The following is a 57,671-nucleotide window of genomic DNA, read 5'->3' on the forward strand; positions in this document are numbered from 1 at the left end:
CCTGCTGCTGGTGTGCGGGGAGGCCGGCCCGGCCGCCGCGGGGGCGTCCGCCGCCGCACCCGGGCGTCCGGTCAAGGCCTGACCGAAGCTCCGACCGTCGTCCTCACCCCGGGCCCGGTGCCGTACGGTGCCGGGCCCGGGCTCGTTCGTACTGCCCGTCCGCGTTGCCCGTCCGTACTGCTCGCGGCCCGTGGCCGGCGGCTCGGACCGGTCACCACGTGTCGGCCAGCGGATGCCGGTCAGCGAGTGCCGGTCAGCGCGTGCCGGTGCGACGGCCCGGTTCCACGGCCGTGACCCGCGCCGGGATCCACGGCGGCTCGGCCTGCGGTGAGCGCTGCGGGGCTTCGGCTCGCTTGGCCTGTTCGGCGGCCTGCTGCCGGGCCCGCTGGCTGCGCGGGGCGTCGTCGAGCACCGACCGCGGTGGCAGCTCCGTCACGATGTGCAGCGGCCCGTCCGCCCACGAACCCGCGTGTGGATTGCGCCCGCCCCGCCCGTCGCCGAGGATCTGCCAGCCCGTCGCGGTGAGCCCGATGTACGAGCCGCAGCGCAGCCCGTGCAGCCCGGCCGCGTCCCGCAACGCCCACATCCAGGCGCCGTCCTGTTCCGTCCAGCCGGGCGCACCGTCGCGGCAGCGCAGCAGCACGGCCGTCCGGGTCGGCTCGGGCTGGCGCAGGTCGTGCGGGGTGACCCGGCGTAGGTGCGTCAGCAGGGCGTTCCGGTGCTGCCAGCCGTCGGTGTCGTGCGGCCAGGGCGTGAACGAGGCCGAGGCTGCCAGGTGGTGGAGCGCGTCCAGGACCGCCACCACGACCGTGCCCGGCTGGGGCAGGTGGCGCTGGTGCAGTTCCAGGACGAACTCGCGCGGATCGCGCAGCAACGGGATCCCCGAGGCGGTCCAGGTCTCCAGGTCCAGCAGCCGTCTGGGCGCCGAACCTCCGGAGAGGGGATGCTGACCTCGGTCGATACCGTTGATCACGATCCTCCTTCCTGGCCCGTGGGCAGGCGGGTGCCTGGGTACGCCGAAGGGCGGGCCCAGCGGACCGGATTTCGGGTACCTCCCAATTCTCAGGGCAACGGGGCCGGAGCGGCAACGATGAAATGATGAACGCCACCCGATAGCCCATGTTCTGCCGGATATGTTCCAGGTCGGCCCGAGTGGGGTTCGGGTGACGCCCGACCTTGATCCACATCACGCGAAGGGCATGTCGAACCGTTGTCGGCGCGCTGGGCCCTCCTTTCTCCGGTTGGATCTCCGATGTGATCGAAATCGCCCTGGCGACTCCTTTCCGTTAGGCCATTCGAGTGATGGCGGCCTCGGGGGCGAGGGCAACCCGCCGCCCGCTCACCCCTGCACCCCCAGGACCAACGGCAGCACCGCGCCGGCCCCCGCGCGGCGCAGCAGCCGGGCGGCCACGGTGACCGTCCACCCCGAGTCCACGAGGTCGTCCACCAGCAGCACCGGTCCGCCGGCGGCCGCCACCGCCTGCTCCAGCTCCGGCGGCAGCACCAGCGACCCGGCCAGTGAGTGCAGCCGCTGGGCGCTGTTGCTGCGGGCCCCGTGCGGCGGCAGCCCGCCGGCATACTCGATCCGGCCGAGCAGCGGCAGCCGTCCGACCTCGGCGATCCGCGCGCCGAGGCTGCCGACCAGCTGCGGGCGGGTCGAGGAGGCCATGGTCACCACACCGACCGGCCGTTCCAGCCGGGTGCCCTCCGCCGTCGCGGGCCCGGCCCAGCCGCCGGGGCCGCGGGCCCAGTCGGCCAGCACCGCGACCAGGGCGTCCACCGCCTCGCCGGGCACCGGCACGTCCGGCGCCTGGTCGGCGAGCAGGGTGCGCAACCGGGTGCCCCAGCCGATGTCGGACAGCCGGCCGAGCGCCCGGCCGGTCTCCGCCTGTTCGCCCGCCGGGATCCGGCCCTTCAACGGCACCCCGAGTGCGTCCATCCCGGTCGGCCAGAGTCGGCGCGGTTCGAAGCTCACACCCGGGCGGCCGAGTGCGGCCCGGGCGGCGGCCAGTGCCTCCGCGGAGACCTCCGGGGTGTGCAGCGGCCCCGCGCAGTTGTCGCACCGCCCGCACGGCACGGCCTGCTCGTCGTCCAGCTGGCGGCGCAGGAACTCCATCCGGCAGCCGGTGGTCGCCGCATACTCGCGCATCGCCCGCTGTTCCGCCTCCCGGGAGGCGGCGACCTTGGCGTAGCGGGCGGCGTCGTACGCCCAGCTCTGCCCGGTGGCTGTCCAGCCGCCCTTGACCCGGCGGACGGCGCCGTCCACGTCCAGCACCTTGAGCATGGTCTCCAACCGGGCGCGGCGCAGGTCCACCCGGGGCTCCAGGGCGGCGGTGGAGAGCGGGCGGCCGGCCTCGGCGAGCGCGTCGATGGTGCGCCGCACCTGCTCCTCCGGCGGGAAGGCGAGCGAGGCGAAGTAGCGCCAGATCGCCTCGTCCTCGCGCCCGGGCAGCAGCAGCACCTCGGCCCGGTCCACTCCGCGGCCGGCCCGGCCGACCTGCTGGTAGTAGGCGATCGGGGAGCTGGGCGAACCCAGGTGGACGACGAAGCCGAGGTCGGGCTTGTCGAAGCCCATGCCGAGCGCGGAGGTGGCGACCAGCGCCTTGACCCGGTTGGCCAGCAGGTCGGCCTCGGCGGTCCGGCGTTCGGCGTCCTCGGTGCGGCCGGAGTAGGAGGCCACCGGGAAGCCGCGCTCGCGCAGGAAGGCCGTCACCTCCTCGGCGGCGGCCACCGTCAGGGTGTAGACGATGCCCGAGCCGGGGAGCCGGTCGAGGTGGTCGGCCAGCCAGGCGAGCCGGTGCGCCGGGTCGGGCAGCGCGAGCACGCCCAGGGTGAGGCTCTCCCGGTCGAGCGGGCCGCGCAGCACCAGGGCGTGCTCGTCGGTGCTGCCGGTGCCGAGCTGCTCGGCGACGTCGGCGGTGACCCGGGCGTTGGCGGTGGCGGTGGTGGCCAGCACCGGGACGCCGGGCGGCAGGTCGGCCAGCATGGTGCGCAGCCGGCGGTAGTCCGGGCGGAAGTCGTGGCCCCAGTCGGAGATGCAGTGGGCCTCGTCGACCACCAGCAGGCCGGTGGAGGCGGCGAGCTTCGGCAGTACCTGGTCGCGGAAGTCCGGGTTGTTCAGCCGCTCGGGGCTGACCAGGAGGACGTCGACCTTCCCGGCGGCGACCTCGGCCTGGACCTCCTCCCACTCCTCGGTGTTGGCCGAGTTGATGGTGCGGGCGTGGATCCCGGCCCGGGCCGCCGACTCGACCTGGTTGCGCATCAGGGCGAGCAGCGGGGAGACGATCACCGTCGGCCCGGCGCCGCGGGCCCGGAGCAGGGCGGTGGAGATGAAGTAGACGGCGGACTTCCCCCAGCCGGTGCGCTGGACGACCAGGGCGCGGCGGTGGTCGACCACGAGGGCCTCGATCGCCGTCCACTGGTCCTCGCGCAGGCTGGCGGCGGGGCCGGCCAGCTCGCGCAGGACGGCCTCGGCCCGCGCCCGGACCTCGGCGCGGTCGGCGGTGGCGGTGGTGTGGAACTCGGGCTGCTGCATGGCCTCGATGTAACCCCATGCCGCCGACAAGGGGCGAATGCGGGTGAGACGGCGGAGGGGAAGGCCGGGTGTATTTCATCCGTTGATCCGCTGAACGGCCGCTGAAATTCACTCTCCGGAGTGGCCGTCGTGTGCTCCGATCGAGCGAAGGAAAATTCGGGGGCCGAGTTATCCACAGGAAAAGAGAAAGTGCCGGAGTCGTTCTCGCATTGCGGCCACGCTTGCGGCCATGAACGAGATGAACAACGAACACGTCACCCTGTCCCTGGGCCCGGCTTCCGAGCAGCGGCCCGTCCTCATGCGCGGTCCGGCCGACATGGCCGAGCTGTTGCCCTACCTCCTGGGGTTCTACCCCGACGACAGCATCGTCGCGGTGGGTCTCCAGGGCCCCGACCTCCACCAGGGCGGGGTCATCCGGGCGGACCTCCCGGCCTCGCCCGCGGACTGGCCGGCGGCGGCCGAGGAGACGGCCGCCCTGCTGGTCGCCCTCTCCGAGCGGCACGGCAGCCGGCCGTTCGAGGTGCTCCTCTACCTCTGCCAGGATCGGGTCACGGCGCACGCCCCGCCCGCGGTGGGCGAACTGCGGCCGCTGGCCGACCAACTGCGCGCGGCCTTTGGGCGCAGGGGAGTGGCCGTCAAGGAGTCGCTGTGCGTCTCGGACGGCCGCTGGTGGTCCTTCCTCTGTCGCCGGGAGGGCTGCTGTGATCCCGCGGGCAACCCGGTGCGGCGCGGGCCCGATCCGGGCCCGGCGGCCGCCGCCGCGACGGTGGCGGGCCTGGTGCCGCGCGGCAGCCGGAAGGCGATCGTCGGCGCGCTGGCCCCGGTCGGCCCGCCGGCGGACGCCGCGCAGCGCGGGGCGCTCGCCCGCGCCGAGTCGCTCGCCGGGTCGGTCTCCCGGGAGCAGGGCCTCGCACTGCTGGAGCAGGCCTTCGCCGAGTTCGCGGCCGGTGCCCGGGAGCTCGACGAGGAGCGGGCGGCCCGGCTGCTGTTCGCCCTGCGGGACCGCCTCACCAGGGACCGCGGCGTCGAGTTCGTCCGGCCGGCCGAGCTCGCCCCCGCCGAGCGGCTCTGGCGCTTCCTCGCCCGGCGGGCCGTCCCGCCGTACGAGGGCTGCGCGGTGGCCCCGCTCACCCTGCTGGCCTGGGCGTCCTGGGTCGCGGGGGACACGGCCACCGCCCGGGTGGTGCTCGGCCACGTGCTGCGGCTCTCGCCGGGCTACCTGCTGGCCGAGCTGCTGTACGAGTCGATGAACGACGGCATGTCGCCCGGGGCGCTGCTGTCCGCCGTCGAGGCCCAGCGACGGCGGCGCGAGGAGCGCACGGCGGCGGTGCGGCGCGGGGTCGGCTCCGGGCCCGCGACCGACGACGGGCCGGGGGCACCGCCGGGCGCCGAGCGCGCCCCGGACGGCGAGCCCGGGCCGCGCTCCGGTCCGACGGGCGGGGCGCGCCGACGGCGCCGGGGCGGGCGGCGGAAGGGCGGTTCCGCGGCCGCCGCCCCGACCTCGACCCCGACGCCGACCCCGACTCCGACGCCGGCCCCGGGCCCGGACGATCGGGGCCCGGGCGGTCCCGACCGGTCCGGCGAGCCGGGGTCGGCCGGTCGGCCCCGGGGCTCGGTCGCCCTGCTCCCGGCCCCGGGCTGCGGGCCGACGGCCGGGGAACGGCCCACCCGGGGCGTGCGCCTCGGCCGGGTGGGGGCCTGCGCCTCCGCCGCCGTCCGGTCCGGTACCGGCCTGCACCGCTGCCGCGGTGCCCGACAGGCGGTGAGAGGAGCCCGCCGTGCGCACTGAACCGCCCGCCGCCCCACCGGTCGGGAGGGTGCTACGCCTCCCCGTGCGCCATCTTGATCAGCCGGTCCAGCACCTTGCCGCCGCTCACCCGCAGGCCGTCGTGCTCCCACTCGTTGGTGATCCAGGTCCGCAGGCCGCGCACCGCGCGGGCGGTCTCCAGCGAGTCGGCGGTGTCCACGTACATGTCGTCGTGGTACACCGCCGCCACGACGGGCACGGTGTTGGCGGCCAGCCGCGCCGGGTCGTAGAGGTCGGGCCAGTCGGTGCGGGCGGCGAGCAGGTCCGCGGTCTCCTTGAGCGGGCGCAGCGCCGGGTCGGTGTCGAACATCCAGGGGTAGATCATCTCCCCGGTGAACAGCACCGGAGCGTCGCCCGCCAGCGCCGCCCGGGCGTCGAACTGCGGGAACTCCTTGCGGATCCGCTCCGCCGACCAGGCGGTGCCGCCCTGGTCCACCGAGCGCTGGCCGTAGATCGACTCGTGCAGCACGGCGTACAGCGGGCCCTCGGCGAAGGAGAGCCGGGCATGGACGCCGGCCAGGAAGGTGTCGGAGAGCTCGGCCCCGGCCGGGCCCTCCACCCAGGCCTCCTCCAGGAGGTAGTGCAGGGCTCCGGAGCCGCTGCCGCCGCCGAGCATCATCCCGAGCACCTGGAAGGCCTCGACGGTGAGCAGCCCGCCGTCGGGCAGCGTGGCGGGGGTGTCGGCCAGGTGGGCGGCGATCCGCCGGACGGCCTCGACGTCCTGCGGGAAGCGGGCGTAGTGGTCCTCGTTCTTGCGGACGACGCGCGGGTAGGCGGCGCGGTAGACGTCGTCCGCCGAACTGCCGAGGCCGGAGAGGCCGCCGGTGATGAAGGCCTCCGTCAGGCCTTCGGGAGCGAAGGAGAGGTAGGTGAGGGTGCAGAAGCCGCCGAAGCTCTGGCCGAGCACGCTCCAGCGCCGGTCGGCGCCGAGCAGCCGGTGGCGGATCAGCTCGGCGTCCCGGACGATGGCGTCCGCGCGGAAGTGAGCGAGGTAGTCCGCCTGCTCCTGCGGGCCGCCACGCCGGGCGAGGGTCTGCCGGGTCGCGGGGGTGGACCTGCCGGTGCCGCGCTGGTCGAGCAGCAGCACCCGGTAGTCGTCCAGGGCACGCTCCAGCCAGGCGTCCCGGCCGAGCGGGCGGGCGGCCTTGCCGCCGGGGCCGCCCTGGAGGAACAGCAGCCAGGGCAGGTCGTCCCGCTCGCGGCCGGAGGCCACCACCTCGCGGGCGTAGACCTCGATCTGCTCGCCCTCCGGGGAGGCGTGGTCGAGCGGGACCTCGAAGACGTGGTCGGTCGTGACAATCCCGGGCAGTCGGCTGACGGTGGACATGCAACTCCTCGGTCTCTGCTGGTCACAGCGGTTGCGTCGCGGTTCGCGGGGTCACCGGCTACGGGCGCCGCGACCCCCGCACCGTATCCTGACCGCGGTCGAGCACCGGTTCGACCGCCTCCGCCCACCGGACCGGCCGGCCTGCGGCGCCCCGGGCCCCGGAGTGCGGCTCGGGCCGGGGGCGGCGCGACCGTCTGGCGGCCGGGCGCGACCAGCGGCAGCCCCGGCGGGCGTGACCTGGCGGCGGTGCGCGGCGTTCACCCCCCGGGGGCCCTGCGTCCGGCGGTCGCGGAGACGGGGTGGCACGGGCGGGGCGTCACCGGCAGCCCGGGGGGCCCGGAGGTGACGGCGTACCGGGCACGACCGGGGGCGCCCGACGCGAACGGCGCGGAGCGCCGGTACCGGACCGGTACCGCACGCCGCATGGCACGGCCCACCGTCGGGTACGGCCAGACACGGCACCACCGCCGACGGGAGCGAGCTCGTCGGCCGGGCACCACCAGCACGTGATCGAGCATGCTCGCGGCCCACCGGCCTGACAGCCACCGGACCGCCGAGGGGAGGAGAGTCCGGTGACCGCCATGAGGCCACTGCAGGCCATGCCGGCCGAGAGCGTGGTCGGCGCGCCCAGACCGGTCGGCCGTCCCGACCAGTTCCCGGCGGCCGGGCCCGCAGGCGCACCCGTCGGCTCCGGCCGGCCGGCGGCCCCGCCGCGCCCCCAGCCCCCGGCCGTCCACCACGTGCTGCTCTGCGTCAACGCCCCGGCGATGGCCGCCTCCGGGCCGGACGGCCAGCTGCGCGGCCACGGTCTGCACGGCTTCTACCGCAACGGCGTCCGGGTGCTGGCCCGGATGGAGCTGCGGCTGGGCGGGATGGAGCCGCTGCCGCTCCAGGGCACCCTGACCAGCGCTGCCCAGGCCCGCTTCCTCGGCGCGGTCCGCCTCCCCGGCGACCTCGACCCGGACCCAGCGCTCACGGTCGAGCGGCTGCGCCACGCGGACGGCGTGGAGACCGTCACGGTGCGCAACACCGGAGCCCGGCCCGCCCGGCTGCCGCTGGAGATCGCCCTCGGCACCGACCTGGGCCCGGTCGCCGAGATCGCCGCCGGGCACCGCCCGCCCGACCTGCCCGGCCAGGTGCAGTCCGCCGGGCTGCGCTGGTCCGGCCCGGTGCACAGCGCCGTGGTCGGGGCCAAGCCCTCGCCGCACGCCGTCCTCGCCGGGGCCGGGGTGCTCCGCTGGGACTTGGAGGTCCAGCCCGGCGCCCGCTGGTCGGTCGAGCTGCGGGCCGAGCTGGAGAGCGTCCCCGGCGGCCCGCGCCCGCCGGGCGGGCGCGGCACCGGCGTCCCGCTGCCCTGGGCCGAACCGGAGGTGCGCAGCGACGACCCGCGCGCCACGCTGCTGGTCGACCGTTCCCTGGACGCCCTCGGCGGGCTGCTGTTCGCCGACCCGGACCGCCCGACCGACCTCTACCCGGCCTCCGGCGCGCCCTGGCGCTTCGGACTCGCCCCGGCCGACGCGCTCTGGGCCGCCCGGCTGACCCTCCCGCTCGGCACCCGGCTCGCGGCCGGCACCCTGCGCGCGCTGGCCCGCCGCCAGCAGCTCGCCCCCGCCCCCGGACGCACCGAGGGCCTGTTCCCCGGGGGCCTGCGGCACGGCGGCCCCGAGCTGCCGCCCACCTGCACGGCCACCGAGGCCACCCTGCTGTTCGTCACGGTGCTGGCCGAGGCCTGGCGCTGGGGGCTGCCCCGGGCGGAGGTGGTCGAGCTGCTCCCGTCCGCCGAGCGGGCCCTGGCCGCCCTGCGCGAGGGCCTGGTCGACGGTTTCGTCACCGACCTCGGCCGCCCGGCGGAGGACCGCGCCGCCCAGCCGGTCGCCGCCCGCGCCGAGGTGCAGGCGCAGGCCCACCGCGCCGCCCTGCACGGCGCCGAGCTGCTGGAGGCCTTCGGCAGGCCGGGCGCCGGGGAATGGCGGGCCTGGGCCGCCGAACTGCGCGGACGCTTCCGCGAGCGGTTCTGGATCGACGACCTCTCCGGCGGCCGCCCCGCCGCCGGGCTGGCCCCGGGCGGCCAGCCGCTGCCCGCCGTCGCCGCCTCCCTGGTGCACCTGCTCGACACCGGGCTCGCCGCCGACGGCGGCCGGCACGAGAGCCTGCTGGACCGCGAGCACACCCGGCTGCTCGCCCAGCGGCTGGTCGCGCCCGAGCTGGACAGCGGCTGGGGCCTGCGTACCCTCAGTGCCAAGTCGCCCCGCTTCAACCCGCTGGGCCACCGCGGCGGCGCGGTGCGGATCCACGAGACCGCGCTGGCGATCGCCGGGCTCGCCGAGGCCGGCCACGAGAACGAGGCCGGCGCCCTCCTGGAGGGCCTGCTCGCCGCCTCCGCCCACTTCGAGGGGCGGCTACCGGAGATGTACGCGGGCGAGCAGCGCATCCCCGGCTGCCCACCGGTGCCGCACCCGGCCGCCTGCCGCCCGGCGGCGGTCTCCGCGGCCGGAGCCGTTCACGCGGTGTTCGCACTCGCCGGAGTCCGGCCGGACGTCCCCGGCGGCCGGGTCCTGGTCCGCCCGGCCAGCACCGCCCCGCTCGGCGAACTCGAACTGACCGGCCTGCGGGTGGCGGGGGAGCCCTTCTCGGTGCGGGTGAGCCGGATCGGAGTGGCGATGGTGGAGGAGGCTTCCGCGCACCTGCAACTGGTCGCCCGCTGACACCAGCCCCTGCCACCACCCGCTGGGAGCGTTCGCCGGGTCCGCCCGTGCGCGAACCGTGTCGGACGACCGGGGGTGCGGTGGCTGTGCGCTCCGCGCACGGGCCTGTGCTTATCGTCAGAGAGACGACTATGATCGTCGCCATGTCGCGCTACGATCCGTCGGCCTTCCCCCCGTTCGCTGTCACGGTTGACCTGGTGGTTCTGACGGTGCGCGACCACTCGCTCTGCGCCCTGCTGGTCAGACGGGGTGAGCCGCCCTACCAGGGGTACTGGGCGCTGCCCGGCGGCTTCGTCCGGCCGGACGAGGGCCTGGCCGAGGCGGCCTCCCGCGAGCTGGCCGAGGAGACCGGCCTGCGCGCCCACTCCGCCCCCGGCCACGAGGCGGTCGGCCCCGGCGCGGCCGGTGCCCACCTGGAGCAGCTCGCCACCTACGGCCACCCGCAGCGCGACCCCCGGATGCGCGTGGTCAGCGTCGCCTACCTGGTGCTCGCCCCCGACCTCCCGACCCCCCGGGCCGGCGGTGACGCCAGCAGCGCCCGCTGGGCGCCGGTCGGCGAACTCCTCGGCGGGAGCCCGGCCGACGGAGTTCCGCTGGCCTTCGACCACGGCCTGATCCTCGCTGACGGTGTGGAGCGGGCCCGCTCCAAGATCGAGTACTCCTCCCTGGCCACCGCCTTCTGCCCGACCGAGTTCACCGTGGGCGAGCTGCGCCGCGTCTACGAGGCCGTCTGGGGCGTCGCCCTCGACCCGCGCAACTTCCACCGCAAGGTCACCGGCACTCCCGGTTTCCTCCTTCCCTCCGGGGGCACGACCACCCGTCAGGGCGGTCGCCCGGCGCAGCTCTTCACCGCCGGCGGGGCGACCGTCCTCAACCCGCCGATGCTCCGCCCCGATTCCTGAGCCCCGACGACCCCGGCCGGTCACCCCGGACCCGGCTCCCCCCGGACCCGGCTCCCCCCGGACCCGGCTCCCCCTGGACCCGGCTCCCCCTGGACCCGGCTCCCCCCGGACCCCGCCCCGCCCCGCCCCACCCCGCTTCCTTCCGCGGTCGCCGAACGGCCCAGGCCCGGAGGCCGGTGCGGCGCCACCGGCGCACAGTGGCCGTGGACGCTTCGGTCACCGGACCGGAGGCCTTCGAACCGTGGGAGCCCCCTGATGGCCATCGACGACTGTGCCCGGCAGCGACGCATCATCGAGAGCCGCGTGGAGGAGTTCAAGAACCTCACCGCCGCTACCGACCGCACCGAGAAGCAGCTGGCCGCCCTCAAGGCCGCGCACGCCGACCCGCAGGCCATCGCCTCCGCGGAGGAGCGGCTGAGCGCGGAGCAGGAGCAGCTGGCCCAGATCGCCGTCGCGGGCAAGACCGCCGTCGAGGAGTACCAGGGGGAGTGCGTCGGCCAGCCACTGCCGCCCGGTGCCGCGGAATTCCTGACCACCGATGCTCCGGCCGCCGACCCGGGAAGGGGCAAAGCCGGCGGCCCGTCGTAGCCGCCGCCCCGGTGAATCGCAGGATCGGATTGTCCCCTGATCGGGTGAGGTGGGCAGTCGGTGGGCCCGTGGCGGTTCGGTAATGCCCGGAATCGGCGGCGCTGACCCCTAATGTGCTGGCGTCGAGCAGGTCGACCGAGGGCATGGGAGCAGCCAGCGATGATCCAGATCACCGGACTGACCAAGGTCCATCGCAAGGGCGCCCCGCCCGCGGTGCTCGATCTGACCTTCGACGCCCGGCCCGGGATGGTGACCGCACTGCTCGGCGACGAGGGGGCGGGCAAGTCCACGGCGCTGCGGCTGATGCTCGAACTCGAACGGGGCCAGGGCATCACGCTCTTCGAGGGCCGCACCTACCGCCGGATCCGCCGCCCCGAGCGCGAGATCGGTGTGCTGCTGCCGGGCCCCGGGGAAGGGGCCGCGGCGGTGGCCGGGAACCCGGGCCGCAAGGCGCGCGGGCACCTGCGGATGCTGGCCGCGGCGGTCGGCGTCCCGACCCGTCGGGCCGACGAGCTGCTGGAGCAGACCCGGCTGGCCGCCGTCGCCGGACAGCGGCTGCGCACCTTCTCCCCGGGGATGCACCGCCGCCTCTCGCTGGCGGCCGCGTTGCTCGGCGATCCCGGCACCTTGCTGCTGGACGCGCCGACTGAGGGCCTGTCCCCGCGCAACGTCGAGTGGTTCCACTCCTTCCTGCGCTCCTTCGCCGTCGCGGGCGGAACCGTGCTGGTGACCACCCGCACCCCGCAGGAGGCGGCCCACCTGGCGGACCGGGTGGTGACCCTGGACCGCGGCCGGATGCTGGCCGACCAGCCGGTGGCGGAGTTCTGCCGGACCAGGCTGAGCCCCGAAGTGGCCGTCCGGGGGCCGCAGATGGCACGGCTCGCGGATCTGTTGGTCAGTCAGGGCGCCGAGGTCCGCCGGGACGGCGGCGCGGGGATCGCGGTGGCGGGCATCGACCGCACCGAGATCGGTGAACTCGCCTACCGCCACGGGATCCTGTTGCACGAGCTGGCCGACCGGGTGGTCGAGCAGCCGGTGCCCCGCGCCGCCCTGCCGACGGCCTCCGGCCGTTCGGGTCGGCTCCTTCTCCAGCCGGAGGCAGAGGCCGGCGCCGAGGCCCCGCGGCCCGGCCCCGAGTCGAGCCCTGCGTCGAGCCCCGAGCCCGGCCCCGACCCGGTCCATCGGCCCGCCGCCGACCCCACCGCCGCCGACCCCACCGCCGTCGACCCCACCCCGGGCGAGCCTGTGCTCCCCGGAGCCGCTGTGCCGGAGCCCGCCTCGGAGGGCCGTCCCCGCGAGGACGCGGTCCGGAGCACCAGGGCGCTCCCGGTCGCCGCCGTGACGGCTGCCCTGCCCGTCCTCGCCGCCACCACCCGAAAGCCGGCCCCCGCGTCCGCCCCCACCGTCGCCGTGGAGCGGCTCTTCCGCGACCGGCCCGCCCCGGCCCCCGAGCCCCTCACCGAGCCGGTCCGCACCGCCTCCGCCTCCGCCTCCGCCTCCGCGGCCGCGACCGCCTCCGTGGCCGAGGCAGTGACCCGGACCGAGCCCGTGACCGTGCGCACGCCCGAGCCGCGGCCCGCCCTCGGGAGCGGCGCCGACCTGCTCACCGACGACACCGTCCGCCTCGGCCGGGTCACCCCCGGCAACAGCCCCGCCGCCTCCGCCGCCCCCGCGACCCCTGCGGCCCCCGCCACCCCCGACGACCACCGGAGCGAGTGAACCGTGCGTGTCCTGGCCTACGAGCTGCGCCGCCTGCGCGGCCTGCGTTCCACCTGGCTGCTGCTCGCCGCCGTCCTGCTCTGCGACGCGGTCGTGGCCGCCGTCCTGGCCAGCCAGGCCCCGCCCGGCCCGCTGGGCGGCCCGGCCGGGGTGCGACTGCTGACCGCCGCCGTCCCGCTGATCCCGCTGCCCTTCGCGGCGCTCGGCGCCGGTGTGCTGGGCGCGCTCTCGTACGGCCACGAGGTGCGTCACCCGGGACTGGCGGCCTCGCAGGTGGCGTACGGGCGCCGGGTGCGGCTGCTGCTGGCCAAGCTGCTGGTGGTCGGCCCGGTGGCGGCGCTGCTGGCGCTGGCCACCCTGCTGGTCGACCTGGTGGCCGTGCACCTCGCGCTGCCGGACGGCGTGACGGTGGCGGCCCGGACGGATCCGGGCGCGCTGTCCGGCGGGGCGTCCGCGGCGCTGGGCGCCGTCGGGCTGGACGGGCCGGCCGGCCTGCCGGGCCTGTTCGCCCCGCTGGCCCCGGCGATCGGGCACGGGGTACCGGCCGCGCTGCTGGCCTTCGTCCTGCTGACCGTGGTGGCCGCCTGGACCGGTGTGCTGACCGCCTCGCTGACCCGCAGCGCCGCCGCCGGGGTGCTGCTGCTGTGCGCGCTGCCGCCGCTGCTGGAGTCCGGTGTCGCCCTGCTGCTGCGGCGCACCGGCCGCCCGTGGCCGACCCGGGCGGCGGAGCTGCTGCCCTTCCAGTCCGGCGTCGAATGGGCCTACGGCTGGGTGTACGGCGGAACGCGCGAGGCGGCGGCCAGGGGCGCGGCGTTGACGGACCCGGCGCTGCTCGCGGCGGTCGCGGCCCCCGCGGGGGCCCTGCTGCTGGCCGCCCTGCTCGTCCAGGCCCGCCGCCGCGCGCTCTGACCCACCCGGCGCCCCCCCAATGCCCCACCCCAATGACCCACCCCGTGGACCAGCACCGCCCGTCCCGGGGTGGTCCGCCGTCCCGAACCACCAAGATCGACCAGCAGTGACCGCAATGCGCGGTTCTTCCTGATAAGAAGTCAATTATCCAGTCACGGTCGATCACCCTTTCGTGTGCTTTTCACGAGAATTCTCAAGCTGCGCCTGCCGATCGCCGACAAAGGAGGCGTGAGTACCCTTGCGCACCCCACCATGACCCCCGCCCGTTCCGCCGACGGGCCGATCCACGGCCCCGGCGACCTGGACCGCTTCTCGTACGCCGACCGGCCGACGCCGCCGGCGCCCCGTTGGGAGGGCGCCGAGTCCGACATCGGCCGGGTCGGCCGCAAGACCACCAGCAGCCGTGGTCGCGGCCTGCACGGCCAGCTGGTCCAGCAGCTCGGCCAGATGATCGTCTCCGGCGACCTCGGCGCCGACCGTCCGCTCGTGCCCGAGGAGATCGGCCAGCGGTTCGAGGTGTCCCGGACCGTCGTCCGCGAGTCGCTGCGCGTGCTGGAGGCCAAGGGCCTGGTCAGCGCCCGCCCGAACGTCGGCACCCGGGTCCGCCCGGTCAGCGACTGGAACCTGCTGGACCCGGACATCATCGAGTGGCGGGCCTTCGGGCCGCAGCGGGACGAGCAGCGCCGGGAGCTGTTCGAGCTCCGCTGGGCGATCGAGCCGCTGGCCGCCCGGCTCGCCGCCGGCCACGGCCGGGAGGACGTCCAGCAGCGGCTGGTCGAGCTGGTCGAGATCATGGGCCACGCCGCCGCCCAGGCCGACCTGTCCACCTACACCCGGGCCGACGCCGAGCTGCACGGGCTGGTCCTGCAGATGGCCGGCAACCGGATGCTGGAGCACCTGTCCGGGATCGTCTCCTGCGCGCTGCAGGTCTCGGGCGGTCCGACCATCTCCTGCGAGCGGCCCTCCGAGTCCTCGGTCAACCTGCACGCCCGGCTGGTGGACGCGCTGGGCACCGGCGACGGCACCGCGGGCGAGGCCGCGATGCGCGCGCTGCTCACCGTCCACCCCGAGCTGGAGCCCTCCGTCCCCGCTCCCCGGGAGCACTGAGCGGGCTGTTCTCCGCGAGTGGGCCCGCCGGGTGCGGGCCGCTCCGCCAGGGCCCTCCGGCCGCCGCACCGCGCGGCGCAGCCGGAGGGCCTTCGCGTGGACGCCCGCGCGCCGCCCGTGTTCTGCCTGTGCGCCGCCCGGGTTCTGCCCGTACACCCCAGCTGCCCCGAGCATGACAATCAACTCCGGCGCGAGTGCGCGATGATGGATGACCGGCCCGGGGTCGAGGGCACCGAACGGTGTGACCCGCGACACCAAGGCCATGCGTAACACTTGACGAGTAGCAGCGATGTGTCCTGAGCGGAAGCAGCTCCGGAATACTCCAACATGTCAGAATGCTGTGTTGGTCCGCGGCGCTGCTGCCGTCCTGCAAACCCAGTCCTCAAGCCCGAGTCGGTCGGAATCGACACCGCGCGTCCGACGCGCGATCTCCTTCCCCGCCCGCTCGGGCGGCCGGTACGGGTTCGAGTCCACTCATCGTCCGAGAGGTTGTTCGTGTCGGCCAGCACATCCCGTTCGCTTCCCCCCGAGATCGCCGAGTCCGCGGCTCTGCTGGCGCTCATCGAGCGGGGCAAGGCCCAGGGGCAGATCGCCGGTGACGACGTGCGCCAGGCGTTCGAGGCGGACCAGATCCCGGTCACCAAGTGGAAGAACGTCATGCGCAGCCTCAATCAGGTGCTGATTGAGGAGGGCGTGGACCTCATGGTCAGCGCGGCCGAGCCGGCCGGCGCCAAGCGCAAGAGCGTTGCCGCCAAGAGCCCCACCAAGCGCACCGCCACCAAGGCTGTCACCACCCGGACCCCGGCCGCTCCGTCGGCCCCGACCAAGCCGCCCGTGCGGATCGCCCCCGGCGCTCCCGTCGCGGCTCCGGCCGTCGCCGCCGCCGCGGCGCCCGCCCCCACCGTGTCCGCCGACATCACCGTCGTGGAGACGACCACGGTCGTCACCGAGGTGAAGGCCGTTGCGGCGAAGAAGGCCGCACCGGCCAAGAAGGCCGCGGCCAAGAAGACCGCCGCGCCCGCCAAGAAGACCGCCGCCAAGAAGACCACCAGCGCCAAGGCCGGCAAGGGCGACGAGGAGCTCATCGGCGAGGAGGAGCTGCTCGAGGACGTCGCGCTGCCCGGCGACAAGGCGGGCGAGGAGGCGGAGCCCGAGGAGGAGTCGCAGGGCTTCGTCCTCTCCGACGACGACGAGGACGACGCGCCGGCCCAGCAGGTCGCCGTCGCCGGTGCCACCGCCGACCCGGTCAAGGACTACCTCAAGCAGATCGGCAAGGTCCCGCTGCTCAACGCCGAGCAGGAGGTCGAGCTCGCCAAGCGCATCGAGGCCGGCCTGTTCGCCGAGGACAAGCTCTCGGCCGCCGACAAGCTCGCCCCCAAGCTCAAGCGCGAGCTGGAGATCATCGCCGAGGACGGCCGCCGGGCCAAGAACCACCTGCTGGAGGCCAACCTCCGCCTGGTGGTCTCGCTGGCCAAGCGCTACACCGGCCGCGGCATGCTGTTCCTGGACCTGATCCAGGAGGGCAACCTCGGTCTGATCCGTGCGGTCGAGAAGTTCGACTACACCAAGGGCTACAAGTTCTCGACCTACGCCACCTGGTGGATCCGCCAGGCGATCACCCGCGCCATGGCTGACCAGGCCCGCACCATCCGCATCCCGGTGCACATGGTCGAGGTCATCAACAAGCTGGCCCGCGTCCAGCGCCAGATGCTCCAGGACCTGGGCCGCGAGCCCACCCCGGAGGAGCTGGCCAAGGAACTCGACATGACCCCCGAGAAGGTCATCGAGGTCCAGAAGTACGGCCGCGAGCCGATCTCGCTGCACACCCCGCTCGGCGAGGACGGCGACAGCGAGTTCGGTGACCTGATCGAGGACTCCGAGGCGGTCGTCCCGGCCGACGCGGTCTCCTTCACCCTGCTCCAGGAGCAGCTGCACTCGGTGCTGGACACCCTGTCCGAGCGCGAGGCCGGCGTGGTCTCGATGCGCTTCGGCCTGACCGACGGCCAGCCGAAGACGCTCGACGAGATCGGCAAGGTGTACGGGGTCACCCGTGAGCGCATCCGCCAGATCGAGTCGAAGACCATGTCGAAGCTGCGCCACCCGTCCCGCTCCCAGGTGCTGCGCGACTACCTGGACTGATCGGCGGCACGACCGGTCGGCAGGTTCGACCGGCAGCAGTACGTGACGAAGGCCCGGAACCCCACGGTTCCGGGCCTTCGGGCCGTTCGGGGACGGTGCGTCAGCGTCCGGGTGGCGCTTGTCGCTCGTCCGGGTGGCGGCACGTCGGGAAGCGGTCGCCCAGTGTAGTCGGTCACCTACGCTGTGCCGGTTGCCTGCTGCCGAGCCTTGTGGAGTCACGGTGCTGACCGTCCCGGACCGAGCCGATCTGCCGACCCCCGTCCCGCGCCGGAGCGACCGGGCCGCCGTTCCGGCCGTCGTCCCGGCCGCCGTTCCGGCCGTCGCCCGGACCGGCCGCCGCCTGCGGCGACGGGGCGCGCTGCTGGCGCTGCTCGCCGCCGTTCCGGTGCCGCTGGCGGCGCTCGGTGCGGCCGGCCCGGCGGAGGCGCAGCGCCGGGTCGTCGGGGGCGCCACCGTGAGCACCGCCGACCACCCGTGGATCGTGGCGCTGGCCAGTCGCCAGCAGTTCGGCAGCGGGCGCTCCGGCCAGTTCTGCGGGGGCGCGCTGGTCACCCCGACCAAGGTGGTGACGGCCGCGCACTGCTTCTACGACGAGGCCAAGGGCCGGGTGGACCGCCCGGGGCTCAAGGTGATCGTCGGCCGGGACGACATGCGCGGCTCGGCCGGCCACGAGGTGGCCGTCCAGCGGATCTGGATCCACCCCGACTACAACTTCGCCGCGAACATGAACGACGTCGCGGTGCTCACCCTGGACACGTCGCAGGGCTCCCGGCCGGTGGTCGAGCTGGTCGGCCAGGGCGAGAGCGCGCCGTACGCGGCCGGGACGGCGGCGCAGGTCTACGGCTGGGGCGACACCAGCGGGCGGGGCGACTACTCGCCGGTGCTGCGCCGGGTGGACGTGCCGATCGTCGCGGACCAGACCTGCGCCCACGCCTACCCGGGTGGGCCGGAGGGCAAGTTCGACGCCCGCGGCATGGTCTGTGCGGGGGAGGAGAAGGGCGGCAAGGACGCCTGCCAGGGCGACAGCGGCGGCCCGCTGATCGTGGCCGGCCGACTGGTCGGGCTGGTCTCCTGGGGGACGGGCTGCGCCGAGGCGGCCCACCCCGGGGTCTACACCAGGGTGTCCTCGGTCACGGACGCGGTGCGCTCCGCGCTCTGATCATCGCCGAGGGTGATGGGGTGATGACGTTCTGACGCTGTTTCGGCCGGGGCCGGGGCGCCCCGTGGTCCGGGCGGCGGCGAACGAGGGGGAACGGTCGGGAGAACAGCGAAGCCGGGTGGTCGGCCCCCGAAGGGGTCGACCACCCGGCTCCCCGGTCGCGCGCGGTGCGCGGCCGGACACAGCTCGACGCTGGCTGCTGGTGGTGGCGCCTGGGATCAGCGCTCCTCGTCGGTGGCCGCCGCGGTGGTGCCGGTGCTGAGACGGCCGCTCTCGTCCTGTATCTCCACGGCGATCTTCTTGAGCTCGGGCTCGAACTTCCGGCCGTGGTGGGCGCAGAAGAGCAGCTCTCCGCCGCTGGCGAGTACGACGCGCAGGTAGGCCTGGGCGCCGCATCGGTCGCAGCGGTCAGCCGCGGTGAGCGGGCTCGCAGGTGTCAGAACAGTAGTCACGTCGCCTCTTCTCTAGCTCGACGAGCTGTCGTACCAGGGTCAACATCCAACCAGGCCGAAAACGTTCCCGCTCGTGGCTTTTCTTCTCTGAGGATTCTGCTGTGTTGATGAGGAGGTGCCCCGGGCGTCGGTGGTTCATGCGTGCCGAATCCCGGGATCCGCCCTGCGCTCGAACGTCCGATCGGGACGGGGTTCGAGGTCCGCGTAGCATAATCCTCTGCCGGGTTGGAGCATAAGCCCCGTCCCGGGCCCGGGTAGCCTGCATAACGGCAGTTCCGGAGCCTGTGCCGGACCCCACGATCCGCCAGGACCGGTGGTACCGGGAGGAGATGGCGCCCCCGGGGCCCACACCCGGGCGCGGTCCTTGTTCGCGCAGCGCGTACAAGCTGCGCGGGGCCGGCCCGCCGTGCTGTGCACCCGTCGCAGGGGCGCGAGCACACAGAGCGACGACTGTCGGTGCGGCGTGCTGCACTGGCGGTTGGTCCGGATGCGTCCGGATGTGACCGATGAGACAGAACTTCACCGAGGAGAGTGCCGCGTGAGTGCCGAAACGACCGTGCCGTCCGCGCTGCTGGCCGGCGACGACGGTTCCAACTACACCGCGCGGCACCTGCTCGTCCTGGAGGGCCTGGAGGCCGTCCGCAAGCGACCCGGCATGTACATCGGCTCCACCGACAGCCGCGGCCTGATGCACTGCCTCTGGGAGATCATCGACAACTCGGTGGACGAGGCGCTGGGCGGCTACTGCGACCGGATCGAGGTGCTGCTGCACCCGGACTCCTCGGTGGAGGTCCGCGACAACGGCCGCGGCATCCCGGTGGACGTCGAGCCCAAGACCGGGCTGTCCGGCGTCGAGGTCGTGATGACCAAGCTGCACGCGGGCGGCAAGTTCGGCGGCGGCTCGTACGCGGCCTCCGGCGGTCTGCACGGCGTCGGCGCCTCGGTCGTCAACGCGCTCTCCGCGCGGCTGGACGTCGAGGTCGACCGCGGCGGCCACACCCACGCGATCAGCTTCCGCCGCGGCACCCCCGGCATCTTCACCGAGGCCAGCCCGGACGCGCCCTTCGAGCCCGCCAACGGCACCACCAGGACCCGCAAGGTGCCCAAGACCCGCACCGGCACCCGGATCCGCTACTGGGCCGACCGGCAGATCTTCCTCAAGGACGCCAAGCTCTCCCTGGAGAACCTGCACAACCGCGCCCGGCAGACGGCCTTCCTCGTCCCCGGCCTGACCATCGTCGTGCGTGACGAGCGGCTCACCGAGAGCGAGCAGGTCGAGGAGTCGGTCTTCCACTACGACGGCGGCATCGCCGAGTTCTGCGAGTTCCTGGCCCCCGACAAGCCGGTCAGCGACGTGGTGCGGCTGCAGGGCGAGGGCACCTTCAAGGAGACCGTGCCGGTCCTGGACGAGCTCGGCCACATGACCCCCACCGAGGTGACCCGCCACCTCGGCGTGGACATCGCGCTGCGCTGGGGCACCGGTTACGACACCACCCTGCGCTCCTTCGTCAACATCATCGCCACCCCCAAGGGCGGCACCCACGTCACCGGCTTCGAGCGCTCGCTGGCCAAGACCGTCAACGAGGCGCTGCGCGGCGCCAAGCTGCTGCGCGTCGCCGAGGACGACATCACCAAGGACGACGCCACCGAGGGCCTCACCGCCGTGGTCACCGTCCGGCTCGCCGAGCCGCAGTTCGAGGGCCAGACCAAGGAGGTGCTCGGCACCTCGGCGGCCAACCGGATCGTCGCGGCCGTCGTCGCCAAGGAGCTCAAGGCCTTCCTCACCTCGGCCAAGAAGGACCAGAAGCAGCAGGCCCGGGCCGTGCTGGAGAAGGTCGTCGCCGCCGCCCGCACCCGGGTCGCCGCCCGGCAGCACAAGGAGGCCCAGCGCCGCAAGACCGCGCTGGAGACCAGCTCGCTGCCCGCCAAGCTGGCCGACTGCCGCAGCGACGACGTCGACCGCAGCGAACTGTTCATCGTCGAGGGCGACTCCGCGCTCGGCACCGCCAAGCTCGCCCGCAACTCCGAGTTCCAGGCGCTGCTGCCGATCCGCGGCAAGATCCTCAACGTGCAGAAGGCCTCGGTGAGCGACATGCTCAAGAACGCCGAGTGCGCCGCGATCATCCAGGTGATAGGGGCCGGCTCGGGCCGCACCTTCGACATCGACCAGGCCCGGTACGGCCGGGTGATCTTCATGGCCGACGCCGACGTCGACGGCTCGCACATCCGCACCCTGCTGCTGACCCTCTTCCACCGCTACATGCGGCCGATGGTCGAGCAGGGCCGGGTCTTCGCCGCTGTCCCGCCGCTGCACCGGATCGAGCTCACCAACCCCAAGCGCGGCCAGGAGAAGTACCACTACACCTACTCCGACGCCGAGCTGCGCTCCACCCTGCTGGAGTTCCAGCGCAAGGGGCAGCGCTGGAAGGAGCCGGTGCAGCGGTACAAGGGCCTGGGCGAGATGGACGCCGACCAGCTGGCCGAGACCACCATGGACCCGCGCCACCGCACCCTGCGCCGGATCAACCTGGGCGACCTGGAGCAGGCCGAGAAGATCTTCGACCTGTTGATGGGCAACGACGTCGCCCCGCGCAAGGAGTTCATCGTGGACTCGGCGGCCACCCTGGACCGCTCGCGCATCGACGCCTGACGCGGCCGGACGACGGGGGCCCTCCACCCACGGGTGGAGGGCCCCCGCGCCGTCGGTTCCACCCGGGGTCCACCCCGGCTCCGATCAGCGGAGAGCGCCGGATCCGTAGCGTCGGAGAGGTCAGCAACACGCCTCTCCCGGGACGGAGAATCCGATGGGATCCCTCGCCAACCTCCTCGTGATCGCCGCGGTGGTGGTTCTGGTCGTCGGACGCCAGATGCGCGTCCAGCGACTGGACACCGAACGCCGCTTCTGGCTGCTCCCGCTGATCCTGGGCGTGCTCGCGCTGCGCGACCCGCAGGTCATCGACCACCAGCACACCGTGCTGTCGGGCGTCCTGCTCGCCGCCGGGCTGGTCACCACCCTCGCGATGGGGACGGTCTGGGGCTGGACCGTCCGGATCTGGCGGGCCGCCGACGGCAACGTCATGGTCAAGGGCACCAAGGCCACCCTGGCCGCCTGGGGCGGCATGATCGTCGTCCGGATCGGGCTGTACGCGGCCGGCTCGGCCCTGGGCGTCCACCAGGCGGGCAGCTCGCTGATGCTCGGCATGGCGGTCCTGCTGCTGGTCCGCTCGCTCGTGGTCAACTGGAGGGCCCGGTCGCTGGAGCCCGCGCGGGCCACCGCCGTACTGAACTGATCCGCCGCCGTGAGCACCGAGGAGGCAGTCTTGCCCGGGTGGTACTGGACCCGCTGGCAGTCCCGGGAGGGGCTGGAGCGCGAGGCCGAGAGCCGACCGCGGCGGGTCCTCACCCTGTTCGGCCGGGTCGTCCTGGTGGTCGTCATCGGCTGGGGGACCTTCTCCGGCGGCAAGTACGCCGGCTGGGCGGTGGCGGCCGCGGCGGCCGGGCTGGTCGCGGCCGTCGCCCTCTGCGCGGTGTACCTGCGGGTCACCCGGGAACAGCATCCGGCGGCCTCCTACCTGCTGGCCGCGGCCCTGATCGGCGCCGGCTGGCTCGCCAACCGGGGACTGGCCTACACCCTGGCCGACTTCCTCTGGATCGGGCTGGCCGTCACGGCCCTGATCCGGCTGCCGCCCGCGCCCGCACTGCTCACCGCGGCGGCCGCGCTGGCCTCGTACACGGCGGCCTCCCCGGCGAGTTGGCTCAGCGTGGCCGCCACCGTCGGCGGTTCGCTGCTGGTCGGCTTCCTGCTGCGGCTGGACATCGAGGCCCGCGGCACCGCCCGTCGGCTGCTGGTCCAGGAGCGCGCCGTGCGGGCCGCCGAGGCGGAGAGCGCGGCGCTCGCCGAACGGGCCCGGATCGCCCGGGAGATCCACGACGTGCTGGCCCACAGCCTCTCCGCGCAGCTGGTCCACCTGGAGGCGGCCCGGCTGATGCTGGACGCCGGGGCGGACCGCGCGCAGGTCCGCGAACGGGTCGTGGCCGCCCGGCGGATGGCCCAGGACGGGCTGGTCGAGACCCGGCAGGCGCTGTCGGCGCTGCGCGGGGAGCTCACCCCGGTCGGGGAGTTCCTGGTGGAGCTGGCCGAGCGCGAGCGGGCCGCGCTCACCGTGACCGGGACGCCCCGGCCGCTGGCCGCCGAGGCCGGGCTGGCGGTGCGGCGCACGGCGCAGGAGGCGGTGACCAACGTCCGCAAGCACGCGCCGGGCGCCCGCTGCTCGGTCGAACTGCGCTACCTGGACGGCGTGGTGGAGCTGGAGGTGCGCAACACCCGGGCACCGCGCGGCCAGTCGACGGGTGAGCTGTCCGGCGGTGAGCTGTCCGACGGTGAGTTGGCCGAGAGCGGCAGCGGGTACGGTCTGCTGGGGATGCGCGAACGCGCGGAACTGCTCGGCGGCGCCCTGCTGGCGGGTCCGGAGGACGGAGGGTGGCGGGTGTTGCTGCGGGTGCCGGCATGAACGGCGGGGCCATCAGGGTGCTGGTGGCGGACGACCAGACGGTGGTGCGCGAGGGCATCGTGATGCTGCTGGGCCTGCTGCCCGGCATCGAGGTGGTCGGCGCGGCGGCGGACGGGGAGGAAGCCGTCACCCTGGTGGAGCGGCACCACCCGGACGTGGTGCTGATGGACCTGCGGATGCCGCGGATGGACGGCGTCGAGGCGACCCGGCGGATCCGGGCCGCCCACCCGGGGACCGAGGTCGTGGTGCTCACCACCTACGCCGACGACGAGTCGCTGTTCCCGGCGCTGCAGGCCGGGGCGCGCGGCTACCTCACCAAGGACGCCGGGGGCGAGCAGATCGCCAAGGCCATCGCGGACGTCCGCGCGGGTGCGGCCGGACTCTCCCCGCAGGTCCAACTCCGTTTGCTGGAGCGGCTTTCGGAGGGGCCGGCGAAGTCCGTGACGCCGAGCGCGCCGGGCGCGCCGAGCCCGGAGCGGTCGGCCGCCAGGGGCGGCGAGCTGCCGGACGGGTTGACGGTGCGGGAGGCCGAGGTGCTCGCGCTGATCGCGGAGGGGCTCTCCAACGCGGAGATCGCCCAGCGGCTGTTCGTCAGCCAGGCGACGGTGAAGACGCACATCAACAACCTGTTCGCCAAGACCGCGGTGCGGGACCGCGCGCAGGCGGTCGCGTACGCCTTCCGGCACGGAATCACCGGTACGCAGCAGTAGTCGGATGAGTGTCCGTCAGATGATCGATCACCTCATTGAGTGAACGTATCTGCGATGGTCAGGGACGGTGTCCGGCGGGCTCCATGATGGTTCGGGTCAGAACGCCCGGCCCGCGCCCAGGAGCAGCAGTGCCACAGCAGCAGACCAGCAGTCCCGGCCAGGGGCAGCGATTCGACTGGTGGGCCGCTCCGGCGGCCGCCGCCACTGCGTCCGAGCCGACTGCCGCCCCCCGCCGAACGGCCGTACCGGGCCAGCCGGTTCCCACCCGTCCGGCCGCCGCCCGGTCGGCCGCCGCGCCCGAGCCGGTGGCCGCGCCGCCCGCCCCGCCCGTCGCCGCGCGGCCGGTCGCGCCACCCGCCGTACCGCCGCTGGTACCGGCCGTCGCCCCGCCGTCGGCGCCGCCCGTGGTGCCGCAGGCGTCGGCAGCGGCGGTGAGCACCACCGACAGCACCGAGGTCTACCGGAGTGTCCAGGCCAGTGCGGCCTTCCAGGACATCCGCCGCAGCTACCGCTCGTTCGTCTTCCCGACCAGCGGCGCCTTCCTCGGCTGGTACCTGATGTACGTCGCCGCCGAGGCCGCCGCGCCCGGCGTGATGCGCAGCCCGGTGGCCGGACCGCTCAACGTGGCCTGGGTGCTGGGCCTGCTCCAGTTCGCCTCCACCTTCCTGCTCACCTGGCTCTACGCCCGCAACGCCCGGACCAAGCGCGACCGCGCAGCCCTGGGCCTGCGCTGGGACACCCAGGACCAGCTGCGATGACCGCCACCACCGGCGTGCTGACCACCGCCACCCCGCCCCCCGTCGCCCCGGCCGGTCAGCACCACGGCCTGGCGATCGTGCTGTTCGCCGTGATCGTCCTGGTCACCCTGGGGATCACCCTCTGGGTCGGCCGCCAGGGCAGCGCCGCCGAGGACTTCTACGCCGGCGGACGCGACTTCACCCCGCTGCAGAACGGCTTCGCGCTCTCCGGCGACTACCTGTCCGCCGCCTCCTTCCTCGGCGTCGCCGGGCTGATCGCCCTGTACGGCTACGACGGCGTGCTCTACAGCATCGGCTTCCTGGTCGCCTGGCTGGTCGTGCTGATGCTGGTCGCCGAACTCGTCCGCAACGCGGGCCGCTACACCCTCGCCGACGTGCTCGCGCTGCGGCTGCGCCGCCGCAGGGTACGGGCGGCGGCCGGCGGCGCCAGCGTCGTGGTCACCCTGCTCTACCTGGTCGCCCAGATGGTCGGCGCGGGCTCGCTGGTCGCCCTGCTGCTCGGTACCAACAGCGCCCAGGCCCGGACCTGGACGATCATCGCGGTCGGCGCGCTGATGATCGTCTACGTCACCATCGGCGGGATGCGGGCCACCACCTGGATCCAGATCGTCAAGGCCTTCCTGCTGATCGCCGGATCGGTGCTGCTCACCGTGCTGCTCGTGGTCCGCTTCCACGGCGACCTGTTCGAGCTGATGCGCCAGGCCGCCCGGCACAGCGGCGCCGGTCAGCGCTACCTCGAACCCGGGCTCAAGTACGGCGCCACCTTCACCAGCCGGCTGGACTTCTTCAGCCTGGGACTGGCCCTGGTGCTCGGCACCGCCGGCCTGCCGCACATCCTGTCCCGCTTCTACACGGTGCCCACCGCACGGGCCGCCCGCCGCTCCACGATGTGGGCGATCGGCCTGGTCGGCGGCTTCTACCTGATGGCCATCGCGCTCGGTCTGGGCGCCACCGCGCTGGTCGGCTCCGCGGAGGTGCGGCACGCCAACGCGGCCGGGAACACCGCCGTCCCGCTGCTCGCCCTGGTGCTCGGCGGCGGCAACGGCAGCACCGGCGGGGTGGTGCTGTTCGCGCTGATCTCGGCGATCGCCTTCGCCACCATCCTCGCCGTGGTCGCCGGGCTGACCCTGGCCTCCTCCGCCGCCTTCGCCCACGACATCTGGGCCGGTGCCTGGCGGAACCGGCCGGGCCGGCGCGGCACGGAGCGCACCGCGGAGAAGCCGAGCGAGCAGCAGGAGGTGGTGGTGGCCCGGTTCGCGGCCGGCGGGATCGGCGCGGCGGCGATCGTGATCAGCCTCTACGCCCAGCAGCTGAACGTCGCCTTCCTGGTCGGCCTGGCCTTCGCGGTGGCCGCCTCCTCGAACCTGCCGGTGCTGCTGTACAGCCTGTTCTGGTCGCGGTTCACCGCCCGGGGGGCGGTCTGGTCGGTGTACGGCGGGCTCGTTCCGGCGATCGTGCTGGTGTTCTTCTCGCCGGTGGTCTCCGGATCGAAGGTGGCGCTGTTCCCCGGTGTCGACTTCCACTGGTTCCCGCTGGAGAACCCCGGGATCGTCTCCATCCCGCTCGGCTTCCTGGCGGGCTGGATCGGGACGCTCACCTCTCCCGAACCGGCGGACCCGGACCGCTTCGCCGAGCTGGAGGTGCGGGCCCTCACCGGTGCGGGCGCGGCGTAGCCGCCGTGACCAGAGGGAACCCCGGCGGACCTGGGCCCGCCGGGGTTCCGCCGTTCCCGGGCCGGTCGGGGTTTCCGTCGTTCGCCGAGGGGCTGGGGGCGCCCCGGTGCGGTCAGGCCCGGACGGCCAGCCCGTAGCGGTGCTCGGGGCGGCCGGTGTCGCCGTAGCGCAGGGTCAGCCGCAGCCGGCTGTCCCGTTCCAGCTGCTTGAGGTAGCGCTGGGCGGTCGAGCGGCTCAGCCCGGTGGCGTCGGCGACCTCCTGGGCGGACAGCGGCCGCCCCGCCCGGCGCAGTACGCCCAGCACCAGGTCGGTGGTGGGCGCCGAGTGGCCCTTCGGCAGCGTTCCGGCGGGCGCGGCGGCGCTGCGCAGGGTGGCGAACAGCCGGTCCACCTCGTCCTGGCCGGCTTCCCGGGCCGGGGCGGCCAGCGCGTGCCGCAGCTGGGCGTAGGAGACCAGCTTGTCCCGCAGCCCGGCGAAGGTGAACGGCTTGACCAGGTACTGCAGGGCGCCGTGCTGCATCGCGGCGTGCACGGTGGAGACGTCCCGGGCGGCGGTCACCATCATCACGTCGCAGGCCACCTGGCGGTCCCGTAGTCGGCGGACCAGCGCCAGGCCGGTCTCGTCCGGCAGGTGGTGGTCGAGCAGCAGGAGGTCCACCGGGCGGCGCTCCAGCGCGGCCAGGGCCTCCCCGGCCGAGTGGGCGGTGCCGGTGACCCGGAAGCCCGGCACCTTGGCCACGTAGGCGGCGTGCACGTCCGCGACCCGGAAGTCGTCGTCCACCACGAGTACGTCGATCATCAGGCCTCCACGAGCTGAGTGGTGAGCAGGGCCTCGGGCAGCTCGACGGTGAACCGGGCGCCGCCGAGCGGGCCGGTGTCGAGCACGATCCGGCCGCCGGTCCGTTCGACCAGCCGCCGCACCATCGCCAGGCCCAGCCCGCGCGGACGGTGCGCGGGCGCGTCCTTGCTGGTCCACCCCTCCTCGAAGACCTGCTCGCGCAGCTCCTCCGGCACGCCCGGGCCGCTGTCCGCGACCTGGAGCAGCAGGGTGGAGCCGGCCGCCGCCAGCGTCACCTCCAGCCGCCCGCCCCCGCCGGGCACCAGGGCGTCCACCGCGTTGTCGATCAGGTTGCCGAGCACCGTCACCAGCGCCCGGGCGTCCACCACCGCGTCCGGCAGGTGCGCCGCCGGGGCGAGCACCAGCCGCACCCCGCGTTCGCCGGCCACCGCCGTCTTGCCCGCCAGCAGCGCCGCGACGTGCGGGTCCTGCACCTGTTCGGCGATCCGCGCGGCGACCACGGCGTGCGAGCCGGACTGCTCCGAGATGAAGGCCACCGCCTGCTCGTGGCGGCCGAGTTCGAGCAGGCCGAGCAGGGTGTGCATCCGGTTGGCGTGTTCGTGGTCCTGGGCGCGCAGCGCCTCGGTGAGGCTGCGGGTGGTGTCCAGCTCGCGGACCAGCGACTCCAGCTCGGTGCGGTCGCGCAGCGTCACCACGGCGCCCTCGGCGGTGGTCGTCCGGTTCACCACCAGCACCCGGTCGTCCCGGACGGCCGGCAGGTCGGTGCCGGTGATCCGCCCGGTCAGTACGTCGGCCAGCCGGCCCGGCGGCAGCACCGCGGCGATCGGGTGGCCGGTGCAGTCCCCGGGCAGGTCGAGCAGCCGCAGGGCCTCGTCGTTGGCCAGCCGGATCCGGCCCCGCTCGTCCAGCGCGACCAGGCCCTCGCGGATGCCGTGCAGCATCGCCTCGCGCTCGACCAGCAGGGCGGAGATGTCGGCCAGCGCGATGTTGTGGGTGCGGCGCTTGAGCCGGCGGGCCAGGACCAGGGTGGCGACGGTGCCGGCGCTCAGGCCGGCGGCGGCGCACAGCAGGATGCCGGTGAGCATCTTGAGCAGCCGGCGGCGGATCGAGTCGTCGCTGATGCCGACCGACACCTCGCCGACGATCCGGCCGTCCGCCGTCCGCAGCGGCACCTTGCCGCGGGCGGTGCGGCCCAGGGTGCCCTGCTGGATCGCGGTGACGCTGCGGCCGGCCAGCGCCGGCTCCGGGTCGGTGCTGACCCGCTGGCCGATCCGGCCCGGGTCGGTGTGCGAGAGGCGGATGCCGTCCAGGTCGGTGACCACGACGAAGCTGGCGCCGGTGGCGAGCCGGATCTGCTCGGCGTTGCGCTGCGCGGTGACGACGTCGCGGGTGTCGGCGGCCCGGGCGATGGCCTCGTCGGTGGCGGTGGCCTGGGCGATGGACAGCGCCCGCTGCATGGCGTCGTGGTCCAGTTCGCTGCTGACCGGGGCCAGGAACAGCCCGGCGGTCAGGGCGGTGACGCCGACGGTGACGACGGTCTGGCTCAGCAGGAGCTGGGCGAAGACCCGGCGGGGCCAGTGGGGGAGCTTCATCCGGGCCTCCTCTCGGCGGCTGGGTGTCACGGGGCCCGCGGACACGGGGGCGGGGTCCGGCAGGGGCGCGGTCGGGACACCTTATGTTTCCGACGTGTTTCTGTCAGCCCACGTCCCCGCAGTTGTAGCGGAAGCAAAAGGAGCAGAACACCCCTCAATGCGGAGAAGTCGCACTACGCGGAGAAGGCTCCCGCCGGGGCCGGGCCCGCTCCTACCTTTCCGGGGCAAGCACTGACCCGGGAGGAATGAATGACCGATACCCCGGCGATCGAGCTGACCGGCGCGACGAAACGCTTCCGCACCCCCTCCGGTGCGCTGCACACCGCCGTCCGTGATCTCGATCTGACCGTCGCCCAGGGCGAGTTCGTCGCCGTCGTCGGCCCCACCGGCTGCGGCAAGTCCACCACGCTGACCCTGGTCAGCGGCCTGGAGGAGCCCACCGAGGGCGAGGTCCGGGTGTACGGCGAGCCCGTGCGCGGGATCGACCCCCAGGTCGGGTTCGTCTTCCAGCAGGACGCCGTCTTCCCCTGGCGCACCGTGCTGTCCAACGTGATGGCCGGACCGCGCTTCCGCGGCGTGCCCGCCGCCGAGGCGAGGGAGCGGGCCCGGGACTGGCTGGGCCGGGTGGGCCTGGCCGCCTTCGAGGACCGCTACCCGCACCAGCTGTCCGGCGGCATGCGCAAGCGCGTCGCGCTCGCCCAGACCTTCGTCAACGACCCGGCCATCCTGCTGATGGACGAGCCGTTCTCGGCGCTGGACGTGCAGACCCGCGCCCTGATGTCCGACCAGCTGCTGGAGTTGTGGGCCGGTACGGGCTCCTCGGTCGTGTTCGTCACCCACGACCTGGACGAGGCCATCGCGCTCGCCGACCGGGTCGTCGTGATGACGGCCGGCCCGGCCACCGTCAAGGAGGTCTTCACCGTCGACCTGCCACGACCGCGCACCGTGGAGGCCGTCCGGCTGGAACCGAGGTTCGTCGAGCTGTACCGCGAGATCTGGGCCTCGCTCGGCGAAGAGGTGCGCATCACCCGGGAGAGAGGAGCGGGTCGTGCCGCTTGAGACCGCGTCCGAGACCGCTTCGACCGCCGCCGGGACGCCCCCGGCCGCCACCACCAGGACCGAGGCCCGCGAACGGGCCGCCCGCAACCGGAAGTTGACCGTCTACGCGGCCCGGATCGGGGTGCTGGTCGCCTTCCTCGGCCTGTGGGAGGTGTGCGCCCGCACCGAGGTCATCGACCCGTTCAACTTCTCGCAGCCGTCCAGGATCTGGGACCAGATCTGGCAGTGGACCACCCACGGCACCGCCCAGGGCTCGCTCGGCGAGCAGATCGGCTACACCCTGTACGAGGCCCTCACCGGCTGGGTGATCGGCGTGGTCGGCGGTGTGCTGCTGGGCATCGCGCTCGGCCGGATCCGCTTCCTGGCCGACGTGTTCGGGCCGTACATCAAGGTCCTCAACGCCATCCCGCGGATCGTGCTCGCCCCGATCTTCCTGATCTGGTTCGGCCTCGGCCCGGCCTCCAAGGTCGCCTCCGCAGTGGTCCTGGTGTTCTTCCCGGTGTTCTTCAACGCCTTCCAGGGCGCCCGCGAGGTCGACCGCAACCTGGTCGCCAACGCCCGCATCCTGGGCGCCGACAACCGCAAGGTCACCCTCCAGGTGGTCATCCCCGCCGCCACCACCTGGATCTTCACCAGCCTCCACGTCAGCTTCGGCTTCGCGCTGATCGGCGCGATCGTCGGCGAGTACATCGGCGCCACCAAGGGCCTCGGCCTGCTGGTCGCCGCCGCCCAGGGCACCTTCAACGCGGCCGGGGTGTACGCCGCCATGACCATCCTCGCCGTCGTCGCGCTGCTCACCGAGGGGCTGCTGACCTTCGCCGAGAAGCGGCTCTTCCGCTGGAAGCCCGCCGACGCGGGCGACGGCCGCTGAACTCCCCCCGCCCGTACGTACCGAGAGGTTCCCCCACGATGCGCAGATCCGTTGCCGCCGCCCTCGCCGCTGCCGCCCTGCTCCTCCCGCTCACCGCCTGCGCCAACGACGCCGCCACCTCCGCCCACGGCGCCGCCCCGGCCGGGCAGCAGGTCGACGGCCCCAAGGTCAAGATCATGGTCGGCGGCCTGGACAAGGTCATCTACCTGCCCGCGATGCTCACCCAGCGGCTCGGCTACTTCGCCGAGGCCGGTGTCAACGTCGAACTGCTCACCGAACCGGCCGGCGTCAACGCCACCACCGCACTGCTGGCCGGCGACGTCCAGGGCGCCGTCGGCTTCTACGACCACACCATCGACCTCCAGGCCAAGGGCAAGCACGTCGAGTCCGTGGTCCAGTTCGCCCAGGCCCCCGGTGAGGTCGAACTGGTCTCCACCAAGCAGGCCGACGCCATCAGGTCCGGCGCCGACTTCAAGGGCAGGAAGCTCGGCGTCACCAGCATCGGCTCCTCCACCGACTTCCTCACCAAGTACCTCGCGGTCAAGAACGGCGCCTCCGTCAGCGACTTCAGCCCGATCGCGGTCGGCGCCGGCCAGACCTTCATCGCCGCCCTCCAGCAGGGCAGCATCGACGCCGGGATGACCACCGACCCGACCGTCGCCACCGTCCTGGACAAGGGCCTCGGCAAGATCCTCTACGACATGCGCACCCCCGAGGGCTCGCGCCAGGCACTCGGCGGGCTCTACCCGTCCTCCTCGCTCTACATGAGCACCGAGTGGGTCGAGAAGAACAAGGACACCACCCAGAAGCTCACCAACGCCTTCGTGAAGACCCTCAAGTGGATGTCCACCCACAGCCCCGAGGAGATCGCCGCGAAGATGCCCGCCGACTACGCGCAGGGCGGCGCCGAGCAGTACGCGGCGGCCATCAAGTCCACCCTGCCGATGTTCACCACCGACGGGGTGATGCCCGCCGACGGGCCCAGGACCGTGCTCGCGGTGCTCGCCGCCTTCCACCCGGACGTCAAGGGCAAGGAGGGGACGATCGACCTGTCCAGGACGTACACCACGGAGTTCGTCGGCAAGGCGGCCGGCTGATCCCACCGCCCGCGGCGGTCCCGCGCCCACCCCCACGGGCGCGGGGCCGCCGTGCTGCTCAGATCCCCCGTACGGAGAGCACGTCCATCCGCGACGGCGTCCCCGCCGCCTTGCCGCAGCTCTCCGGACGCGCCGGCTCGCTCACCGACTCGATCACGTCCACCTCCCAGGCCCGGCCGTCCCGGTGGAACACCCCCACCAGCCAGCGGCCCGGGCCGTCCGGCCGCTGCGTCACGGTCAGCGCGTCCACCCCGGTCTCGCCGATCGCCAGCCGCACCGCGTGCTCGGCCGCCTGGCCCGGCCGCTCCCAGCCCGAGCAGCCCCGCGACCACTCCGGCACCATGTGCCCGGCCGCCGTCGCGGCCAGCACCTCCTTGGCGCTCTCCGGCGTCAGCCGCCCGTACGCGTAGCCGTACGGCAGCACCAGCATCGTGGGGGCGAAGCGGTGCCCGCCCAGGTGGGTGACCTCCCACACCTCGCTGTGCCCGGCCGCCGCCAGCTCCGCAGCCAGCGGACGGCCCAGCAACGCGCAGCAGCGGTCCCGGCGTCCGTTGGTGCACACCAGCGCCAGCGGGCCGCCGACGTGCTCCAGCCCGAAACCCTTGTGGTCACCGGCGCCCAGCGCCGCGAAGTCCAGCTCCAGCAGCTCCGCCGGATCCGCCACCTGCGCCCGGCGCACCCAGCCCCGGCCCGGCACCGCGTGCGCCACCACCACCTCGTGCCGCGCCGTCGGCAGGCAGTCCGCGTGCCGGCCGGGCCGCCGGATCAGGGCGACCCGTACGCCGGTACCCGCGGCGGCGGCCTCCAGCGCGCGGCCGACCGCCCCGTCCAGGTGGCTCTCGCCCAGGGCCTTCGCGCCCCAGGGGCCGTTCTGCTCCAGCAGCAGCCAGGTGGTCGCCACCGCCGCCGTCGCGGTCAAGGGCTCCGAAAGTTCACGCGAGAGGGTCGCACAGGTGCTCACCCGGGCAAGGCTACCCCCGGCGGCGGCCCGGCCCGGGGGTCGCGGAGCGCCCGCGACCAGGCCCGGAGCCCTCCCACCCGAGGGCGGGACGGCCGCGGACACGCCGGAGGGCGGGGCGCCCGCAGGCACCCCGCCCTCCGCTCCCGTCGGCCCGGGGGTCGGCACGGGGCCGGCACGGGGCCGGCCGTCACGCCGGGCCGGCCACCACCGTGATCGGCGCCGTCACCGGGGTGCCCGAACCGTCCCGGCGCGGGTCGCGCTCCGGCAGGTCGACCGGCACGCCCTTGGCACCGGCGGCCCGGGCCGGGGCGGCACCCGCCCAGGCGAACACCAGGCCGTCCTCGCCGCGCAGGAAGCGCTGGCAGCGCACACCGCCGGTCGCCCGGCCCTTGCGCGGGTACTGCTCGAACGGGGTGACCTTCCAGGACGTCTGCTCGTCACCCGACAGCGTGCCCGAGGCGCCCGCCACCGAGACCACCACCGCGTCCGCACCCGGGTCCACCGCCGTGAACGACAGCACCCGGGCGCCGTCCGACAGCTTGATGCCCGCCATGCCGCCCGCCGGACGGCCCTGCGGACGGACCTGCCCCGCCGGGTAGCGCAGCAGCTGGGCGTCCGAGGTGATGAAGACCAGGTCCTCCTCGCCGGTGCGCAGTTCGACCGCGCCCACCAGCTCGTCGCCGTCCTTGAGGGCGATCACCTCGAACTCGTCCTTGTTCGCCGGCCACTCCGGCACCACCCGCTTCACCACACCCTGCACCGTGCCCAGCGCCAGCCCCGGCGAGGACTCGTCCAGCGTGGTCAGCGCCAGCACCCGCTCCCCGGCCTCCAGCCGCAGGAACTCCTCCACCGCGGCCCCGCCCGCCAGCGTCGGCGAGGGCATCGGCGGCAGCGCCGGCAGGTCGATCACCGGCAGCCGCAGCACCCGGCCCGCGGACGTCACCACACCCACGTCCGCCCGCGCCGTGGCCGGCACCGCCGACACGATCACGTCGTGCTTCGCCCGCTTCTCCGACAGCTCGAACGGCTCGCCGTCCGCCGTCCGCGCCAGCAGCCCGGTCGAGGACAGCAGCACCCGGCACGGGTCGTCCGCCACCTCCAGCGGCACCGTCAGCGCCGCCGACGGAGCCGCCCCCGCCTCCAGCAGCACCGTGCGCCGCTCCGTCCCGAACTGCTTGGACACCGCGCCCAGTTCGGACGACACCACGCTGCGCAGCCGGGAATCCGACTCCAGGATCTCGGTCAGCTCCGCGATCTCCGCGTTCAGCTTCTCCTTCTCCTGCTCCAGCTCCACCCGGTCGAACCTGGTCAGCCGGCGCAGCGGGGTGTCCAGGATGTAGCCGGTCTGCGTCTCCGACAGCGAGAAGCGCTCCATCAGGCGCTCCTTCGCCTGCTGGGCGTTGTCACTCGACCGGATGACCGCAATGACCTCGTCGATGTCCACCAGGGCCACCAGCAGGCCCTCGACCAGGTGCAGCCGCTCCTCCCGCTTGCGGCGGCGGAAGTCGCTGCGCCGGCGCACCACCGTGAAGCGGTGGTCGACGTAGACCTCCAGCAGCTCCTTGAGGCCCAGCGTCAGCGGTTGCCCGTCCACCAGCGCCACGTTGTTGATGCCGAAGGTCTCCTCCAACGGCGTCAGCTTGTAGAGCTGCTCCAGCAGCGCCTCCGGCACGAAGCCGTTCTTCACCTCGATCACCAGCCGCAGCCCGTGCTCGCGGTCGGTCAGGTCCTTGACGTCCGCGATGCCCTGCAGCTTCTTCGCGTTGACCAGGTCCTTGATCTTCGAGATGACCTTCTCCGGGCCGACGTTGTACGGCAGCTCGGTCACCACGATGCCCTTGCGGCGCGCCGTGACGTTCTCGATCGTCGTGGTGGCCCGGATCCTGAACGTGCCGCGGCCCGACTCGTAGGCGTCCCGGATGCCCGACAGGCCCACGATCCGCCCGCCCGTCGGCAGGTCCGGACCGGGCACGAACCGCATCAGCGTGTCCAGGTCCGCGCTCGGGTGCTTGATCAGGTGCCGGGCCGCCGCCACCACCTCGGACAGGTTGTGCGGCGGCATGTTCGTCGCCATGCCCACCGCGATACCCGTCGCGCCGTTCACCAGCAGGTTCGGGAACGCGGCCGGCAGCGCCAGCGGCTCCTGCTCGCTGCCGTCGTAGTTCGGCCCGAAGTCGACGGTGTCCTCGTGGATCGACTCCACCATCGCCATCGAGGCCGCCGTCAGCCGCGACTCGGTGTACCGCATCGCCGCCGGCGGGTCGTCGTTGCCCAGCGAACCGAAGTTGCCGTGCCCGTCGATCAGCGGCAGCCGCATCGAGAACGGCTGCGCCATGCGCACCACCGAGTCGTAGATCGACTGGTCGCCGTGCGGGTGCAGCCGGCCCATCACCTCGCCCACCACGCGCGCGCACTTGACGTGCGCCCGGTCCGGACGCAGGCCCATCTCGTTGGCCTGGTACAGGATCCGGCGGTGCACCGGCTTGAGACCGTCCCGCGCGTCGGGCAGCGCACGCGAGTAGATCACCGAGTAGGCGTACTCCAGGAAGGAGCCCTGCATCTCGTCCACGACGTCGACGTCGAGGATCCGCTCCTCGAAGTCTCCGGGCGGCGGGGTCTGCGAACTGCGGCGGGCCATCGCGGCGGGGCTCCCTTACGTGTCGCTGGCTGTGTCGTCGGCCGGCCGTCGGCCGTCCGGTCCGGTCACCGGACGGGCTTCGCCGCCCCGGCTCCCTGATTCACCGTCCTACCGCCGCGACCCGTCAACCGGGTGCGACCGACAGGGCGCGGCGCCCCCATTGTGGACCCTCGCGCCGACACTCCCGGTCAGCGGCCCTCTTCCGCCCCTGGCGAACGCCGCTTCCGCGCGGACACAAACACGCCCCCCACGCGTTGCACCACAATGGGGGACGCCACACGAACCCCGACATCGACGACGGGAAGGACCCGAGCGCATGGCCAACCCGGCCCCCGCCTCCAGCCGAGGCATCGCCATCACCGAGCACCGCCTGGCCAACGGCCTGCGCGTCGTCCTCTCCGAGGACCGCCTCACCCCGGTCGCCGCGGTCTGCCTCTGGTACGACGTCGGCTCCCGCCACGAGGTCAAGGGCCGTACCGGCCTCGCCCACCTCTTCGAGCACCTGATGTTCCAGGGCTCCGCCAACGTCTCCAACAACGGGCACTTCGAGCTCGTCCAGGGCGCCGGCGGCTCGCTCAACGGCACCACCAGCTTCGAGCGCACCAACTACTACGAGACCATGCCCGCCCACCAGCTGGAGCTCGCCCTCTGGCTGGAGGCCGACCGGATGGGCTCGCTGCTCGCCGCCCTCGACGAGACGTCCATGGAGAACCAGCGCGCCGTCGTCAAGAACGAGCGCCGCCAGCGCTACGACAACGTCCCGTACGGCACCGCCTTCGAGAAGCTCACCGCGCTCTCCTACCCCGAGGGCCACCCGTACCACCACACCCCGATCGGCTCCATGGCCGACCTCGACGCCGCCACCCTGGAGGACGCCCGCGCGTTCTTCCGCACCTACTACGCGCCCAACAACGCGGTGCTCTCCGTGGTCGGCGACATCGACCCGGAGCAGACCATCGCCTGGGTCGAGAAGTACTTCGGCTCCATCCCCGCGCACGACGGCAAGCAGCCCCCGCGCTCCGGCGAACTCCCCGACACCATCGGCCGCGAACTGCGCCAGGAACTCGCCGAGGACGTCCCCTCCCGCGCCCTGATGGCCGCCTACCGCCTGCCGCACGACGGCACCCGCGAGGCCGACGCCGCCGACCTCGCGCTCACCATCCTCGGCAGCGGCGAGTCCAGCCGCCTCTACAACCGGCTCGTCCGCCGCGACCGCACCGCCGTCGCCGCCGGCTTCGGCCTGCTGCGCCTCGCCGGCGCCCCCAGCCTCGGCTGGCTCGACGTCAAGACCTCCGGCGACGCCACCATCGCCCAGATCGACGCCGCCGTCGACGAGGAGCTCGCCCGATTCGCCGCCGAGGGCCCCACCCCCGAGGAACTCGAGCGCGCCCAGGCCCAGATCGAGCGCGAGTGGCTCGACCGGCTCACCACCGTCGCCGGCCGCGCCGACGAACTCTGCCGCTACGCCGTCCTGTTCGGCGACCCCAAGCTGCTGAACGACGCCCTCCCCAAGGTCCTCGACGTCACCGCCGAAGAGGTCCAGGCCGTCGCCAAGGCCCGGCTCCACCCCGACAACCGGGCCGTCCTCGTCTACGAGCCGACCGCGACCGCCGCCGACGACGCTTCCGACGCCGCTTCCGAAGAGGAGGGTGCCGCCGTATGAGCACCGACTACGTCCCCGCGATGACCTTCCACCCCCAGCCCCAGCCCGGCACCCCCGGCCCCTGGGCCTTCCCCGCCCCCGAGCGGACCGCCCTCGGCAACGGCATCACCGTGCTGCACTGCCACCGGCCCGGCCAGCAGCTGGTCGCCGTCGAGGTCCTCCTCGACGCCCCGCTCGCCGCCGAGCCCGAGGGCCTCGACGGCGTCGCCGCCATCCTCGCCCGCGCCCTCAACGAGGGCACCGACACCCTCACCGCCGAGGAGTTCGCCGGCGAGCTGGAGCGCGCCGGGGCCACCCTCGACGCCCACGCCGACCACCCCTGCATCCGGGTCGCCCTCGAAGTCCCCGCCTCCCGGCTCCAGCGCGGCCTCACCCTGCTGTCCGACGCCCTGCGCGCCCCCGCCCTCCCGGCCGAGGAGATCGAGCGCCTCGTCGCCAACCGCCTCGACGAGATCGTGCACGAGCAGGCCAACCCCGCCCGGCGGGCCGCCAAGGCCCTCTACGCCGAGCTCTTCGAGGCCGCGGACCGCCTCTCCCGGCCCCGCAGCGGCACCGCCGACACCGTCAAGTCGATCGACCGGGCCGCCGTCAAGGCCTTCTACGACGCCCACGTGCGCCCCGCCACCACCACCGTCGTGGTGGTCGGCGACCTCACCGGCGTCGACCTCCCCGCCCTGCTGGAGAGCACCCTCGGCACCTGGACCGGCACCGCGGCGGAGCCCTCCACCCACGCCCCGGTCACCGGCGACGACCGCGGCCGCGTCCTCATCGTCGACCGCCCCGGCTCCGTCCAGACCCAGCTGCTGATCGGCCGGATCGGCCCCGACCGCCACGACCCGGTCTGGGCCGCCCAGATCCTCGGCACCTACTGCCTCGGCGGCACCCTCACCTCCCGTCTCGACCGCGTCCTGCGCGAGGAGAAGGGCTACACCTACGGCGTCCGGGCCTTCGCCCAGCCGCTGCGCTCCGCCGCCGACGGCAGCGGGCGCTCGCTGCTCGCCATCAGCGGCTCGGTGGACACCGCCTCCACCGCCCCCGCGCTCGCCGACACCTGGACCATCCTGCGCACCCTCGCCGCCGAGGGCCTCACCGACGCCGAGCGCGACGAGGCCGTGCAGTTCCTGGTCGGCGTCGCGCCGCTCAAGTACGAGACCGCGGGCTCGGTCGCCGGCACCCTGGCCGACCAGGTCGAGCAGTACCTCCCCGACGACTACCAGGCCGAGGTCTACCGGCAGCTGGCCGAACTGCCCACCGCGGCGGCCACCGAGGCCGTGGTCGCGGCCTTCCCGCCGGACCGCCTGGTCACCGTCCTGGTCGGCGACGCCGCCGCGATCGAGGCGGACGTGCGGGCGCTCGGGATCGGCGAGGTCACCGTCGTCAGCTGACGCCTTCCGCTGTCCCCTCCGGCCCGGTGGAGCGCCTTCGCTCCGCCGGGCCGGACGCGTTCTTAAATCCGTTGCGGGCCCGGCCCGTTCCGTGGATAGATGTTCCCCGACGCACAACACGTGCGAACTGCGAGCAGCGAAGGGAGGCGGTCACCATGCGGGTCGAGCAAGCCATACGACGGCGCTCCCCGAGGCCGTATCTCCCCTGCTCCGCCCTGGCCGCCTGAGCGCAGTCGCCCCTGAACTTCCCCGAGCCGCGCCGGGATCCTCTTTCGCGCGGCATCCCTTTCCCGAACCACCCGACCTCTGGAGGTCGTTCACCCATGTCGTACACCGAAGTACCCGGCATCCGCGTCCCGATCCGGATGTGGACCGACCCGGCGACGGTCGAGGGCGCGGCCCTCCAGCAGCTGCGCAACATCAGCTCCCTGCCGTGGCTGCACGGCCTCGCCGTGATGCCGGACGTCCACCTGGGCAAGGGCGCGACGGTCGGTTCCGTCATCGCGATGAAGGACGCGGTCTGCCCGGCGGCCGTCGGCGTCGACATCGGCTGCGGGATGAGCGCGGTGAAGACCTCCCTCACCGCCGAGGACCTCCCGGACGACCTTTCCGCCCTGCGCTCCAAGATCGAGCAGGCCATCCCGGTCGGCCGCGGCCTGCACACCGACCCGGTCGACCCGGTCACGCTGCCCGGCTTCCGTGCGGAGGGCTGGGACGACTTCTGGCAGCGCTTCGACGGCATCGCGGAGGACGTCAAGTGGCGCCGCGAGCGGGCGATGCAGCAGATGGCGACGCTCGGTGGAGGAAATCACTTCATCGAACTGTGTGTCGATACGACCGGCGCGGTCTGGCTGATGCTGCACTCCGGCTCCCGCAACATCGGTAAGGAGCTGGCCGAGCACCACATGAGCGTCGCCCGCGCCCTGCCGCACAACCAGGGGCTGGTCGACCGGGATCTCGCGGTCTTCCTCGCGAAGACGCCGGAGATGGCCGACTACCGCCAGGACCTCTTCTGGGCGCAGGAGTACGCGAAGCACAACCGCGCCCTGATGATGGCGCTCTTCCAGGACGTCGTCCGCCGCGAGTTCGACAAGGCGCAGGTCACCTTCGACGAGGTGATCAGCTGCCACCACAACTACGTCTCGGAGGAGCGGTACGACGGCGTCGACCTGCTGGTGACCCGCAAGGGCGCGATCAGGGCCGGCTCCGGTGACCTCGGGATCATCCCGGGTTCGATGGGGACGGGCTCCTACATCGTCCGCGGCCTGGGCAACGCGGCGTCGTTCAACTCCGCCTCGCACGGCGCCGGCCGCAAGATGAGCCGCACCGCGGCGAAGAAGCGGTTCACCACGCGCGACCTGGCCGAGCAGACCAAGGGCGTGGAGTGCCGCAAGGACAGTGGAGTGGTGGACGAGATCCCGGGCGCGTACAAGAACATCGAGAAGGTCATCGAGCAGCAGAAGGACCTGGTCGAGGTGGTCGCGCACCTCAAGCAGGTGATCTGCGTGAAGGGCTGACAAACGGCCGAAGCCCCCGGGGGGCGATCCCGGGGGCCTCGGTCAGGTCACGCGTGACGAGCGGGGGCTGGCTCAGGCGGCGGCCGGGAGCTCGTCGAGGCCTTCGGAGACCAGCTTGGCGAGGCGGTCGAGGGCCTCGTCGGCGCCGGGGGCGTCGGAGGCCAGGATGACCTCGTCGCCGCCCTGGGCGCCCAGGGCGAGCAGGCCGAGCATGGAGGCGGCGTTCACGGGGTTGCCGCCCGGCTTGGCGATGGTGATCGGCACGCCGGTGGCCGTGACGGCCCGGACGAAGACGGAGGCGGGACGGGCGTGCAGGCCCTCGGCCCAACCGATGGTGACGCGGCGCTCAGCCATGAGACGTGCCTTTCCGGTGAAGCTGGTCACGGCCGTGCTCGGGCGAGCGGGGGGAACGACCGTGTTGTCTAGACCAGTGTTGCACGCAGGCAACCCCGGCGAGGCGCCGCGTTCGGGACTTGTGATTGTTTCTTTTCGGGGCATAAGGCCCGGCCAGTGGCCCTGTCCACCCTGCCGTGAGCGCGCGCCCGGCGCCATTCGGCCCGCCGCCGGATAACCTGACGAATGTGGAAGACCCCGCGGTGGCGAACCCCGCGCAACCCGACTATCCGCAGCACTGGGAAGCCGACATCCTGCTGCGCGACGGCGGTACGGCCCGGATCCGGCCGATCACCCCCGGCGACGCCGGGCGGCTGGTGGAGTTCTACGAACAGGTCTCCGACCAGTCCAAGTACTTTCGCTTTTTCGCTCCCTACCCGCGGCTCTCCGACAAGGACGTCCGCCGCTTCACCCACCACGACTTCGTGAACCGGGTCGGCCTCGCCGTGGTGGTCCGGGACCACTTCATCGCGACCGTCCGCTACGACCGGATCGACGCCGACGGCCGCCCCTCCGACGACGGCACCGACGCCGAGGTCGCCTTCCTGGTCCAGGATGCCCACCAGGGCCGCGGCGTGGCCTCCGCGCTGCTGGAGCACATCGCGGCGGTGGCCCAGGAGCGGGGCATCCGCCGCTTCCAGGCCGAGGTGCTGCCGGAGAACCGCAAGATGGTGAAGGTCTTCACCGACGCCGGCTACACCCAGCACCGCAGCTTCGCCGACGGCGTGGTGCACCTGGAGTTCGACCTCGAACAGACCGACCGCTCACTCGCCGTGATGCGAGCCCGCGAGCACCGCGCCGAGGCCCGCTCGGTGCAGCGGCTGCTCACCCCGCGCTCGGTGGCCGTGATCGGCGTCTCCCGCAATCCGCAGACCGTCGGCCGGGCCCTGCTGCGCGACCTGCTCGGCAGCTTCGACACCGAGTTCGAGAGCCGGTACGAGTCCAAGGACGCCCCGCGCACCGTCTACGCGGTCAACCGCAGCGCCCCGCCCGGCACCGAGCTGGACGGCGTCCCGGTGCACCGCTCGATTCTGGACATTCCCGGGCCGGTCGACCTCGCGGTGATCGCCGTCCCCGAGAGCGTCGTCCCGGCGGCCGTCGCCGAGTGCGGCGCGCACGGCGTGCAGGGCCTGGTGGTGGTCACCGCCGGCTACGCCGAGACCGGCCCGGAGGGCCGCGACCGCCAGCGCGCCCTGGTCCGCCAGGCCCGCGCGGCGGGCATGCGGGTGGTCGGCCCGAACGCCTTCGGCCTGATCAACACCGACCCCGACCGCCCGCTGAACGCCTCGCTCGCCCCGCACCTGCCGGACCGCGGCGGCTTCGGGATCTTCTGCCAGTCCGGGGCGATCGGCGTGGCCCTGCTGGAGTCCGCCCACCGGCGCGGCCTCGGCGTCTCCTCCTTCGCCTCGGTCGGCAACCGCTCGGACGTCTCCGGCAACGACTTCCTGCAGTACTGGGCCGAGGACGAGGCCACCGAGGTGGTGCTGCTCTACCTGGAGTCCTTCGGCAACCCGCGCAAGTTCACCCGGATCGCGCGCCGGCTGGCCACCGCCAAGCCGGTGGTGGTGGTCAAGGGTGCCCGCCACACCGGCAGCCTGCCGCCCGGCCACGCCGTCCCGGCCACCGCCACCGGCCTGCAGGACGCCACCGTGGACGCGCTGTTCGAACAGGCCGGGGTCACCAGGGTGGCGACCATCACCGAGCTGTTCGACACCGGCGAGCTGCTCGCCCAGCAGCCGCTGCCGCCGGGCGACCGGGTCGCTGTGGTCGGCAACTCCGACTCGCTGGGCCTGCTCACCTACGACACCTGCCTGAGCGCCGGGCTGCGGCCGCGCACACCGGTCGACCTCACCACCGCCGCGACCGGGGAGAACTTCCGGATCGCCCTGGACGTCGCGCTCAGCGACCCGGCCGTGGACGCGGTGATCGCCGTCGCCATCCCGCCGATCGGCACCTCCGCGCACGCCTTCATGGGCGGCCGGCTGACCGGCCCGGACGACCCCGAGATGGGCTCGGACGACCCGGAGATCGCCACCGCCCTGCTCGAAGCGGGCGAGCGGGCACGGGAGTTGGGCAAGCCCCTGGTGCTGGCCCACCTGGCCCTGACCGACCTGCCGACCCGGCTGCGCCCGGGTGGGATCCCGGCCTACGGGGCGCCCGAGCGGGCCGTGCGCGCCCTCGCGCACGCCGTGCACTACGCCGAGTGGCGCCGCCGCACCGCCGCGGCGGAGGAGACGGCACGCGTCCCCGACCTGGACCGGATCGACCAGCCCGGCGCCCGCGCCCTGGTGGACGCGGCGCTCAGCACCCGCACCGCGGTCGCCGCGCGCACCCAGCCCGGCGGTGCCCGGATCACCCTGTCCGACTCCGAGGCCCGGCTGCTGCTGGCCCGCTACGGCATCGACGTATCGCCCACGCTGCCCGCCCCCGACGAGCAGGAGGCCGTCCGGGCCGCCGAGCAGCTCGGCTACCCGGTGGCCCTGAAGGCGACCGCCCCGCACCTGCGCCACCGCCCCGACCTGGGCAGCGTCCGGCTGGACCTGACCGGCGAGGAGGGCCTGCGCCGCGCCCACCGCGAGCTGGACGCCCTGCTCGGCGGCGCGGCCGGCGCCCAGCTGGTGGTGCAGCGGATGGCCCCGCGCGGCGTGGACACCGTGATCGGCGCCACGGTCGACCCGGCCGTCGGCGCGATCCTGTCCTTCGGCCTGGCCGGCGCCCCCGCCGAGCTGCTCGGCGACGTGGCCCACCGCCTGGTACCGGCCACCGACCAGGACGTCGCCGCCCTGATCCGCGAGGTGAGGGCGGCACCGCTGCTGTTCGGCTGGCGCGGCGCCGAGGCGGTGGACACCGGCGCGCTGGAGGAACTGCTGCTGCGGGTGTCGCAGTTGGTGGACGACCTACCGGAGATCGCTTCGGTGGACCTCGAACCGGTGGTCGTCGCCCCGCACGGGCTGGCGATCCTGGGGGCGCGGGTGCGGGTCGCCCCGCTGCCCGTCCGCAGCGATCTGGGCCCGCGCGCGATGGACACCCTGTAACCTTCCTTGGTTGCGCCTGCCCGTGGGCGCTGATGTCCGAAGCTCGGCGCCGCGCCGCCCGCTTCGTCGGCGGACCATGCCAGGATGGAGTTATGGCGAAGACCGGTACCACCACCACTCAGGACCTGCGCTCGGCGATCGAGCGCAGTGGCTACTACCCGGCCCTGGTGTCCGAGGCGGTCGAGTCCGCGGTGGGCCCGGAGCCGATCAGCTCCTACCTGGTGCACCAGGAGACGACCTTCGACTCCAACGAGGTGCGCCGGCACGTGACGGTGCTGGTGCTGACCCCGACCCGGTTCGTGGTGAGCCACACCGACGAGCAGTCGGGCGACGCCGGCAGCCCGGCCGTGCCGTTCGCCACCACCTCGACGGAGAGCGTCCGGCTGGACCGGATCGGCTCGGTCGTGCTGAGCCGGATGGTGGCGAACCCGGAGACGTACACGCCCGGGACGCTGCCGCGCGAGGTGGTGCTGACCATCGGCTGGGGCGCGGTCCAGCGCCTGGACCTGGAGCCGGCCGGCTGCTCGGACCCGAACTGCGAGGCCGACCACGGCTACACCGGTTCGGCCACGGCCGACGACCTCTCGCTGCGGGTGAGCGAGGCCGGGGACGGCCCGGAGACGGTGGCCCAGGCGCTGCTGTTCGCCCGGGCGCTGTCCGACGCGACGATCGACAACGGCCCGCGGGTCTGAGGTCCCGGCCGGGCCCCGTCGCGCCCGGCCACCGAGCCCCGCCGTTCCCGATCGCGTGCCCGCGCGCGGTCCCGCCCGCTACGAATCCGGTTCCATGTCCTTCGCACCCCCCGACGGCTTCGACGCCTTCGAGATCCTCGACCCGGCCGACGCCCCCGCGCCCCCGTACGGCAGCGGCTCGCTCTGCGACCTGCTGCCCTCGGTGGCGGCGGGCCTGGGCGTCCCGGGGTTCACCGCGACGCTGCCGATCGCCCCGGCCGACCGGGCGGTGGTCTTCCTGGTGGACGGCCTGGGCTGGGAGCTGCTGCTGCGCCACCCCGAGTACGCGCCGTTCCTGTCCTCGCTGGCCGGGAGCTCGCTGGGCGGCTCGGGCCGTCCGCTGACCGCGGGCTTCCCGTCGACCACCGCGACCTCGCTGGCCTCGGTCGGCACGGGCACGCCGCCCGGCCTGCACGGCCTGGCCGGGTACACGGTGGCGGTGCCGGGCGCCGACTACCTGATGAACCAGCTGCGCTGGCAGCCGCACACCGACCCGCAGGTCTGGCAGCCGTACCCGACGGTGTTCGAGCAGACCCACCGGGCCGGGGTGGCGACCGCCCAGGTGTCCTCCCCGCTGTTCGCCCAGACCCCGCTGACCAGGGTGGCGCTGTCCGGCGGGACCTTCCTGGGCCGCACCACCGGCGAGGAGCGGATGGACCTGGCCGCCTCCTGGCTGGCCGAGCACGACCGGGCGCTGGTGTACACCTACGTCAGCGAGCTGGACGGCGCGGGCCACCGCTTCGGGGTGGACTCCGACGAGTGGCGGATGACGCTGGACGCGGTGGACCGGCTGGCCCGCCGGCTGGCCGAGCAGCTGCCGCCGCGGTCGGCGATGTACGTGACGGCCGACCACGGCATGATCGACATCGCCCCCGAGGACCGGATCGACTTCGACGAGGACTGGGAGCTCGGTGCCGGTGTCGCACTGCTGGGCGGCGAGGGCCGGGCCCGGCACGTGTACGCGGTGCCGGGTGCCGCGGCCGACGTGCACACGGTCTGGAGCGAGGTGCTGGGCGACCGGATGTGGGTAGCCACCCGGGACGAGGCGATCGCGGCGGGCTGGTTCGGCCCGACCGTGGACGAGCGGGTGTACCTGCGGATCGGCGACGTGGTCGCCGCGGCGCGCGACGACATCGCGATCATCGCCTCCCGCAACGAGCCCGGCGAGTCCGCGATGATCGGCCTGCACGGCTCGATGACCCCGGTCGAACAGTTCGTGCCGCTGCTCGAAGTCCGGGGCTGAGGCGGACCCTTGACCCCTTCGCGCCCGAACCCCCTTGATGTGAAAGGCCCTTGCTCCACCCATGGCTGAACTGGTGTTCTTCTCGGGCACGATGGACTGCGGCAAGTCGACGCTGGCGCTGCAGATGGACCACAACCACTCGGCGCGCGGCCGACAGGGCGTCATCCTGACCCGCAACGACCGGGCCGGCGCCGCCACCGTCTCCAGCCGGCTGGGCCTGCGCACCGACGCGGTCGAGGTGACGGACGACTTCGACTTCCACGGGCACGTGGTGCAGCGGCTGTCGGCGGGCGGCCGGGTGGACTACCTGATCTGCGACGAGGCCCAGTTCTTCGCCGCCGAGCAGGTGGACCAACTGGCCCGGGTGGTGGACGAGCTGGACATCGACGTCTACACCTTCGGCATCACCACCGACTTCCGCACCCGGCTGTTCCCCGGTTCGCAGCGGCTGATCGAGCTGGCCGACCGGGTGGAGGTGCTCCAGGTCGAGGCGCTCTGCTGGTGCGGCGCGCGGGCGACCCACAACGCCCGTACGGTCGGCGGCGTGATGGTGGTCGAGGGCGCCCAGGTGGTGATCGGCGACATCTCGGTGAGCGAGGACGAGATCGGCTACGAGGTGCTGTGCCGCCGCCACCACCGCCGCCGGATGACCGCCGCGACCGCCCGCGCCTCGGTGCTCTCCCCGGACGTGCTGCCCTTCGAGGAACAGCAGGCCTAGCTCGCCGCCGCTTCGAGCACCGAGAAGTGCCCGCCCTGCGGGTCGGCCAGCCGGGCGGCGCGGCCGCGGGCAGTGTCGTGCGGCTCGACCAGGACGCGGCCGCCGAGTTCGACGGTGCGACGGGTGGTCAGTTCGGCGTCCCGGACGGCGAAGTGGGTGCGCCAGCGCGGAGGGTGGCCGCGCAGGTCCGCGCGGTGGCGGATGCCCGCGACCGGGCGCCCGTGCACCAGCAGCGCGCTCTCGTCGGCAGCGGGCCGGACCGGCCGGTCGAGCACCGTGCCGTAGAAGACGGCGGCGCCGTCGGCGTCCGGGGTGAGCAGTTCGGCCCAGGCGGGGCCGCCGGGCTCAGTCCCGGCCTCCCGGCCGAGGTGCTCCTCGGCCTGCCAGAGGCCGAAGACGGCGCCGGAGAGGTCGGCGGCGATGGCCATCCGCCCGGCGTCGTCGGCCTGCAGCGGCCCGACCGCGACGGTGCCCCCGCACTCGCGCACCAATTGGGCGGTGCGGTCGGCGTCGTCCACGGCGAAGTAGGTGGTCCACTGCACCGGGAAGCCGGTGGTGCTGGAGACGCCGAGGCCGGCGACGGGGGTGCCGTCGAGCTCGGCCCGGACGTAGGCGCCGAGTTGGCCGGGCCCGGGGGAGTACGTCCAGCCGAGCAGTTCGCCGTAGAAGGCGCGCGCGCCGGGCAGGTCGTCGGTCAGCAGGCTGACCCAGCAGGGTGTGCCCTGGGCCAGTCGGAGTTCCACCGCGGGCAATGCGGGCCTCCTCACGGGTGTTGGGCGCACGGAGATCCGGGCGCGCGAGGGTGATGCTTCCACTCTGGCGCGTGCCCAACCCTCGACCCGCGCGGAAAGTCCGGCAAAGAGCGCACAAAGAGCCGTGGTTCGGGCGCGCTGCGCGACAATGGCCGGCATGACCACCTTCAACGACGGTTCCCCGCTGATCTCCGCGGCCGAGCTGCGGGAGGCGCTCGCCTCCACGCGGCCGCCGGTGCTGCTGGACGTGCGCTACCAGTTGGTCGGTGCCGCGCCGGGCGGCCCGACCGCGGCCGAGGAGTACCGGGCCGGGCACCTGCCCGGTGCCCACTTCGTCGAGCTGGACCGGGACCTCGCGGCCCCGCCCGGCGCCCCGGGCCGGGGCGGGCGCCACCCGCTGCCGGATCCGGAGGAGTTCGGCGCGGCGATGCGCGGCTTCGGGGTCAGCTCCGGGCGTCCGGTCGTGGTGTACGACGGTGCGGCGTCGATGGCGGCGGCGCGGGCCTGGTGGCTGCTGCGCTGGGCCGGGCACCCGAACGTCCGGGTGCTGGACGGCGGCTTCGCGGCCTGGCGGGCGGCCGGGCTGCCGGTGACGGCCGAGCTGCCGGAGCCGGCGGAGGGCGACTTCAAGCCCGTACCGGGGAAGTTGCCGACGCTGGACGCGGACGGTGCCGCGGCCCGGGCGCGCAGCGGGCTGCTGCTGGACGCCCGGTCGGGGGAGCGCTACCGGGGCGAGAGCGAGCCGGTGGACCCGCGGGCCGGACACATCCCGGGCGCGGTGTCGGCGCCGACCGCCGAGAACGTCGGCCCGGACGGCAGGTTCCGCCCGGCGGCCGAACTGCGGGCCCGGTTCCGGGCGTTGGGTGCGGCGGAGGGAGAGGTGGCGGTGTACTGCGGTTCGGGCGTGACGGCGGCGCACCAGATTCTGGCGATGGAGGTGGCGGGCCTGGACGCGGTGCTGTACCCGGGTTCGTGGAGCGAGTGGTCGAGCGACCCGGGCCGCCCGGTGGCGGTGACCGACCAGCCGGGCTGAGCCCGGACCTGCCGGAGGGGCGGGAGGCCCGGCCTCCCGCCCCTCCGGCACATGTCGGCTACTACTCCTGCTTCTTGCGCCGGCTGCCGAAGACGATCTCGTCCCAGCTGGGCACGGTGGCCCGGCGGCCGGGCCGGACGCCGTCCGCCTCGGCCTGCCGGTCGGTGGTGCCGACCAGGCGTTCGCGGTGCGGGGCGACGGCGCGCGGCATCAGGATGTCGGCGTAGGCGGAGCCCGCGCCGACCGCCGGGGCGGCGGCCGCGGCCGGTTCCTCGGTCTCCTCGGCGACCTCGGCGGGCACCGGTTCGATCGGGGCGGGGCCGCCCACGGCGAGGTCGCCGCGGAAGGCCGGCACGACGTCGAGCAGGCTGGTCAGCGAGTCCCGGGAATCGGCGGTGGCCTCGCGCGACTCGCGGACCTCGCGCGCCGACATGATGCGGTCGGCCGAGGGCCGGTCGATCATCGGGCGGGGCGGCCGGTCCTGGGGGAGCCGGGCGATCCGCGGGATGAACGGGAAGACCGAGTCCTCCTCGCGCTCGACCGCCTCGCCGATCAGCGCGCGGGCCTCGTCGTCGTTGGGCTGGACCAGGCGCCGGGGCGGGTCGTACGTCCAGGACGCGCTGCGGCCCTCGCCGTCGGCACGGTAGGAGAGGATGACCTCCCAGGTGCCGTCGTCGCGCCGCCAGGAGTCCCAGCGTTCGGTGTCCTTCTCGGCGCCGCGCAGGGCGAGCCGCTCGGCGACGGCCTCGCCGAGCTGCGGCCCGGGGGACTCGCCGTTGCGGCGGATGGCGGTCTTGCGGGCGCGCTCGGCCATGAAGGCGCGTTCGGCGAGGACCGGCCCCTCGAAGCGGCGGACCCGGTCGACGGAGATGCCGGCGGCCTGGGCGACCTCCTCGGCGGAGGCTCCGGCTCGTATCCGGGCCTGGATGTCCCGGGGGCGGAGGTGGCTCTCGACCTCGATCTCGATCTGGCCGAGGCGCGGCCGGTCGCCGCGGATGGCGGCGCGCAGCCGCTCGTCGATGGGGAGGGTGTACTCCGTGCTGTCGGCAGCCTTGAGCACCAGCCGTGTGCCGTCGTTGCTGACGGCCACAACCCGCAGTTCGGGCACGGTCACCTCCCGGGTTGTGCCTGCCGACGTCACCTGCGTCGCTGCTCCCGTACTGAGTGTGGCCTGCCCACTCGCGACTGGCCACAACCTTGCTGAGTTCCCCGGCGTGTCGGGCTTACGCCCGGCCACGCCGCTGTGGCACGGTTGCCTTTTTGCCACGCCATCCGTCGACGTCGCGCCTGGGCGTCCCGGCCGTCCTCGCACGCGGAGTGTTCGCGACGATCCGGGACCGGCGTCGCCGTGCGTGCCCGCTCAGTGGCTCTTCGTCAAGCTGCCGGTGAAGGCACAGTCGACAAGTCGACCCAAGGCTCGGGCTTTACGAACAGTACTCCATTCGTGGCATCCGGAGGGGCGGCTCGCCGCTCAAGTCTCCCGCGATTCACGGGAATCTCAAGAGCGCGCGCCCCCGACGGCGGACCACCGGCGGATGAACGGTGATCATCTTCACACAATCCGGGAGCGGAGAACCGCATTTTCGTCCCTTGTGTCCTTCTTTGGGCAAGATGGAGTGGCTTGTTCGAGTTGCAGTCGTACGGACCGAGGGATGTTGATGCCGGAGCGGAACCCCGCCGAGGAGGGCGGCAAGGAGGAGCGCAAGCGGCTCGACCTGAGTGTGGCTCAGGTCGTGGCGAGTGCGCTGGCCGCGGTGGTGGGCGCGCTGCTCGCCTCCGAACTCGGCGTGTACGGCACGATCATGGGCGCCGCGGTGGTCAGCATCGGGGCCACCACCGGCGGCGCGGTGTTCCAGCACGTGTTCCGGCGGACCGGTGAGCAGCTGCGCGAGGCGGTGGACCGCGGGCCGAACCAGACGGTGAACGGCCTGCGCCAGGTGCCGGTGGAGGAGCAACAGCAGCTCCCGGCTCAGGACCCGGCCCAGCACCCGGCGCAGGAGCCGGCCGGGCCGCCGGTGATCACCTCGGAGTGGAACGCGCCGCAGGTGGTGCGGGCGCGCCGGCGGCTGGGCTGGCGGGGCTACGCGGCGGTCTCCGGCCTGGTCTTCGTCCTGGCGATGACGCCGATCGTGGCGTTCGAGCTGGTCACCGGGCAGCCGGTGTCGGCGACGGTGAAGGGCGAGTCGGGTGACGGGACGTCCTTCGGCGGCACGGTGACGCGCAGGGACCCGCCGCCGCAGGACGTGCCGTCGCAGCGCCCGTCCACCGGGTACGGCTCGCAGGACGCGCCGTCCGACGGGGCCTCGGCCCCGGCGACGACGCGGCCGGGCCGGGAGCCGACCGCCACCCCGAGCGGCGGTGCGAGCGGGAGCGCGTCGCCCTCGGCGGGCCCGAGTTCGAGTGCGAGCCCGTCGGCCGGCGCCTCGCCGTCGGCGGGCGGCTCGGGCAGGCCCACCGGTGAGGCCACCCCGCAGCCGCCCGTGCCGAGCGACGCCCCGGCGAACGCGACGGTGCCCCCGCCCGCCACCGCGACCCCCTGACCCCCCGACTCCCTAGGCCCCCAGGACCCGCCGCAGGTAGTCGTTGCCGAAGACGCGTTGGGGGTCGACCTCGTCGCGCAGCGCGGTGAAGTCCCCGAAGTGCGGGTAGACGCCTGCCAGGTACTCGGCGTCGCGGGTGTGCAGCTTGCCCCAGTGCGGGCGGCCCTGATGGGCGGTCATCAGCTCTTCCACGCCGGTGAAGTAGCCCTGGTCGCGGGTGCCCCGGTAGAGGTGGACGGCGATGTAGGCGCTGTCCCGGCCGGAGGCGGTGGAGAGCCAGAGGTCGTCGGCGGGGGCGAAGCGCACCTCGACCGGGAAGCTGACCTTCCAGTCGGAGCGCTCGACCAGGGCCTTCAGCTCGCGCAGCACCCCGGCGACGGCCGCGCGCGGGACGGCGTACTCCATCTCCAGGAACCGGACCCTGCGCGGGCTGGTGAACACCTTGTACGCGGTGTCGGTGTAGCTGCGGTCGGACCAGGCGCGGCTGGCGAGCGAGGCGATCGAGGGGACGGCGCCGGGGAAGCGGCGGCCGACCCGGCAGGCGCCCTCCCAGACGGTGTTGGAGAGGAAGTCGTCCTCCAGCCACTCCTTGAACCGGGGCAGCGGGGCGGCCGGCCCCTGGCTGCGGTTGTTGCGCTTGGTCGCGCAGCGGTCGGTGTGCGGGAACCAGTAGAACTCGAAGTGCTCGTTGACGGCGGTGAGGTCGTCGAGGCGTTCCAGCACCTCGTCGAAGGCCATCGGCTGCTCGTGGGCGGTGAGCAGGAAGGCCGGTTCGACGCCGAAGGTGAGGGCGGTGATCACGCCGAGGGCGCCGAGGCCGAGCCGGGCGCCCTGGAAGAGCCGGGAGTTCTCGGTGGGGGAGCAGTGCCGGACGCTGCCGTCGGCGAGCACGATCTCCAGGGCGCGGATCTGGGCGGCGAGCGAGCCGGAGTCGCGGCCGGTGCCGTGGGTGCCGGTGCTGGTGGCGCCGGCGACGGTCTGGACCTCGATGTCGCCCATGTTGGTGAGGGAGAGGCCTTCGGCGGCGAGCAGGCGGTTGAGGCGGCTGAGCGGGAGGCCGGACTCGACGGTGACGGTGCCGGCCTCGCGGTCGAGTTCGCGGACGGCGGTGAGGGCGTGCGGCCGGATCAGCAGGCCGTCGCCGGGGGAGGCGATCGCGGTGAAGGAGTGGCCGGAGCCGACGGCCTTGACGCTGCGGCCCTGGTCGGCGGCGCGGGCGATCTCCCGGGCCAGTTCCGCCGCGGTGCCGGGGGTGGCGGTCCGGGCCGGCCGGGCGTTCTGGTTGCCGGCCCAGTTGGTCCACCGGGTGGGGGTCGCGGTGCTGGCCTGGGGCATTGCGCTGCCTCCTGCTCCGTGGCCGATCGGGTCGGCGCGGTCCGGTGCGGCCTGGTCCGACGGATCCCGGGAGACAGGCCCTACCCACGGGTAAGGGCCGCGGGTAGGGCGAGATTAGTCAGTTCACCGTTCGACGTCTACGGGTCGGCCGGGCGTTCCCCCGGCCAGGTCGGCGGGCTGCCCGGCGCCGAGTCCGGCGCGCAGTCGGCCGAGTCCGGCCAGGGCGGCGAGGGCCCCGAGCACGCCGGCGGTCAGCGGGACCCAGTAGCCGGCGGCGGCGCCGGAGGCGTCGATCACCCAGCCCGCGGCGGAGGAGCCGACCGCGACGCCGAGGGCCAGGCCGGTGGTGGTCCAGGTCATGCCCTCGGTGAGCTGGGCGGCCGGGACGAGCCGTTCGACCAGGGCCATCGCGGTGATCAGGGTGGGGGAGATGGCGATGCCGGCGACGAGCAGGGCGGCGCCGACCGCGACCAGTCCGCCGATGCCGTGCACGGTGTGGGCGACCAGCAGGATCGGCACCATGCTGAGCGCCATGAACAGCACGCCGAGGAAGAAGCGCTTCGCCATCGAGCCGGTGAGCTTGACCGCGCCGAACACCACCCCGGCCAGGCAGGAGCCGAGCGCCCACAGCGCGAGGATCACGCTGGAGACCGACTTGTGCCCCTGGGCCTCGGAGTAGGCGACGGTGACCACCTCGACCGAGCCGAAGATCGCGCCGGTGGCGACGAAGGTGAGGATCAGCACCTGGAGGCCGCGGTTGCGGATCACCGAGCTGCCCTGGTGCCGGGCGGCCTCGTGGACCGGGGGCTCGGTGGAGCGCTGACCGGCGAACAGCAGCACGCCGACGGTCAGGAAGATCCCGGCGAGCAGCACGCCGGCCTCCGGGAAGACGGAGGTGGCCAGGCCGATGGAGAGGATCGGGCCGACGATGAAGCAGACCTCGTCGACCACGGCCTCGAAGGAGTAGGCGGTGTGCAGCCGGTCGGGGTCCTCGCGGTAGAGGTGCGCCCAGCGGGCGCGGACCATGGCGCCGGTGCTCGGCATCACGCCCATGCCGGCGGCGAACACGAACAGCGTCCAGTCCGGGGCGTCCAGCCGGGCGCAGAGCAGCAGGCCGACGACGGAGCCGATGGTGAGGGCCATGGCCGGGACGATGATCCTCGCCTGGCCGTGCCGGTCCACCAGGCGGGAGACCTGGGGGCCCAGGACCGCGGCGGAGACGGCCAGGGTCGCCGAGACGAGTCCGGCCACGCCGTACGAGCCGCGCAGTTGGGACAGCATGGTCACGATGCCGATGCCGGTCATCGAGATCGGCAGTCGGGAGACGAAACCGGTGGAGGAGAAGGCCACGGTGCCGGGCGCGGCGAATATTCGGCGGTAGCTGGACAGCACGGGAGCTCCGGGCAGGGAGGGTAAGGAACAAGTCTGGTCTAGACAGCTTACGTACGTTGGCAAACGGTATTTTCCGGACGCCCGGGCGGCCCCGGCGCCGGTGTCCGACCCCTCAGTGGCAGGATCGGTGCCATGTCCGACGCGCGCAAACCCTCCTCCTCCGGCGCCGCCCCGTACGACGCCCTGCTGCTGCTGTCCTTCGGCGGGCCCGAGGCCCCCGAGGACGTCGTCCCGTTCCTGGAGAACGTCACCCGGGGCCGCGGCATCCCGAAGGAACGGCTCAAGGAGGTGGGCAAGCACTACTTCATGTTCGGCGGCGTCAGTCCGATCAACGAACAGAACCGGGAGCTGCTCGCCGCCCTGCGCAAGGACTTCGCCGAGCACGGGCTGGACCTCCCGGTGTACTGGGGCAACCGCAACTGGGCCCCGTACCTGGTGGACACCCTGCGGGAGATGGCCGGGGCCGGCCACCGGCGGATCGCCGTGCTCGCCACCAGCGCCTACGCCGGCTACTCGGGCTGCCGCCAGTACCGGGAGAACCTGGCCGACGCGCTGGCCGCCCTCGCCGAGGAGGGCGTCCCGGCGCTGACCGTCGACAAGCTGCGGCACTTCTACAACCACCCCGGCTTCGTCGAGCCGATGATCGAGGCCACCCTGGCGGCCCTGGCCGAGCTGCCCGAGGCCGTCCGGCCCGGCGCCCGGCTGGCCTTCACCACCCACTCCATCCCGGACGCGATGGCCGAGACCTCCGGTGCCCCGGACGACCCGGCCCGGGGCACCCCCGGCGGCGCCTACGTCGCCCAGCACCTGGACGTGGCCCGGCTGATCGCCGCGGCCGTCGCCGAGCGCACCGGCGTGGCCGACCGGCCGTGGCAGCTGGTGTTCCAGAGCCGCAGCGGCGCCCCGCACATTCCGTGGCTGGAACCGGACATCTGCGACCACCTGGAGGCCCAGCACGCCGACGGCGCGCCGGCCGTGGTGATGGTCCCGATCGGTTTCGTCTCCGACCACATGGAGGTCAAGTACGACCTCGACACCGAGGCCGTCGCCAAGGCCGCCGAACTGGGCCTGCCGGTCTCCCGCGCGGCCACCGTCGGCGCCGACCCGCGGTTCACCGCCGCGGTGCGCGAGCTGGTCCTGGAGCGGGCCGCCGTCGAGCGCGGCGAGGGCGTGACCCGCTGCGCCCTCGGCACCCTCGGCCCCGGCCACGACGTGTGCGCGGTGGCCTGCTGCCCCAACCCGCGCGCTCCGCGCCCGGCCGCCGCCGAGCGCTGACCCCCTTCCGGAGGAGAATCCCGTGCCCACCCCCGCCCAGCCCGACGACCGGCCCCTCGACGACCGGCTCCTCGACGACCTGCTGGACGTAGCCCTGGACGCGGCCCGCCGGGCCGGCGTCCTGCTGCGCGACGGCCGCCCCGCCGACCTCGGGGTGGCCGGCACCAAGAGCAGCCCGGTCGACGTGGTCACCGAGATGGACCTCGCCTCCGAGAAGCTCGTCCTGGAGCTGATCGCCGACCGCCGCCCCCAGGACGGCTACCTGGGCGAGGAGGGCGCCGAGCGGCCCGGCACCAGCGGGGTGCGCTGGGTCGTCGACCCGCTCGACGGCACGGTCAACTACCTCTACGGGCTGCCCTCCTGGGCGGTCAGCGTGGCCGCCGAGGTGGACGGCCGGGCCGTCGTCGGGGTGGTGTACGTCCCGGCCCGCGGCGAGCTGTTCCACGCCGTGCTGGGCCGCGGCGCCCACCTCGACGGCCGGCCGATCTCGACCCGCCCGGCCCCGCCCTGGGGCCAGGCGCTGATCGCCACCGGCTTCAACTACGTCCAGCCGGTGCGGGTGCGCCAGGCCGAGGTGCTGCTGGCCCTGATGCCCGAGGTGCGGGACGTCCGCCGGGCCGGGGCGGCCGCCGTCGACCTGTGCGACGTGGCCGCCGGGCGGCTGGACGGCTACTACGAGCGCGGGCTCGCCCCCTGGGACCGCGCGGCCGGCTGCCTGATCGCCACCGAGGCGGGTGCGCTGGTCGGCGGCCGCCCCGGGCACGGTCCGGACGGCGAGCTGACCGTGGCCGCCGCCCCGGGCGTGTACGAGCCCTTGCAGGAGCGGCTGGCCGCGCTGCGCGCCTGGGCGGACTGACCCGGGCCCGGGACGCGGGACGCGGGACGTGGGACGTGGGACGCCGGGCCATCCGGAAACCGGAGGGCCCGGCGAGCCCCCGCGGACAGGCGCGCGGAAAGGCCGACGGACAGGCGCGCGGAAAAGACCGGCGGACATGCGAAGAGCCCTGGCACACGGGGGATGCCAGGGCTTGGGGTTTCGCACGGCCCCCGCAGGGCCGCTGGTGCCGGAGTGCCGGCGTGTCGGGTCAGGCGGCGGTGCGGTGGCGGTCCAGCACGGTGTCCACACCGTGCTCGGCGGCCAGACGACGGAGATCGTCCAGCTCGGACTGCTCCACCTCGGCGAGGAACTCGTCCCCGGCCTCGATCGCGCGGTGCAGGTCCTGCTCGGCATTGGCTATGCGCTGCAGGATTCCGGCCTTGAAGGCGTCCATACGGGCCCCCTTACTGTGTCGGACGTGCACGGTCGTGCGCTCTCCGCCCCGAGGAGGGTCCAGCCGGTGAATGCGTCCGGTCCGAGGAGTGGTGGATCTCCGGTCGGGCGCGGAGACGGCCCTTCGGCCGCTCCCGGTGAATTCCCAGCCCCAGGGCCGGCGCGGATGAACGCACGGCGGGTGGGTGCGATCGGCCAACAAGCCAGATCGCGGGTGTGCAGCTGTCCTCCCCGCCCGGGGGGCCGGGAAACCTCCCGGCGGAAGAAAGTTGCCCGTGTCACAGTCCAAGCGGAGCGCTCCCGGCACGAACGGTCACCGTCGCGGGGCCCGGGCCTCCTGCCCGAGGGGCAGCTTATCGCTGCTTTACCGCAGGACCAGGCAGGATGGAGGCACCGTCGGAGCCGTGCGTCCGCTTTCCGGGGCCGGCCTGGAGAAGGGACAACGACCGTGCGGGTTCTCGTCGTCGAGGACGAGCAGCTGCTCGCCGAGGCTGTCGCGACCGGCCTGCGCCGCGAGGCGATGGCCGTCGACGTGGTGTACGACGGGGAGGCCGCGCTCCAGCGCATCGCGGTCAACGACTACGACGTGGTGGTCCTGGACCGCGACCTCCCACTGGTCCACGGCGACGACGTCTGCCGCAAGGTGGTCGAGCAGGGACTGGCCACCCGGGTGATCATGCTGACCGCCTCCGGCGACATCAGCGACCGGGTCGAGGGCCTGGAGATCGGCGCCGACGACTACCTTCCGAAGCCGTTCGCCTTCAGCGAACTCGTCGCCCGGGTAAGGGCGCTGGGCCGCCGCGCGACCATCCCGCTGCCCCCGGTGCTGGAGCGGGCCGGGATCTCGCTCGACCCCGGCAGGCGCGAGGTGATCCGGGAGGGGCGCACCGTCCAGCTCGCCCCCAAGGAGTTCGCCGTCCTGGAGGTGCTGATGCGGGCCGGCGGCGCCGTCGTCTCCGCCGAGCAGCTCCTGGAGAAGGCCTGGGACGAGCACACCGACCCGTTCACCAACGTCGTGCGGGTCACCGTGATGACGCTGCGCCGCAAGCTCGGCGACCCGCCGGTGATCGTCACCGTGCCCGGTTCCGGCTACCGGATCTGACCGGAACCCGCCCCCCGGAACCCGCCCCCCGGAGTCCGTCCCCCCGGAGTCCGCCTGCCGGACTCCGCCCCGGGATCCGCCCCCGAGGATCCCCCGCCGTACCCAGCGCCCGCCCCGGCGGACGCTCGAGAGGACCATCATGACCACCCCGCCGCCCCCGGCCGGCGGGCCCTCCGGCGCGCCCGCCGGCGGCCCGCGCGCCGTACCGCCCAGGCCCGTGCACCCGCCCCGCCAGTCCCGCCCGCACCCGCCCGAGACCTACGTCCCCGGTGACGGCCTGCTCGCCTGGCTGCCCTTCCGCCCGACCATCCGGATGCGGCTCACCCTGCTCTACGGCGGGGTGTTCCTGATGGCCGGCGTGGTCCTGCTGCTGGTGATGTACTTCTTCGTCCAGCAGGCGCTCCAGCAGGTCGGCCAGCCGCACCTGGTGCTCAACGGCATCCCCGTGCGGACGGCGGACGGCCAGGTCATCACCACCCAGTCCGCACTCGACCAGTGGCTGAACGACCAGCGGTCCTTCCAGGCCAACCAGGCGCTCAACACCCTGCTGCGCAAGCTGCTCACCGTGCTGGTCTGCCTCGCCGTGATCGCCTTCGCGGCCGGCTACGCGATGGCCGGCCGGGTGCTGCGCCCGCTCGGCCGGATCACCCGCACCGCCCGTGACGTCGCGTCCTCCGACCTGCACCGCCGGATCGAGCTGGACGGCCCGGACGACGAGCTCAAGGAGCTCGCCGACACCTTCGACGACATGCTGGACCGGCTGGACCGCTCCTTCGACTCCCAGCGCCGCTTCGTCGCCAACGCCTCGCACGAGCTGCGCACCCCGCTGGCGATCAACCGCACCCTGCTGGAGGTCCAGCTCTCCGACCCGGCCGCCTCGCCCGACCTCCAGCAGCTCGGCAAGACCCTGCTGGCCACCAACGAGCGCAGCGAGCAGCTGGTCGAGGGCCTGCTGCTGCTCGCCCGCAGCGAGAACGAACTGACCGACCGGCGCGCCGTGGAGCTGTCCGAGGTGGCCACCCGGGCGCTGGAGCAGACCCGGGGCGAGGCCGACAAGCGGGAGGTCGAGCTGCGTTCCAAGCTCGACCCGGCGGTGGTCGCGGGCAACGGCGTGCTGCTGGAGCGGCTGGCGCTCAACCTGCTGCAGAACGCGGTCCGCTACAACACCCCGGGCGGCTGGGTCGAGCTGGCCACGGCCACCGTGCCGGGCGGCGGCGAGCTGGTGGTCTCCAACACCGGCCCGGTGGTGCCCGGGTACGAGCTGGAGCA

General features: G+C 74.0%; 46 protein-coding genes (2 of these 46 cut by a window edge). 32 read left to right on the plus strand and 14 right to left on the minus strand.

The genetic code is table 11. The features are described 5' to 3' along the window. Positions 1-82, plus strand: partial view of a hypothetical protein gene (locus AB0F71_RS23205; RefSeq protein ID WP_360237539.1) — the end only. Its footprint begins 758 nt before the window's first position; only the last 82 of its 840 coding nucleotides appear in the window; its start codon lies beyond the left edge, outside the window; its stop codon occupies positions 80-82. A gap of 171 nt (positions 83-253) precedes the next feature. On the opposite strand, the gene AB0F71_RS23210 is transcribed toward AB0F71_RS23205, so the two are convergent. Both AB0F71_RS23210 and AB0F71_RS23215 read right to left on the minus strand, forming a co-directional pair. Beyond that, positions 254-973, minus strand: coding sequence for a hypothetical protein (locus AB0F71_RS23210; RefSeq protein WP_360237541.1), 720 nt, complete (start codon positions 971-973; stop codon positions 254-256). Positions 974-1,339: 366 nt separating this feature from the next. After that, positions 1,340-3,535 carry a RecQ family ATP-dependent DNA helicase gene (locus AB0F71_RS23215; protein WP_360237543.1) on the minus strand — a complete coding sequence of 732 codons (2,196 nt, stop codon included), beginning with the start codon at positions 3,533-3,535 and terminating at the stop codon, positions 1,340-1,342. A 229-nt stretch (positions 3,536-3,764) separates the two neighbouring features. On the opposite strand from AB0F71_RS23215, the gene AB0F71_RS23220 reads away from it, so the two are divergent. Beyond that, positions 3,765-5,324, plus strand: a complete 1,560-nt coding sequence (locus AB0F71_RS23220; protein WP_360237545.1) for a DUF4192 domain-containing protein — start codon at positions 3,765-3,767, stop codon at positions 5,322-5,324. A gap of 31 nt (positions 5,325-5,355) precedes the next feature. Here the strand turns inward: AB0F71_RS23220 and AB0F71_RS23225 are convergent, their stop codons facing one another. Then, on the minus strand, positions 5,356-6,669 hold the full coding sequence (locus AB0F71_RS23225) for an alpha/beta fold hydrolase (RefSeq protein WP_360237547.1): 1,314 nt from the start codon (positions 6,667-6,669) through the stop codon (positions 5,356-5,358). A gap of 581 nt (positions 6,670-7,250) precedes the next feature. On the opposite strand from AB0F71_RS23225, the gene AB0F71_RS23230 reads away from it, so the two are divergent. The 8 genes from AB0F71_RS23230 (at position 7,251) to AB0F71_RS23265 (ending at position 17,897) form a co-directional block, all read left to right on the plus strand. After that, complete coding sequence (locus AB0F71_RS23230) at positions 7,251-9,374, plus strand: glycogen debranching N-terminal domain-containing protein (protein WP_360237636.1); 2,124 nt, start codon at positions 7,251-7,253, stop codon at positions 9,372-9,374. A 143-nt stretch (positions 9,375-9,517) separates the two neighbouring features. Continuing rightward, on the plus strand, positions 9,518-10,276 hold the full coding sequence (locus AB0F71_RS23235) for an NUDIX domain-containing protein (protein WP_360237549.1): 759 nt from the start codon (positions 9,518-9,520) through the stop codon (positions 10,274-10,276). A 255-nt stretch (positions 10,277-10,531) separates the two neighbouring features. Further along, a complete protein-coding gene (locus AB0F71_RS23240; RefSeq protein ID WP_360237551.1) occupies positions 10,532-10,864 on the plus strand; it encodes a hypothetical protein in 333 nt (110 codons plus the stop codon). 159 nt (positions 10,865-11,023) lie between these two features. Continuing rightward, positions 11,024-12,583, plus strand: coding sequence for an ATP-binding cassette domain-containing protein (locus AB0F71_RS23245; protein WP_360237553.1), 1,560 nt, complete (start codon positions 11,024-11,026; stop codon positions 12,581-12,583). A 3-nt stretch (positions 12,584-12,586) separates the two neighbouring features. Beyond that, complete coding sequence (locus AB0F71_RS23250; RefSeq protein WP_360237555.1) at positions 12,587-13,492, plus strand: hypothetical protein; 906 nt, start codon at positions 12,587-12,589, stop codon at positions 13,490-13,492. A gap of 174 nt (positions 13,493-13,666) precedes the next feature. Next, a complete protein-coding gene (locus AB0F71_RS23255; RefSeq protein ID WP_360237557.1) occupies positions 13,667-14,599 on the plus strand; it encodes a FadR/GntR family transcriptional regulator in 933 nt (310 codons plus the stop codon). Positions 14,600-15,094: 495 nt separating this feature from the next. Then, on the plus strand, positions 15,095-16,738 hold the full coding sequence (locus AB0F71_RS23260; RefSeq protein WP_360237559.1) for an RNA polymerase sigma factor: 1,644 nt from the start codon (positions 15,095-15,097) through the stop codon (positions 16,736-16,738). A gap of 190 nt (positions 16,739-16,928) precedes the next feature. Further along, positions 16,929-17,897 (plus strand): serine protease, encoded by a 969-nt coding sequence (locus tag AB0F71_RS23265; protein ID WP_360237561.1) that lies wholly within the window; start codon positions 16,929-16,931, stop codon positions 17,895-17,897. 218 nt (positions 17,898-18,115) lie between these two features. Here the strand turns inward: AB0F71_RS23265 and AB0F71_RS23270 are convergent, their stop codons facing one another. After that, positions 18,116-18,349, minus strand: a complete 234-nt coding sequence (locus tag AB0F71_RS23270; RefSeq protein ID WP_360237563.1) for a hypothetical protein — start codon at positions 18,347-18,349, stop codon at positions 18,116-18,118. 538 nt (positions 18,350-18,887) lie between these two features. Between AB0F71_RS23270 and AB0F71_RS23275 the strand changes: the two genes are divergently transcribed. The 6 genes from AB0F71_RS23275 to AB0F71_RS23300 all read left to right on the plus strand — a co-directional run bounded on the left by AB0F71_RS23275 (position 18,888) and on the right by AB0F71_RS23300 (position 26,001). Further along, positions 18,888-20,999, plus strand: a complete 2,112-nt coding sequence (locus AB0F71_RS23275) for a DNA topoisomerase IV subunit B (RefSeq protein ID WP_360237565.1) — start codon at positions 18,888-18,890, stop codon at positions 20,997-20,999. A 154-nt stretch (positions 21,000-21,153) separates the two neighbouring features. Continuing rightward, positions 21,154-21,639 (plus strand): DUF1453 domain-containing protein, encoded by a 486-nt coding sequence (locus tag AB0F71_RS23280; RefSeq protein WP_360237567.1) that lies wholly within the window; start codon positions 21,154-21,156, stop codon positions 21,637-21,639. Between the two features lie 30 nt (positions 21,640-21,669). Continuing rightward, entirely contained in the window at positions 21,670-22,860 is a 1,191-nt protein-coding gene (locus AB0F71_RS23285) for a histidine kinase (protein ID WP_360237569.1), read from the plus strand. Continuing rightward, complete coding sequence (locus AB0F71_RS23290) at positions 22,857-23,570, plus strand: response regulator transcription factor (protein WP_360237571.1); 714 nt, start codon at positions 22,857-22,859, stop codon at positions 23,568-23,570. The genes AB0F71_RS23285 and AB0F71_RS23290 overlap by 4 nt, the downstream gene beginning before the upstream one ends. 128 nt (positions 23,571-23,698) lie before the next feature. After that, the gene (locus AB0F71_RS23295) at positions 23,699-24,328 is read left to right on the plus strand and encodes a DUF485 domain-containing protein (RefSeq protein WP_360237573.1); all 630 of its coding nucleotides are present in this window, start codon (positions 23,699-23,701) and stop codon (positions 24,326-24,328) included. Beyond that, a complete protein-coding gene (locus AB0F71_RS23300; protein WP_360237575.1) occupies positions 24,325-26,001 on the plus strand; it encodes a cation acetate symporter in 1,677 nt (558 codons plus the stop codon). The genes AB0F71_RS23295 and AB0F71_RS23300 overlap by 4 nt, the downstream gene beginning before the upstream one ends. Before the next feature lie 112 nt (positions 26,002-26,113). On the opposite strand, the gene AB0F71_RS23305 is transcribed toward AB0F71_RS23300, so the two are convergent. Together AB0F71_RS23305 and AB0F71_RS23310 are read right to left on the minus strand one after the other, a co-directional pair. Further along, a complete protein-coding gene (locus AB0F71_RS23305) occupies positions 26,114-26,800 on the minus strand; it encodes a response regulator (RefSeq protein ID WP_360237578.1) in 687 nt (228 codons plus the stop codon). Beyond that, a complete protein-coding gene (locus AB0F71_RS23310) occupies positions 26,800-28,392 on the minus strand; it encodes a sensor histidine kinase (RefSeq protein WP_360237580.1) in 1,593 nt (530 codons plus the stop codon). Before AB0F71_RS23310 ends, AB0F71_RS23305 begins: the two co-directional genes overlap by 1 nt. A 249-nt stretch (positions 28,393-28,641) precedes the next feature. On the opposite strand from AB0F71_RS23310, the gene AB0F71_RS23315 reads away from it, so the two are divergent. From AB0F71_RS23315 to AB0F71_RS23325, 3 genes are read left to right on the plus strand one after another with little or no spacing between them, the layout of a single operon-like run. Next, positions 28,642-29,451 (plus strand): ABC transporter ATP-binding protein, encoded by an 810-nt coding sequence (locus AB0F71_RS23315; protein WP_360237582.1) that lies wholly within the window; start codon positions 28,642-28,644, stop codon positions 29,449-29,451. Further along, positions 29,441-30,322 carry an ABC transporter permease gene (locus AB0F71_RS23320; protein WP_360237584.1) on the plus strand — a complete coding sequence of 294 codons (882 nt, stop codon included), beginning with the start codon at positions 29,441-29,443 and terminating at the stop codon, positions 30,320-30,322. Before AB0F71_RS23315 ends, AB0F71_RS23320 begins: the two co-directional genes overlap by 11 nt. 38 nt (positions 30,323-30,360) lie before the next feature. Continuing rightward, a complete protein-coding gene (locus AB0F71_RS23325) occupies positions 30,361-31,419 on the plus strand; it encodes an ABC transporter substrate-binding protein (protein WP_360237586.1) in 1,059 nt (352 codons plus the stop codon). Between the two features lie 58 nt (positions 31,420-31,477). On the opposite strand, the gene AB0F71_RS23330 is transcribed toward AB0F71_RS23325, so the two are convergent. Continuing rightward, positions 31,478-32,380 (minus strand): sucrase ferredoxin, encoded by a 903-nt coding sequence (locus AB0F71_RS23330; protein ID WP_360237588.1) that lies wholly within the window; start codon positions 32,378-32,380, stop codon positions 31,478-31,480. Positions 32,381-32,567: 187 nt separating this feature from the next. Beyond that, positions 32,568-35,018 carry a DNA topoisomerase IV subunit A gene (locus tag AB0F71_RS23335; protein WP_360237590.1) on the minus strand — a complete coding sequence of 817 codons (2,451 nt, stop codon included), beginning with the start codon at positions 35,016-35,018 and terminating at the stop codon, positions 32,568-32,570. Between the two features lie 316 nt (positions 35,019-35,334). On the opposite strand from AB0F71_RS23335, the gene AB0F71_RS23340 reads away from it, so the two are divergent. From AB0F71_RS23340 to AB0F71_RS23350, 3 genes are all read left to right on the plus strand, one after another. Next, the gene (locus AB0F71_RS23340; protein WP_360237592.1) at positions 35,335-36,681 is read left to right on the plus strand and encodes a pitrilysin family protein; all 1,347 of its coding nucleotides are present in this window, start codon (positions 35,335-35,337) and stop codon (positions 36,679-36,681) included. After that, positions 36,678-38,066, plus strand: a complete 1,389-nt coding sequence (locus tag AB0F71_RS23345) for a pitrilysin family protein (protein WP_360237594.1) — start codon at positions 36,678-36,680, stop codon at positions 38,064-38,066. The genes AB0F71_RS23340 and AB0F71_RS23345 overlap by 4 nt, the downstream gene beginning before the upstream one ends. 323 nt (positions 38,067-38,389) lie before the next feature. After that, on the plus strand, positions 38,390-39,583 hold the full coding sequence (locus AB0F71_RS23350) for an RtcB family protein (protein ID WP_360237596.1): 1,194 nt from the start codon (positions 38,390-38,392) through the stop codon (positions 39,581-39,583). Positions 39,584-39,655: 72 nt separating this feature from the next. Here AB0F71_RS23350 and AB0F71_RS23355 read toward each other — a convergent pair whose 3' ends face one another. Further along, entirely contained in the window at positions 39,656-39,937 is a 282-nt protein-coding gene (locus AB0F71_RS23355) for an HPr family phosphocarrier protein (RefSeq protein WP_360237598.1), read from the minus strand. 227 nt (positions 39,938-40,164) lie between these two features. Here AB0F71_RS23355 and AB0F71_RS23360 point away from each other — a divergent pair, with 227 nt between their 5' ends. The 4 genes from AB0F71_RS23360 to AB0F71_RS23375 all read left to right on the plus strand — a co-directional run bounded on the left by AB0F71_RS23360 (position 40,165) and on the right by AB0F71_RS23375 (position 45,703). Continuing rightward, complete coding sequence (locus AB0F71_RS23360) at positions 40,165-43,011, plus strand: GNAT family N-acetyltransferase (protein ID WP_360237600.1); 2,847 nt, start codon at positions 40,165-40,167, stop codon at positions 43,009-43,011. Positions 43,012-43,103: 92 nt separating this feature from the next. Then, positions 43,104-43,703 carry a DUF5998 family protein gene (locus AB0F71_RS23365; RefSeq protein WP_360237602.1) on the plus strand — a complete coding sequence of 200 codons (600 nt, stop codon included), beginning with the start codon at positions 43,104-43,106 and terminating at the stop codon, positions 43,701-43,703. Between the two features lie 94 nt (positions 43,704-43,797). Continuing rightward, on the plus strand, positions 43,798-44,985 hold the full coding sequence (locus AB0F71_RS23370; RefSeq protein WP_360237604.1) for a nucleotide pyrophosphatase/phosphodiesterase family protein: 1,188 nt from the start codon (positions 43,798-43,800) through the stop codon (positions 44,983-44,985). A gap of 61 nt (positions 44,986-45,046) precedes the next feature. Further along, a complete protein-coding gene (locus AB0F71_RS23375; RefSeq protein ID WP_360237606.1) occupies positions 45,047-45,703 on the plus strand; it encodes a thymidine kinase in 657 nt (218 codons plus the stop codon). Here AB0F71_RS23375 and AB0F71_RS23380 read toward each other — a convergent pair. After that, the gene (locus AB0F71_RS23380; protein WP_360237638.1) at positions 45,700-46,446 is read right to left on the minus strand and encodes a VOC family protein; all 747 of its coding nucleotides are present in this window, start codon (positions 46,444-46,446) and stop codon (positions 45,700-45,702) included. The two genes, AB0F71_RS23375 and AB0F71_RS23380, sit on opposite strands and share 4 nt — an antisense overlap. Positions 46,447-46,612: 166 nt before the next feature. Between AB0F71_RS23380 and AB0F71_RS23385 the strand changes: the two genes are divergently transcribed. Then, positions 46,613-47,488, plus strand: a complete 876-nt coding sequence (locus tag AB0F71_RS23385) for a sulfurtransferase (protein ID WP_360237608.1) — start codon at positions 46,613-46,615, stop codon at positions 47,486-47,488. A 61-nt stretch (positions 47,489-47,549) separates the two neighbouring features. Here the strand turns inward: AB0F71_RS23385 and sepH are convergent, their stop codons facing one another. Further along, positions 47,550-48,629, minus strand: coding sequence for a septation protein SepH (gene sepH / locus AB0F71_RS23390; protein WP_360237610.1), 1,080 nt, complete (start codon positions 48,627-48,629; stop codon positions 47,550-47,552). Positions 48,630-49,146: 517 nt separating this feature from the next. Between sepH and AB0F71_RS23395 the strand changes: the two genes are divergently transcribed. Further along, positions 49,147-50,028 carry a hypothetical protein gene (locus tag AB0F71_RS23395; RefSeq protein WP_360237612.1) on the plus strand — a complete coding sequence of 294 codons (882 nt, stop codon included), beginning with the start codon at positions 49,147-49,149 and terminating at the stop codon, positions 50,026-50,028. A 12-nt stretch (positions 50,029-50,040) separates the two neighbouring features. Here the strand turns inward: AB0F71_RS23395 and AB0F71_RS23400 are convergent, their stop codons facing one another. Next, positions 50,041-51,363: a D-arabinono-1,4-lactone oxidase gene (locus AB0F71_RS23400; protein ID WP_360237614.1), complete on the minus strand. Its 1,323-nt coding sequence runs from the start codon at positions 51,361-51,363 to the stop codon at positions 50,041-50,043. Between the two features lie 123 nt (positions 51,364-51,486). Then, entirely contained in the window at positions 51,487-52,755 is a 1,269-nt protein-coding gene (locus AB0F71_RS23405) for an MFS transporter (protein WP_360237616.1), read from the minus strand. 132 nt (positions 52,756-52,887) lie between these two features. Here AB0F71_RS23405 and AB0F71_RS23410 point away from each other — a divergent pair, with 132 nt between their 5' ends. Both AB0F71_RS23410 and AB0F71_RS23415 read left to right on the plus strand, forming a co-directional pair. Continuing rightward, a complete protein-coding gene (locus AB0F71_RS23410) occupies positions 52,888-54,030 on the plus strand; it encodes a ferrochelatase (RefSeq protein ID WP_360237618.1) in 1,143 nt (380 codons plus the stop codon). Positions 54,031-54,052: 22 nt separating this feature from the next. Beyond that, on the plus strand, positions 54,053-54,886 hold the full coding sequence (locus AB0F71_RS23415; protein WP_360237620.1) for an inositol monophosphatase family protein: 834 nt from the start codon (positions 54,053-54,055) through the stop codon (positions 54,884-54,886). Between the two features lie 229 nt (positions 54,887-55,115). Here the strand turns inward: AB0F71_RS23415 and AB0F71_RS23420 are convergent, their stop codons facing one another. Beyond that, the gene (locus tag AB0F71_RS23420) at positions 55,116-55,301 is read right to left on the minus strand and encodes a hypothetical protein (RefSeq protein ID WP_030285471.1); all 186 of its coding nucleotides are present in this window, start codon (positions 55,299-55,301) and stop codon (positions 55,116-55,118) included. A gap of 447 nt (positions 55,302-55,748) precedes the next feature. Here AB0F71_RS23420 and AB0F71_RS23425 point away from each other — a divergent pair, with 447 nt between their 5' ends. Together AB0F71_RS23425 and AB0F71_RS23430 are read left to right on the plus strand one after the other, a co-directional pair. Further along, positions 55,749-56,402 (plus strand): response regulator transcription factor, encoded by a 654-nt coding sequence (locus AB0F71_RS23425; protein WP_030285473.1) that lies wholly within the window; start codon positions 55,749-55,751, stop codon positions 56,400-56,402. A gap of 139 nt (positions 56,403-56,541) precedes the next feature. Then, a protein-coding gene (locus tag AB0F71_RS23430; protein ID WP_360237622.1) for a HAMP domain-containing sensor histidine kinase crosses the window boundary here: on the plus strand, positions 56,542-57,671 show its 5' portion. The gene runs 175 nt beyond the window's last position; only the first 1,130 of its 1,305 coding nucleotides appear in the window; the start codon lies at positions 56,542-56,544; its stop codon lies beyond the right edge, outside the window.

This window comes from Kitasatospora sp. NPDC028055 (assembly GCF_040637885.1).
GTDB lineage: Bacteria > Actinomycetota > Actinomycetes > Streptomycetales > Streptomycetaceae > Kitasatospora.

Excerpts from the sequence above, each read along its gene's own strand:
- AB0F71_RS23325 (WP_360237586.1), top strand. The coding sequence starts at position 30,361 with ATGCGCAGATCCGTTGCCGCCGCCCTCGCCGCTGCCGCCCTGCTCCTC.
- AB0F71_RS23300 (WP_360237575.1), top strand. The coding sequence starts at position 24,325 with ATGACCGCCACCACCGGCGTGCTGACCACCGCCACCCCGCCCCCCGTC.
- AB0F71_RS23335 (WP_360237590.1), bottom strand. The coding sequence starts at position 35,018 with ATGGCCCGCCGCAGTTCGCAGACCCCGCCGCCCGGAGACTTCGAGGAG.
- AB0F71_RS23350 (WP_360237596.1), top strand. The coding sequence starts at position 38,390 with ATGTCGTACACCGAAGTACCCGGCATCCGCGTCCCGATCCGGATGTGG.
- AB0F71_RS23400 (WP_360237614.1), bottom strand. The coding sequence starts at position 51,363 with ATGCCCCAGGCCAGCACCGCGACCCCCACCCGGTGGACCAACTGGGCC.
- AB0F71_RS23235 (WP_360237549.1), top strand. The coding sequence starts at position 9,518 with ATGTCGCGCTACGATCCGTCGGCCTTCCCCCCGTTCGCTGTCACGGTT.
- AB0F71_RS23365 (WP_360237602.1), top strand. The coding sequence starts at position 43,104 with ATGGCGAAGACCGGTACCACCACCACTCAGGACCTGCGCTCGGCGATC.
- AB0F71_RS23305 (WP_360237578.1), bottom strand. The coding sequence starts at position 26,800 with ATGATCGACGTACTCGTGGTGGACGACGACTTCCGGGTCGCGGACGTG.
- AB0F71_RS23345 (WP_360237594.1), top strand. The coding sequence starts at position 36,678 with ATGAGCACCGACTACGTCCCCGCGATGACCTTCCACCCCCAGCCCCAG.
- AB0F71_RS23355 (WP_360237598.1), bottom strand. The coding sequence starts at position 39,937 with ATGGCTGAGCGCCGCGTCACCATCGGTTGGGCCGAGGGCCTGCACGCC.
- AB0F71_RS23410 (WP_360237618.1), top strand. The coding sequence starts at position 52,888 with ATGTCCGACGCGCGCAAACCCTCCTCCTCCGGCGCCGCCCCGTACGAC.
- AB0F71_RS23245 (WP_360237553.1), top strand. The coding sequence starts at position 11,024 with ATGATCCAGATCACCGGACTGACCAAGGTCCATCGCAAGGGCGCCCCG.
- AB0F71_RS23290 (WP_360237571.1), top strand. The coding sequence starts at position 22,857 with ATGAACGGCGGGGCCATCAGGGTGCTGGTGGCGGACGACCAGACGGTG.
- AB0F71_RS23310 (WP_360237580.1), bottom strand. The coding sequence starts at position 28,392 with ATGAAGCTCCCCCACTGGCCCCGCCGGGTCTTCGCCCAGCTCCTGCTG.
- AB0F71_RS23385 (WP_360237608.1), top strand. The coding sequence starts at position 46,613 with ATGACCACCTTCAACGACGGTTCCCCGCTGATCTCCGCGGCCGAGCTG.
- AB0F71_RS23280 (WP_360237567.1), top strand. The coding sequence starts at position 21,154 with ATGGGATCCCTCGCCAACCTCCTCGTGATCGCCGCGGTGGTGGTTCTG.
- AB0F71_RS23370 (WP_360237604.1), top strand. The coding sequence starts at position 43,798 with ATGTCCTTCGCACCCCCCGACGGCTTCGACGCCTTCGAGATCCTCGAC.
- AB0F71_RS23215 (WP_360237543.1), bottom strand. The coding sequence starts at position 3,535 with ATGCAGCAGCCCGAGTTCCACACCACCGCCACCGCCGACCGCGCCGAG.
- AB0F71_RS23225 (WP_360237547.1), bottom strand. The coding sequence starts at position 6,669 with ATGTCCACCGTCAGCCGACTGCCCGGGATTGTCACGACCGACCACGTC.
- AB0F71_RS23420 (WP_030285471.1), bottom strand. The coding sequence starts at position 55,301 with ATGGACGCCTTCAAGGCCGGAATCCTGCAGCGCATAGCCAATGCCGAG.
- AB0F71_RS23375 (WP_360237606.1), top strand. The coding sequence starts at position 45,047 with ATGGCTGAACTGGTGTTCTTCTCGGGCACGATGGACTGCGGCAAGTCG.
- AB0F71_RS23230 (WP_360237636.1), top strand. The coding sequence starts at position 7,251 with ATGAGGCCACTGCAGGCCATGCCGGCCGAGAGCGTGGTCGGCGCGCCC.
- AB0F71_RS23340 (WP_360237592.1), top strand. The coding sequence starts at position 35,335 with ATGGCCAACCCGGCCCCCGCCTCCAGCCGAGGCATCGCCATCACCGAG.
- AB0F71_RS23395 (WP_360237612.1), top strand. The coding sequence starts at position 49,147 with ATGCCGGAGCGGAACCCCGCCGAGGAGGGCGGCAAGGAGGAGCGCAAG.
- AB0F71_RS23220 (WP_360237545.1), top strand. The coding sequence starts at position 3,765 with ATGAACGAGATGAACAACGAACACGTCACCCTGTCCCTGGGCCCGGCT.
- AB0F71_RS23315 (WP_360237582.1), top strand. The coding sequence starts at position 28,642 with ATGACCGATACCCCGGCGATCGAGCTGACCGGCGCGACGAAACGCTTC.
- AB0F71_RS23240 (WP_360237551.1), top strand. The coding sequence starts at position 10,532 with ATGGCCATCGACGACTGTGCCCGGCAGCGACGCATCATCGAGAGCCGC.